This window comes from Umezawaea endophytica, from assembly GCF_025061645.1.
GTDB lineage: Bacteria > Actinomycetota > Actinomycetes > Mycobacteriales > Pseudonocardiaceae > Umezawaea > Umezawaea endophytica.
Window position 1 is genome coordinate 1 of the sequence record NZ_JANYMP010000013.1, and the last position, 56678, is coordinate 56678.

At 70.5% G+C, this 56678-nt stretch carries 53 protein-coding genes (1 of these 53 running past the window's edge); 21 read left to right on the forward strand and 32 right to left on the reverse strand.

Annotation, left to right across the window (positions count from 1 at the left end; genetic code table 11):
* Positions 1-53 precede the first annotated feature (53 nt).
* Positions 54-635, reverse strand: a complete 582-nt coding sequence (locus tag NZH93_RS25570) for a TetR/AcrR family transcriptional regulator (protein WP_259625737.1) — start codon at positions 633-635, stop codon at positions 54-56.
* An 83-nt stretch (positions 636-718) separates the two neighbouring features.
* Between NZH93_RS25570 and NZH93_RS25575 the strand changes: the two genes are divergently transcribed.
* Positions 719-1036 (forward strand): antibiotic biosynthesis monooxygenase family protein, encoded by a 318-nt coding sequence (locus NZH93_RS25575; protein ID WP_259625738.1) that lies wholly within the window; start codon positions 719-721, stop codon positions 1034-1036.
* Here NZH93_RS25575 and NZH93_RS25580 read toward each other — a convergent pair.
* Complete coding sequence (locus NZH93_RS25580; RefSeq protein ID WP_259625739.1) at positions 1033-1662, reverse strand: DUF305 domain-containing protein; 630 nt, start codon at positions 1660-1662, stop codon at positions 1033-1035. The genes NZH93_RS25575 and NZH93_RS25580 overlap by 4 nt on opposite strands.
* A gap of 140 nt (positions 1663-1802) precedes the next feature.
* Between NZH93_RS25580 and NZH93_RS25585 the strand changes: the two genes are divergently transcribed.
* On the forward strand, positions 1803-3293 hold the full coding sequence (locus NZH93_RS25585; protein ID WP_372506804.1) for an LVIVD repeat-containing protein: 1491 nt from the start codon (positions 1803-1805) through the stop codon (positions 3291-3293).
* A 68-nt stretch (positions 3294-3361) separates the two neighbouring features.
* Here the strand turns inward: NZH93_RS25585 and NZH93_RS25590 are convergent, their stop codons facing one another.
* The 5 genes from NZH93_RS25590 to NZH93_RS25610 all read right to left on the reverse strand — a co-directional run bounded on the left by NZH93_RS25590 (position 3362) and on the right by NZH93_RS25610 (position 8564).
* Positions 3362-4513, reverse strand: a complete 1152-nt coding sequence (locus NZH93_RS25590; protein ID WP_259625740.1) for a low temperature requirement protein A — start codon at positions 4511-4513, stop codon at positions 3362-3364.
* 163 nt (positions 4514-4676) lie between these two features.
* Complete coding sequence (locus NZH93_RS25595; RefSeq protein ID WP_259625741.1) at positions 4677-5732, reverse strand: ABC transporter ATP-binding protein; 1056 nt, start codon at positions 5730-5732, stop codon at positions 4677-4679.
* Positions 5733-5748: 16 nt separating this feature from the next.
* Complete coding sequence (locus tag NZH93_RS25600) at positions 5749-6549, reverse strand: ABC transporter permease (protein ID WP_259625742.1); 801 nt, start codon at positions 6547-6549, stop codon at positions 5749-5751.
* Positions 6540-7457, reverse strand: a complete 918-nt coding sequence (locus NZH93_RS25605) for an ABC transporter permease (protein ID WP_259625743.1) — start codon at positions 7455-7457, stop codon at positions 6540-6542. Before NZH93_RS25605 ends, NZH93_RS25600 begins: the two co-directional genes overlap by 10 nt.
* 3 nt (positions 7458-7460) lie before the next feature.
* A complete protein-coding gene (locus NZH93_RS25610; RefSeq protein WP_259625744.1) occupies positions 7461-8564 on the reverse strand; it encodes an ABC transporter substrate-binding protein in 1104 nt (367 codons plus the stop codon).
* Between the two features lie 597 nt (positions 8565-9161).
* On the opposite strand from NZH93_RS25610, the gene NZH93_RS25615 reads away from it, so the two are divergent.
* The 6 genes from NZH93_RS25615 to NZH93_RS25635 all read left to right on the forward strand — a co-directional run bounded on the left by NZH93_RS25615 (position 9162) and on the right by NZH93_RS25635 (position 14819).
* Positions 9162-9800 (forward strand): hypothetical protein, encoded by a 639-nt coding sequence (locus tag NZH93_RS25615; RefSeq protein WP_259625745.1) that lies wholly within the window; start codon positions 9162-9164, stop codon positions 9798-9800.
* 16 nt (positions 9801-9816) lie between these two features.
* On the forward strand, positions 9817-10761 hold the full coding sequence (locus tag NZH93_RS25620; RefSeq protein ID WP_259625746.1) for an acyl-ACP desaturase: 945 nt from the start codon (positions 9817-9819) through the stop codon (positions 10759-10761).
* Between the two features lie 132 nt (positions 10762-10893).
* Complete coding sequence (locus NZH93_RS25625; RefSeq protein WP_259625747.1) at positions 10894-11250, forward strand: ArsR/SmtB family transcription factor; 357 nt, start codon at positions 10894-10896, stop codon at positions 11248-11250.
* 198 nt (positions 11251-11448) lie between these two features.
* Positions 11449-12081, forward strand: coding sequence for an ATP-binding protein (locus NZH93_RS51285; RefSeq protein ID WP_372506843.1), 633 nt, complete (start codon positions 11449-11451; stop codon positions 12079-12081).
* Positions 12082-13459: 1378 nt separating this feature from the next.
* Positions 13460-13900: a MarR family winged helix-turn-helix transcriptional regulator gene (locus tag NZH93_RS25630; RefSeq protein WP_259625748.1), complete on the forward strand. Its 441-nt coding sequence runs from the start codon at positions 13460-13462 to the stop codon at positions 13898-13900.
* A gap of 79 nt (positions 13901-13979) precedes the next feature.
* Entirely contained in the window at positions 13980-14819 is an 840-nt protein-coding gene (locus NZH93_RS25635) for a PaaX family transcriptional regulator (protein WP_276024141.1), read from the forward strand.
* Here NZH93_RS25635 and NZH93_RS25640 read toward each other — a convergent pair.
* Together NZH93_RS25640 and NZH93_RS25645 are read right to left on the reverse strand one after the other, a co-directional pair.
* Complete coding sequence (locus NZH93_RS25640) at positions 14816-15367, reverse strand: HD domain-containing protein (protein WP_259625749.1); 552 nt, start codon at positions 15365-15367, stop codon at positions 14816-14818. The genes NZH93_RS25635 and NZH93_RS25640 overlap by 4 nt on opposite strands.
* 219 nt (positions 15368-15586) lie before the next feature.
* Entirely contained in the window at positions 15587-15976 is a 390-nt protein-coding gene (locus NZH93_RS25645; protein WP_259625750.1) for a hypothetical protein, read from the reverse strand.
* On the opposite strand from NZH93_RS25645, the gene NZH93_RS25650 reads away from it, so the two are divergent.
* Both NZH93_RS25650 and argS read left to right on the forward strand, forming a co-directional pair.
* Entirely contained in the window at positions 15969-16964 is a 996-nt protein-coding gene (locus NZH93_RS25650; RefSeq protein ID WP_259625751.1) for a C40 family peptidase, read from the forward strand. The two genes, NZH93_RS25645 and NZH93_RS25650, sit on opposite strands and share 8 nt — an antisense overlap.
* Positions 16965-17027: 63 nt before the next feature.
* On the forward strand, positions 17028-18770 hold the full coding sequence (gene argS / locus NZH93_RS25655) for an arginine--tRNA ligase (RefSeq protein ID WP_259625752.1): 1743 nt from the start codon (positions 17028-17030) through the stop codon (positions 18768-18770).
* Here argS and NZH93_RS25660 read toward each other — a convergent pair.
* The 5 genes from NZH93_RS25660 to NZH93_RS25680 are packed head-to-tail and all read right to left on the reverse strand — an operon-like array spanning position 18711 to position 23735.
* Positions 18711-19754: a GNAT family N-acetyltransferase gene (locus NZH93_RS25660; RefSeq protein ID WP_259625753.1), complete on the reverse strand. Its 1044-nt coding sequence runs from the start codon at positions 19752-19754 to the stop codon at positions 18711-18713. The genes argS and NZH93_RS25660 overlap by 60 nt on opposite strands.
* A gap of 43 nt (positions 19755-19797) precedes the next feature.
* The gene (locus NZH93_RS25665; protein WP_259625754.1) at positions 19798-21024 is read right to left on the reverse strand and encodes an ABC transporter permease; all 1227 of its coding nucleotides are present in this window, start codon (positions 21022-21024) and stop codon (positions 19798-19800) included.
* Positions 21021-21695, reverse strand: a complete 675-nt coding sequence (locus tag NZH93_RS25670; protein ID WP_259625755.1) for an ABC transporter ATP-binding protein — start codon at positions 21693-21695, stop codon at positions 21021-21023. The genes NZH93_RS25665 and NZH93_RS25670 overlap by 4 nt, the downstream gene beginning before the upstream one ends.
* Complete coding sequence (locus NZH93_RS25675) at positions 21692-22825, reverse strand: peptidoglycan-binding domain-containing protein (RefSeq protein ID WP_259625756.1); 1134 nt, start codon at positions 22823-22825, stop codon at positions 21692-21694. Before NZH93_RS25675 ends, NZH93_RS25670 begins: the two co-directional genes overlap by 4 nt.
* A 1-nt stretch (position 22826) precedes the next feature.
* Entirely contained in the window at positions 22827-23735 is a 909-nt protein-coding gene (locus NZH93_RS25680; protein ID WP_259625757.1) for a hypothetical protein, read from the reverse strand.
* A gap of 132 nt (positions 23736-23867) precedes the next feature.
* On the opposite strand from NZH93_RS25680, the gene NZH93_RS25685 reads away from it, so the two are divergent.
* Positions 23868-24377 carry a SigE family RNA polymerase sigma factor gene (locus NZH93_RS25685; protein WP_259625758.1) on the forward strand — a complete coding sequence of 170 codons (510 nt, stop codon included), beginning with the start codon at positions 23868-23870 and terminating at the stop codon, positions 24375-24377.
* Positions 24374-25129: a hypothetical protein gene (locus NZH93_RS25690; RefSeq protein WP_259625759.1), complete on the forward strand. Its 756-nt coding sequence runs from the start codon at positions 24374-24376 to the stop codon at positions 25127-25129. The genes NZH93_RS25685 and NZH93_RS25690 overlap by 4 nt, the downstream gene beginning before the upstream one ends.
* A gap of 4 nt (positions 25130-25133) precedes the next feature.
* Here NZH93_RS25690 and NZH93_RS25695 read toward each other — a convergent pair whose 3' ends face one another.
* The 8 genes from NZH93_RS25695 to NZH93_RS25730 all read right to left on the reverse strand — a co-directional run bounded on the left by NZH93_RS25695 (position 25134) and on the right by NZH93_RS25730 (position 34663).
* Positions 25134-25613 (reverse strand): TspO/MBR family protein, encoded by a 480-nt coding sequence (locus NZH93_RS25695; protein WP_259625760.1) that lies wholly within the window; start codon positions 25611-25613, stop codon positions 25134-25136.
* 42 nt (positions 25614-25655) lie between these two features.
* Positions 25656-26894: a multiple monosaccharide ABC transporter permease gene (gene mmsB, locus NZH93_RS25700; protein WP_259625761.1), complete on the reverse strand. Its 1239-nt coding sequence runs from the start codon at positions 26892-26894 to the stop codon at positions 25656-25658.
* Positions 26895-26898: 4 nt separating this feature from the next.
* On the reverse strand, positions 26899-28428 hold the full coding sequence (gene mmsA, locus NZH93_RS25705) for a multiple monosaccharide ABC transporter ATP-binding protein (protein WP_259625762.1): 1530 nt from the start codon (positions 28426-28428) through the stop codon (positions 26899-26901).
* Between the two features lie 55 nt (positions 28429-28483).
* Positions 28484-29611 (reverse strand): multiple monosaccharide ABC transporter substrate-binding protein, encoded by a 1128-nt coding sequence (gene chvE / locus NZH93_RS25710; RefSeq protein WP_259625763.1) that lies wholly within the window; start codon positions 29609-29611, stop codon positions 28484-28486.
* Between the two features lie 30 nt (positions 29612-29641).
* The gene (gene araA / locus NZH93_RS25715; protein ID WP_259625764.1) at positions 29642-31150 is read right to left on the reverse strand and encodes an L-arabinose isomerase; all 1509 of its coding nucleotides are present in this window, start codon (positions 31148-31150) and stop codon (positions 29642-29644) included.
* 28 nt (positions 31151-31178) lie between these two features.
* Positions 31179-31847 carry an L-ribulose-5-phosphate 4-epimerase gene (locus NZH93_RS25720; protein WP_259625765.1) on the reverse strand — a complete coding sequence of 223 codons (669 nt, stop codon included), beginning with the start codon at positions 31845-31847 and terminating at the stop codon, positions 31179-31181.
* On the reverse strand, positions 31847-33523 hold the full coding sequence (araB, locus tag NZH93_RS25725; protein ID WP_259625766.1) for a ribulokinase: 1677 nt from the start codon (positions 33521-33523) through the stop codon (positions 31847-31849). The genes NZH93_RS25720 and araB overlap by 1 nt, the downstream gene beginning before the upstream one ends.
* A gap of 150 nt (positions 33524-33673) precedes the next feature.
* Entirely contained in the window at positions 33674-34663 is a 990-nt protein-coding gene (locus NZH93_RS25730) for a LacI family DNA-binding transcriptional regulator (protein ID WP_259625959.1), read from the reverse strand.
* Between the two features lie 181 nt (positions 34664-34844).
* On the opposite strand from NZH93_RS25730, the gene NZH93_RS25735 reads away from it, so the two are divergent.
* The gene (locus NZH93_RS25735; RefSeq protein WP_259625767.1) at positions 34845-36362 is read left to right on the forward strand and encodes an MDR family MFS transporter; all 1518 of its coding nucleotides are present in this window, start codon (positions 34845-34847) and stop codon (positions 36360-36362) included.
* An 80-nt stretch (positions 36363-36442) separates the two neighbouring features.
* On the opposite strand, the gene NZH93_RS25740 is transcribed toward NZH93_RS25735, so the two are convergent.
* Positions 36443-37189, reverse strand: coding sequence for an MHYT domain-containing protein (locus NZH93_RS25740; RefSeq protein WP_259625768.1), 747 nt, complete (start codon positions 37187-37189; stop codon positions 36443-36445).
* 774 nt (positions 37190-37963) lie between these two features.
* Here NZH93_RS25740 and NZH93_RS25745 point away from each other — a divergent pair.
* On the forward strand, positions 37964-38944 hold the full coding sequence (locus NZH93_RS25745) for a TerC family protein (RefSeq protein ID WP_259625769.1): 981 nt from the start codon (positions 37964-37966) through the stop codon (positions 38942-38944).
* Positions 38945-39048: 104 nt separating this feature from the next.
* Here the strand turns inward: NZH93_RS25745 and NZH93_RS25750 are convergent, their stop codons facing one another.
* A complete protein-coding gene (locus NZH93_RS25750) occupies positions 39049-39999 on the reverse strand; it encodes a DUF6923 family protein (protein WP_259625770.1) in 951 nt (316 codons plus the stop codon).
* A gap of 178 nt (positions 40000-40177) precedes the next feature.
* On the opposite strand from NZH93_RS25750, the gene NZH93_RS25755 reads away from it, so the two are divergent.
* Complete coding sequence (locus NZH93_RS25755; protein WP_259625771.1) at positions 40178-41038, forward strand: helix-turn-helix transcriptional regulator; 861 nt, start codon at positions 40178-40180, stop codon at positions 41036-41038.
* Here NZH93_RS25755 and NZH93_RS25760 read toward each other — a convergent pair whose 3' ends face one another.
* Together NZH93_RS25760 and NZH93_RS25765 are read right to left on the reverse strand one after the other, a co-directional pair.
* On the reverse strand, positions 41039-42514 hold the full coding sequence (locus NZH93_RS25760; RefSeq protein ID WP_259625772.1) for a carboxylesterase/lipase family protein: 1476 nt from the start codon (positions 42512-42514) through the stop codon (positions 41039-41041).
* The gene (locus NZH93_RS25765) at positions 42511-43884 is read right to left on the reverse strand and encodes an FAD-binding oxidoreductase (protein ID WP_259625773.1); all 1374 of its coding nucleotides are present in this window, start codon (positions 43882-43884) and stop codon (positions 42511-42513) included. The genes NZH93_RS25760 and NZH93_RS25765 overlap by 4 nt, the downstream gene beginning before the upstream one ends.
* Positions 43885-44009: 125 nt before the next feature.
* Between NZH93_RS25765 and NZH93_RS25770 the strand changes: the two genes are divergently transcribed.
* Entirely contained in the window at positions 44010-45755 is a 1746-nt protein-coding gene (locus NZH93_RS25770) for a helix-turn-helix domain-containing protein (RefSeq protein WP_259625774.1), read from the forward strand.
* A gap of 1 nt (position 45756) precedes the next feature.
* On the opposite strand, the gene NZH93_RS25775 is transcribed toward NZH93_RS25770, so the two are convergent.
* From NZH93_RS25775 to NZH93_RS25785, 3 genes are read right to left on the reverse strand one after another with little or no spacing between them, the layout of a single operon-like run.
* Positions 45757-46503: a DUF427 domain-containing protein gene (locus tag NZH93_RS25775; protein WP_259625775.1), complete on the reverse strand. Its 747-nt coding sequence runs from the start codon at positions 46501-46503 to the stop codon at positions 45757-45759.
* A gap of 13 nt (positions 46504-46516) precedes the next feature.
* The gene (locus NZH93_RS25780) at positions 46517-47440 is read right to left on the reverse strand and encodes a GlxA family transcriptional regulator (protein WP_259625776.1); all 924 of its coding nucleotides are present in this window, start codon (positions 47438-47440) and stop codon (positions 46517-46519) included.
* Between the two features lie 57 nt (positions 47441-47497).
* Positions 47498-50011, reverse strand: coding sequence for an ABC transporter substrate-binding protein (locus NZH93_RS25785; protein WP_259625777.1), 2514 nt, complete (start codon positions 50009-50011; stop codon positions 47498-47500).
* Between the two features lie 178 nt (positions 50012-50189).
* Here NZH93_RS25785 and NZH93_RS25790 point away from each other — a divergent pair, with 178 nt between their 5' ends.
* Entirely contained in the window at positions 50190-50837 is a 648-nt protein-coding gene (locus NZH93_RS25790; protein WP_259625778.1) for an HAD-IA family hydrolase, read from the forward strand.
* 179 nt (positions 50838-51016) lie between these two features.
* Here NZH93_RS25790 and NZH93_RS50000 read toward each other — a convergent pair whose 3' ends face one another.
* The gene (locus NZH93_RS50000) at positions 51017-51343 is read right to left on the reverse strand and encodes a ClpX C4-type zinc finger protein (protein WP_276024144.1); all 327 of its coding nucleotides are present in this window, start codon (positions 51341-51343) and stop codon (positions 51017-51019) included.
* 86 nt (positions 51344-51429) lie between these two features.
* Here NZH93_RS50000 and NZH93_RS25800 point away from each other — a divergent pair, with 86 nt between their 5' ends.
* The 3 genes from NZH93_RS25800 to NZH93_RS25810 all read left to right on the forward strand — a co-directional run bounded on the left by NZH93_RS25800 (position 51430) and on the right by NZH93_RS25810 (position 54274).
* Entirely contained in the window at positions 51430-52305 is an 876-nt protein-coding gene (locus tag NZH93_RS25800; protein ID WP_259625779.1) for an RNA polymerase sigma-70 factor, read from the forward strand.
* Between the two features lie 69 nt (positions 52306-52374).
* Positions 52375-53124: an SDR family oxidoreductase gene (locus NZH93_RS25805; protein WP_259625780.1), complete on the forward strand. Its 750-nt coding sequence runs from the start codon at positions 52375-52377 to the stop codon at positions 53122-53124.
* Between the two features lie 115 nt (positions 53125-53239).
* A complete protein-coding gene (locus NZH93_RS25810) occupies positions 53240-54274 on the forward strand; it encodes an LLM class flavin-dependent oxidoreductase (protein WP_259625781.1) in 1035 nt (344 codons plus the stop codon).
* Here NZH93_RS25810 and NZH93_RS25815 read toward each other — a convergent pair.
* Positions 54271-54891: a TetR/AcrR family transcriptional regulator gene (locus tag NZH93_RS25815; RefSeq protein ID WP_259625782.1), complete on the reverse strand. Its 621-nt coding sequence runs from the start codon at positions 54889-54891 to the stop codon at positions 54271-54273. The two genes, NZH93_RS25810 and NZH93_RS25815, sit on opposite strands and share 4 nt — an antisense overlap.
* A gap of 61 nt (positions 54892-54952) precedes the next feature.
* On the opposite strand from NZH93_RS25815, the gene NZH93_RS25820 reads away from it, so the two are divergent.
* Complete coding sequence (locus NZH93_RS25820) at positions 54953-56446, forward strand: FAD-dependent monooxygenase (RefSeq protein ID WP_259625783.1); 1494 nt, start codon at positions 54953-54955, stop codon at positions 56444-56446.
* On the opposite strand, the gene NZH93_RS25825 is transcribed toward NZH93_RS25820, so the two are convergent.
* Positions 56443-56678 carry the 3' end of a TetR/AcrR family transcriptional regulator gene (locus NZH93_RS25825; protein WP_259625784.1) on the reverse strand. The gene runs 319 nt beyond the window's last position, so 236 of the gene's 555 nt are visible here — the last part of the coding sequence; the start codon falls outside the window, past its right edge — the gene reads right to left on this strand; its stop codon occupies positions 56443-56445. The two genes, NZH93_RS25820 and NZH93_RS25825, sit on opposite strands and share 4 nt — an antisense overlap.

Genomic DNA, 56678 nt, shown 5'->3' on the forward strand with positions numbered 1-56678 from the left:
GGCCACGGTTGCGTAGGCGGCGTTGCGTTGGGTGGGTGGTTGGCTGCTGGCTGTTATTGGAGTACGCCGTGTAGTACCTGGTCCACCAGTGTTTTGATGACGCGTTCGTTGTGTTCTGTGTTGCCTGGTGAGACTGTGCGGGAGGCTGCTTCCACCATTCCGTGTACCAGCATGGCGCGTAGTTCTGGTTGGGGTACGTTCGCCTCGCGCAGTACGCCTGCCAGGGGGGCTAGTAGGCGTTCGTGTTCGTTGCGGATTTGGGTGCGACTGCTTTCCGGCAGGGCGTGTGCGGAGAGGGCTACTACTGCGCTGTGGCTGCCGTCGGTGATGATTTCCAGTTCGGCACGGAGGTAGGCCTCGATTTGTGCTGGTGTGCCGTTGGCTGTTGCCACGGCTTTTTCCAGGTGTTTTGCCCATTCTGGTAGTTCGTCCGTGACGATCGCGGCTACCAGTTCTTCTCGTGAGCGGAAGTACTCGTAGAGGCTGGGGCGGGAGAGGCCTACTCGTCTGGCCAGCGCTGCCAGTGTCAGTGCGTCCGGGCCGCCTTCCGCCACCAGGTCGCGGCCTGCGTCCAGCAGGGCGCGCAAGCGGTTGGCTCGGTGTTCCGCGACGGTGTCCGCACTGATCCGTGGCACTGGGCAATGGTAGACCCCTCTTGTGTTCCCTACGCCCTGTTGGGATAGTTGCCTACGTTGCGTCGGGAACTTGGAGGTGCGGGATGTTCATCGCCACCAACCGCTTGTTCGTGCCCGCTGAGCGGGCCGCGGAGTTCGAGGAGAAGTTCCGGGCGAACATGCGGGCGTACCTGCCTGGGGTGCCGGGGTTGCGGCGGAGCACGTTGTTGCGGCCGACGTCGCCTGAGCAGCCGTACGTGTCGCTCAACGAGTTCGACACCGAGGCTGATTTTCGGGCCTGGGTGGCGTCGGACTCGTTCCGTGAGGCTCACGCGCGCAACAAGGGCATCGCTCGGCACGTGACGGGCAACGCGGTGGAGACGTTCGAGCACTCGGAAGACCTGGTGCTGGAGGCCTCCTAGGGGAGGACCAGGTCCTGCATCCGCTTGATCTCGTCCGTCTGCGTGGCGATGACGTCGGAGGCCATCTCCTCGACCCGGACGTCCACGCCGTCCGACAGCACTTCCTCGGCCATCTTCAGCGCGCCCTTGTGGTGGGTGATCATCAGGCGCACGAACAGCTTGTCGAACTCGCCGCCGGTCGCGGCCGTCAGCGCGGCCATGTCGGCGGTGCTCGCCATGCCGGGCATCGTGGCGTGGTCCACGTGGGGCAGTGCCGTGGAGTGGCCGTGCTGTTCGGCGTCCACGGCGAACTGCTTCTGCCACTGCTCCATGGCGCCGATCTCGGGGCCTTGGGTGTCGTGGATGCGGGACGCGAGGCCGCGGACGGTCTCGTTCGACGCCCGGTCCGGGGCCAGCGCGGTCATCTCCAGGGCCTGGCGGTGGTGGCCGATCATGCCGACGACGTAGGTCAGGTCGCGCTCGTTCGGAGCCGTGAAGCGGTCGGTGCCGATGTCGTCCGGGGAGATCGTCTTCGCCTGCTCACCCGGCGCACCAGGCACGATGATGGGCGCGGTGTCCTCGGAGGGCGTGGACGTGCAGCCCGCGAGCACCAGTGCGACCGCCACCAGACCGACCCTGAAACGCATCCGCTCCCCCTCGTCCGAGACCCACCGTACCGACCATCCCAGCCAGCGGAAACTTGGCATACCCGCCGATCGGACGTGGTCTTTAGCGGTGCAAAACGGTGATACTGACTCTCCTGCATCAGGTTAAGAAGGGGAGACCTGTGTTCACAGCATCCGTATTGGCCCGACGGCGCCGGGCGCCGCTCGCGGCTCTGGGGGCGTTCGCGCTGGCGGTGTCCGCCCTCGCGTTCAGTCCGCAGGCGTTGGCCCAGCCGGACCAGGACAGCGTTGACGGCCTGTCCGAGACGCAGCTCTCGGCTCCCGCGAACCCGACCGCGGGCATTCCCGCCGTCGACGAGATCGCGCGCAGCCGCAACGTCAAGCACGTGGCGAACCTGCCCAAGGGCACGCCGTTCGCGGCTTCGACGTACTCGGACCTCGCGTTCGAGGGGAACCACGCGTTCGTCGGCAACTACGACGGCTTCACGATCTACGACATCCGCAACCCGCAGAAGCCGAAGGTCGTCAGCGAGGTCGTCTGCCCCGGCGCGCAGAACGACATCTCGGTCCAGGGCGACCTGCTGTTCCTGTCGACGGACTCGTCCCGTTCGGACAACTCGTGCAGCAGCGTCTCCCAGCCCGCCACGAACAAGGACTCGTGGGAGGGCATCAAGATCTTCGACATCAGCGACAAGCGCAACCCGAAGTACGTCGCCGCCGTCGAGACCGCGTGCGGTTCGCACACCCACACGCTGGTGCCGGACAAGAAGGGCCGCAACGCCTACCTGTACGTCTCCTCGTACTCCCCGAGCGCGACGTTCCCGGACTGCCAGCCCCCTCACGACAAGATCTCCATCGTGAAGGTGCCGCTGAAGGACCCGGCGAAGGCCTCCCTGCTGTCCGCCCCGGTGGTGTTCCCGGACGGTGGCAACCAGGGCCGCTCCGGCACCGTCGCGGACGGCTACGTGACGGCCACCAGCGGCTGCCACGACATCACGGTCTACCCGTCGAAGGACCTCGCCGCGGGCGCCTGCATGGGTGACGGCGTGCTCTTCGACATCTCCGACCGCGAGAAGCCGCGCGTGATCACCACGGTCCAGGACAACGTGAACTTCGCGTTCTGGCACTCGGCGACGTTCAACAACGAGGGCACCAAGGTCATCTTCACCGACGAACTCGGTGGCGGCGGCGCGGCGACCTGCAACGAGACCATCGGCAAGAACCGCGGCGCGGACGGCATCTACGACATCAAGGGTCGTGGCGACAACCGCAGGCTCGAGTTCAAGAGCTACTACAAGATCCCGCGCGTGCAGGCCGACACCGAGAACTGCGTGGCCCACAACGGCTCGCTGATCCCGGTGCAGGGTCGCGACATCATGGTGCAGTCCTGGTACCAGGGCGGCATCTCGATCTGGGACTTCACCGACTCCTCGAAGCCGAAGGAGATCGGCTTCTTCGAGCGCGGCCCGCTGCCGAACGGCGGGGGCGGCGGTAGCTGGTCGGCGTACTACTACAACGGGTTCATCTACTCGTCGGACATGGCGAAGGGCCTCGACGTCCTGGACATCCGGGACCCGCGCACCTTCTCCGCGAAGTTCGTCCGGGTGAACCAGCTCAACGTGCAGACCCAGGGTTCCTACCGCGAGTGGTGACCTGACAGCACGCTGATCCGCAACGCCATCGGGGCCCGTGTCCACTTCGGACACGGGCCCCGAGTCGTTCACGCACCGGCGCGAGTCCCCCGTTCACTCGTCACCACGACGGCCACCAGCGCTGCCACGAGCACCGCGGTGACGTGGATCGGGGCGGGGCCGAACGAGGCGGCGAGCACGAGCGCGGCGCCGATCGGGAAGGCCCACTTCGCGGTGCCGCGCGAGGTCTCGAAGACCTGGAGGAACCACACGACGAGCAGGTACACGGCGACCGGCACGGTCGTCGTCATGGCCGCCGCGAGCGACGGCAGGTGCGTCACGTGGGTGTCGTAGTCGACCGACACCTCCAGGCCCGCGCCGACGGCCGCCGCGGAGGCGAACACGAGGTAGTGGCCGTAGCCCCAGGTCAGGGACTTGCGCAGCGAGGTCAGCAGTTCCTCGGCCGGGTGGTCGAAGTACAGCCACCACAGGCCGAACACGATCACCAGGCCCGCGAACGCCAGTGACACGAGCGCGGGGACGTCCGTGCCGGCGTCCAGGCCCGCGCGGATCGCGTTGCTGGCGGCCAGGATCGACTCGCCGAGCACGATGAGGGTGAACAGGCCGTAGCGCTCGACCACGTGACCGACGTGGAAGGTGGTGCCCGCCGCCCGTTCGGCGAAGGCGGGCACCAGCATCTCGCAGACGGCGAGCACGAGGAACGCGGCCAGCAGCAGGCCCTCGGGCAGGAACAGCCGTCCGACCCAGCCGACCTGGACGACCGTGATGCCGATCGCGTACCGGGTCGCGGTCGCGCGCCGTTCAGGATCACCGTGCCGGGCCCGCAGCCACTGGCTCACCATCGCCAGGCGCATGACCAGGTACCCGATCGTGACGACCGTGAAGTCGCCGTCCTCGAACGCCCTCGGCACACCCGCGGCCAGCACGAGGACACCGGTGATCTGCACGAGCGTCGTCACCCGGTAGATGACGTCGTCCGTGTCGTAGGACGACGCGAACCAGGTGAAGTTCAGCCACGCCCACCAGATCGCGAAGAACACCGTCAGGTAGCCGACGAGGCCGTGACCGATGTGGTTCTCGGTCAGCGAGTGGTGCAGCATGGCCGCCGCCGACGCCACGGCGACCACGAAGCTGAGGTCGAAGAGCAGTTCGAGCGGGGTCGACGCGCGGTGCGTCTCGTCGGGTCGACGGGCCGCCATCGGCCGGTAGGGCACGGTCATGGGCTGGATGATGCATGACGGGTGCCGGGACCACCACGCGAGGCCGCGCCGGGTCACCATTTTTTCGAGGTGGGGCCGAAGTCTCTGCCCCACCTCGAAAAAATCGGGGCACGAACTGCCGACTAGAGGCGGTCGGGCCGCCGTCCGAGGAGCGGCGGCTCGGTCAAGCCTTCACGACCATGAACCGCGACGCGGTGAAGTCCAGTGCCACGGCGGTACCGGGTGGGTAGGCCGCGGCGATGTTGGACGGTTGGTCGACGCGGATGGTCTGCTCGTCGCCGTCGAGGCGGATCACCAGGCGGGTGACCGGGCCGAGGAAGCTCTGGGTGAGCACGCTGCCCAGCAGGGCGCCGTTGGGCTCGCCCTCGTGTTCGACGATCCCGATGTCCTCGGGGCGGACGATGACCTTGACGTCGCTGCCGTCGGACAGGTCGGCCGCGGCGTCGGTCGCGAGTTTGAACGTACCCAGCCGAACGGCGCCGGACTCCGACCGGCCCAGGACCGTGTTCGTCACGCCGACGAACTGCGCGACGAACGCGGACGCGGGCTCCCGGTAGACCACCGCAGGGGTGTCGAGCTGTTCCAGCCTGCCCTGCGACATCACGCCGACCCGGTCGGAGACGGCGAGCGCTTCCTCCTGGTCGTGCGTGACGAACAGGGTCGTCATGCCCAGCTCGGTCTGGATGCGGCGGATCTCGTCGCGGAGCTGGACGCGCACCTTCGCGTCCAACGCGGACAGCGGCTCGTCCAGCAGCAGCACGCGCGGCTGGATCGCCAGCGCCCGCGCCAGTGCCACGCGCTGCTGCTGGCCACCGGACATCTGGTGCGGGAACCGACCGCCGAACTTGCCGAGGCCGACCAGTTCCAGCAGTTCCGCGACGCGCTTGGAGCGCTCGCCCGACCCGGCCTTGCGGAGCCGGAGGCCGAACTCGATGTTCTGCGCCGCCGTCATGTTCGGGAACAGGCTGTACGCCTGGAACACCATGCCCATGTCCCGGCGGTTCGCCGGAACGGACGTGATGTCCTTGCCCGCCACCACGACGTGCCCCGTGTCGGCCGTCTCGAACCCGGCCACGATGCGCAGCGCGGTCGTCTTGCCGCAGCCGCTGGGGCCGAGCAGGCTGACCAGTTCGCCCTCGGACAGGTCGAGGTCGAGCCCGTCGAGCGCGGGCAGGCCCCCGAAGGACTTCCGGAGGCCCTTGAGCTCTAGGTAACCCATGAAACCCGGTCTTTCTCTAGTCCTCGACGACGGTGGCCCGACGCCGTTGACCGACGTAGGAGAGCAGGAACAGCAGCACGAACGCGAACACCAGGCAGGCGAGGGACACCGCGATCGACAGGCCCGCGTTGCGCTTGCCGATCAGGTTGACCTGGACCTGGAGGGTCTCGAAGTTCAGCAGCGAGGCGATGGTGAACTCGCCGAGCACCAGCGCCACGGACAGCAGCGAGGCGCCGATCAGCGCGGTGCGGATGTTCGGCACCACGATCCGCCACAGCACCGTGCCCCAGGACGCGCCGAGGCTGCGAGCGGCCTCCGCGAGCGTCTTGAGGTCGATCGACGCGAGACCCGCGTCGATCGCCCGGTAGGCGAACGGCAGCACGAGCACCGCGTACACGAAGGTGAGCGTCAACGGCGAGTCGCCGAGGAAGTAGTTCACCCACGCGTAGAGCGGCGCCATGCCGACGACCAGCACGATCGCCGGGATCGTCAGCGGCAGCAGGCACAGGAACTCGACCACGCGGCGCAGCTTCGGCAGCCGCAGCCGGATCCACGCCATCGTCGGGACGAGCAGGACGAGCATCAGCACGGAGCTGAGCACGGCGAGTTCGACCGACGTCAGGATGGAGTCGACCAGGTCGGGGTCCTCGAAGATGCCGGTCCACGAGTCCAGGCTGCGGGTGTTGTTGATCCCCCGCGTGGAGAACTCCCCCATCGCCACCAGCGGCAGGATGAAGTAGAACCCGAGCACCAGGAGCACCACGACCCGCAGGACGGTGCCCGCGATCTTCCTCGGGGGTTTCGCGGTCACTGCCATTTGGACACCCTCCGCTGGATCAGGGCGTAGAGGCCCATCGCGACGCCCACCACGATGACCATGCCGAGCCCGAGCGCCTTGCCGAGGTTCTCCTGGCCCAGCAGCACCTCGCCGGTCAGGAAGCCGCGGATCTGCAAGGGCACGATGGGACTGCCCTGCGACACCAGGGCTGCGGCCGTGGCGTACGCGGAGAACGCGTTCGCGAACAGCAGCAGCAGGGCGCCGAGGAACGGGGAGAACAGGATCGGGCCGCCGACGTGGCGCCAGTAGGTCCACGTGGTGCCGCCGAGGCTCTCCGACGCCTCCCGCCACTGCGGGCGGAGGCCGTCCAGCGCGGGCAGGAACACGATGACCATCAGCGGGATCTGGAAGAACGTGTACACGAGCGTCAGGCCGGGCAGTTCGAAGATCCAGGCGCTGCCGGAGAACAGGTTGACGCCGAAGGTGTCCTGCAGGAACTTCGTGACGAAGCCCTGGAAGCCGACGGTCGCGAGGAACGCGAACGCCAGCGGCACGCCGCCGAACTGGGCGAGCACGCCCGCCGCGGCCACGACGACCCGCCGCAGCAGGCCGTCGGCCTTGCCGCTCGCGACGGCCCACGACAGCAGCGCGCCGAAGACCGCGCCCAGGAGGGCGGTGATCGCCGACAGCTCGATGCTGCGCCAGAACGCCTGGAGGTAGACGCCCTTCATCAGGTCGGTCAGGTTGGACAGGGTGAAGGCGCCGTTCGAGTCCTGGAACGCCCCGGCCAGCACGAGGACGGTCGGGTACACCAGGAACACGCCGACGTACGCCAGGAACGGCACGACGACGAGCCACGCCAGGACGTTGCCCCTGGTAGGCCCTCGGCCGGGGGACGCGGCTTTCGCCGTGCCTCCCCCGGCCGAGGTGGTGACGGGTGCGACCAAGGGTCAGCCCACCGCCTGCGCCCACGTGGCGGTCAGGACCTGCTTGGCCTTGTCGGCCTGCTCCTGGGTCTGGAACACCTGCTTGCCGTCGGTCTTGGGCAGCTTGGCGGCCGCGGCGGAGTCGGCCTTGCCCGACTTCGTCATGGCCTCCAGCCGGACCGGGCGCGACAGGCCCTGGAGGTAGATGTTCTGGCCTTCGTCGGAGTACAGGAACTCCTGCCACAGCCGCGCGGCGGCCGGGTGCGGGGCGTCGACGTTGATCGCCTGGTTGTAGTAGGCGCCGATCTGCGCGCCGGTCGGGACGACGGTCTTCCAGTCGACCTTGCCCGCGAGCTTCGCGGTCTGCGCGGCGTTCGTGTAGTCCCAGTCGATGACGACGGGCGTCTGGCCGGACTCGATCGTCGCGGGCGACGGGTCGACCGGCAGGAAGTTGCCCGCGGCCTTGAGCTTCTTGAAGAACTCCACGCCGGGCGCGATGTCGTCGGCGGAGCCGCCGCTGCCCAGTGCGGCCATCACGACGCCGGAGTAGGCGGCGCCCGCCTGCGTCGGGTCGCCGTTGAGCGCGACCTTGCCCGCGTACTCGGGCTTGAGCAGGTCTTCGACCTTGGCCGGGGCGGGCACCTTGCCCGCGTCGTACCCGATCGACATGAAGCCGCCGTAGTCGCCGTAGTACAGGCCCTCGCCGTCCTTCAGCTCGGCCGGGATCTCCTCCCACGTGGCGACCTTGTACGGCGCGAACATGGTCTTGTTCGCCACGGCCACGTTCAGGCCGAGGTCGAACACGTCCGGCGCCCGGTCACCGCCCTTGAGCTGCTGGGCGGCCTTGATCTCGTCGGCGCTGGAGCCGTCCGGCTGGGCCGAGTCGATCTTGATGCCGTACTTCTCCTCGAACGTCTTCAGCATCACGCCGTAGTTCGCCCAGTCCGGGGGCAGCGCGATGACGTTCAGCGTGCCCTCCTTCTTGGCCGCCTCCACGAGCTTGTCCAGACCGCCGAAGTCGGCGGCGGACTTGGCCGTCGCCGCGGCGGTGCCGCTCGACGAGCTTTCCTTGGCGGGCGGTGCCCCGCAGGCGGCGAGCGCGATGGCCAGCGCACCGACACCGAGCAAGCGCAGAACTGGGGTGGGAGTCAACGAATCGAACCTTCCTCGTCGGGAGTGCCCGCGTGCGGTGCTCGCCCGCGAGTCCGATACCCCGAAACGTGTCAGTTGGCGCGAGGATTGGTCACATTGAGCGGCCTTGTCAAGCGCGCCGCGCGTACTGATACCAATTCGAATGACAAGGCGAATTCTTCGTGGTGGCCACATGTACCAAGGGTTAACCCGACGACGTTATGGCGGACGTCGAACTTCGCGCCGGAACCACCCCTGCGCAGGCCCGTTGTCAAGAGTCGGCACCCGAAGGCGCCCTTTAGCACCATGATCCACCGCGCGTTCGGGAGACCGCGCGGAGCCCGGCCGGCGGACTCCGAGCGCGACCAGAACGACCCAATGCCGCACCGGCGTGTCCAATTTCGCTCACCCCTCTGGCCCAGGCCGGAATTCGATGACCATTTACCGGCGATTCCTGGACCGTTTCAGGCCCGTACGCGAAACGCGGCACCGGAAACCGCGCCCACGGCGAGGGGTGCCGCGGAGGCATAGGTAGCCGTACTATGTGTCGCACGTCTACCTATGGGGGTCCTCGTGGCACAGCGGAAGCTGCTCGTGTGGCTGCACGTCGTCAGCTCGGTCGGATGGATGAGCCAGGCGCTCGCCCTGTTCGCCCTGACGACCTACGCGCTCGGGTCGAACGGGACATCCAGGACGGGCGCGTTCGAAATGGCGAAGGTGATCGACGCCGACGTGCTCCGGTTCATGGCCACGACATCCGCGTTCACCGGATTCATGCTCTCGGCGCTCACCTCGTGGGGCTATTTCCGACACTGGTGGGTTCTGGTGAAATTCGCGATCACCCTGGCCCAGCTCTACGCGGGCATCTTCGTCCTGAGCCCCAACCTCGACCTCGGCGAGAACGGGAACCCGACGATGACGCGAGCCGGATCACTGCTGATGGCGAGCGCACTGGCGGTGCAGGCGTGGCTGTCCGTCGCCAAGCCCGGCAAGCGCACCCCGTGGACCCCACCAGGCAGGTTCCCGACCGCGCCCGGATGGGTGACGGGCATCTGCGTGGTTATTCCACTGATCGACTACCTCCTCTTCCACGGCATCCCGGCACTGTCACTCCTGGTCGCCATCGCTTACCCCATGTGGCGCCGATGGAAAGTCACACCTCGGCAATCGGCGACCACCACTAGGCCACGTAGGCTCAGAGAGGAAAACGACTTGACCCACCACCAGAACTGAGAACGAGGTGATCGGTGTGACGGTTGGCGATAGCCACCGCCGCGATACGGATCTGCTGCGCGAGCTGGAACCGATCGTGGAGGTCAACCTCGACCGCCACTTGTCGATCGCCAAGGAGTGGATGCCGCACGACTACGTCCCGTGGAGCGAGGGCCGCGACTTCGCGTTCCTCGGGGGCGAGGACTGGCACCCGGAAGACTCCCGGCTCGACCCCACCGCCAAGACGGCGATGATCATCAACCTCCTCACCGAGGACAACCTCCCCTCCTACCACCGCGTCATCTCGTCGTCGTTCGGCAAGGACGGCGCCTGGGCGACCTGGATGCACCGCTGGACCGCCGAGGAGGCCCGCCACGGCATCGCGCTGCGCGACTACCTCGTCGTCACCCGCGGTGTCGACCCCGTCGACCTCGAACGCCAGCGCATGGAACACATGTCGGTCGGCTTCGAAGGCCAGACCGAGTCCGCGATCCGCAACATCGTGTACGTGTCGTTCCAGGAACTCGCGACGCGCATCTCCCACCGCAACACGGGCCGCGCGACCAACTGCCCGCTGGCCGACCAGCTCCTCGCCCGCATCGCCACGGACGAGAACCTGCACATGGTCTTCTACCGCAACCTGGTCACCGCCGCGTTCGAGGTCCAGCCGGACCACACGATGCAGGCGGTCCGCGACGAGGTGCTCAACTTCCAGATGCCCGGCGCGGGCATCAAGGACTTCCTCCGCAGCTCCGCGACCATCGCCAACGCGGGCATCTACGACCTCCGCCTGCACCACGACGAGGTCATCATGCCGATCCTCCGATTCTGGAAGGTCTTCGAACGCACCAACCTCGGCGGCGAGGGCGAAAAGGCCCGCGACGAGCTGGCCGAGTTCATGACCGTGCTCAACGGCAAGGCGAACAAGTTCGTGGAAATGCGCGAACGCCGCCGAGCCCGCGCCGCGAAGGCTGCCGAGTAGCTGCTTGTCGGACAATTCCCCGTCGGGCTGTCGTTCGGCGGAATGTCCGTTCGATGAGTGGCCCTGGCCGTGGGTACGCACGGCCAGGAATCGGCATTGACTTATATAAGTAGGGAATGGGACAGTCGCCCCGTGCACGCGTTCGACGTCCTGGGCGACCCCGTTCGCCGCCGCATCCTGGAACTGCTCGCCACCGGCGAGCAGACCTCCGGCGCCGTCGTCGCCGTGATCCAGGAGGAGTTCGGCATCTCCCAGCCTGCTGTTTCCCAGCACTTGAGGGTGTTGCGGGAGAGCGGGTTCGCCACCGTTCGGGCTGTTGGTACGCGGCGGCTGTACACGGTGGATGCTGGGCCGTTGCGGGAGGTTGATGATTGGTTGGATCGGTTTCGGGGGTTTTGGGGGCAGCGGTTGGATGCCCTTGGGACGGAGTTGGCTCGGGGGAAGAGGGAGCGGCGGCTTCGGGATGAGGCTGAGGGATCTGGGTCGTAGGGCTTGGTCGTGGGGCTGGGGGTCGTGGGGGCGCGGGTCGTGGGGGTCTTGAGCTTGAGATCGTGGGCTGGGGTCGTGGAACTGGGTTGGGCTGGGTTCGTTTTGAAGGCTTGATGGGGCAGGAACGCGTCGGGGCTCGTAGGTCGGGTGGGTGGGCTGAGGTGTCGGGGCGAGTGGGATGAAGTCGGCCACATCGTGATGGGGTTGCGGTGGTGGTTTGGTTGGGTGGATTGCTGGTCAGGGTGGGTGGCCGGGTTTGGTTGGTGGCCTGGGTGGTGGGGCGGGGCGCGGTTGCTCGTGGGGTGTGGCGAGTGGGTCGTGTGGGGGCGTCCCTGTGGGGGTACTCCTGCTGGTGCGTGGCTCGCCCGGAGCGGTGGTGGGCCTTGGACCGTTGGTGGGAGGCTCGTGAAACCGGTTCTGAAGTTGCCTGCGGCGCTTGATCTCAGCCGGTTCCCGCATCCACCGTTGTCGAATGTGCGGATTTGGGTGACCGAGGTGTTGGTGGGGACGTCGGAAGAGTGTGTGGATGACGCCGTCCTGTTGGTCAATGAGCTTGTTTCTAATGTTTATGACCATGCGACTCCGCCGTGTCGGGTGAGGGTTTCTGAGTTGCCTGAGCAGTTCGGTGTGCGGGTTGAGGTTGATGATGGTGAGGCTGATCTGCTGCCTGTGATGGGGACTTCTCGGTTGGGGAAGTATCGGGGGCGGGGGTTGGTTTTGGTGGAGCGGGTGGCTGAGCGGTGGGGGATATCGCGGCGGACCTGGGGGAAGACGGTTTGGGCGGAGTTGGCGTATCGGGGGCGGGGCGCTGGGCCGTTGCGGGTTGTGTGATGTGGCGGGTGGGTTAGTGGGATTGCGGTGGGCTGGGTTGATGGGTGAAGGTTTTGGCGGTGGGGTTTTGGGGTGGCGGTTTGGGGTGAGTGGGTTTCGGGCGTCTGGGGCGTGAGTGTTGGCCGTATGGGCCGCCGTCGGGTGCTTGTTGTGGGGTTTGCGCAGGTCTTGGGGTTGGCGGTTGGTGACTGCGGCTTCCAGCGTGGTGTGGCCGACTTGACTTGGGGCCCCTAGATTTGCCCCTTCGTCGGGCAAGAAAGGGCGGAGGGTGAAGCTGCCGCCCGACGCAAGTTTAAGGGGCAAATCCCCCAAGTAAAATCGGCCACGGTTTTAGGGCCCTGTCTTACTGTTCGCAGTGGGCCACCAAGGCTGGCGCCGGTTTCGTGGTGGGTGCTGGAAGGCTGATTGGCGGTCGACTAGCGTCAGTCGTCGGTTGGGAGTCGGCTTGTTTGTGCGTAGGCGAGTCGGTTAGCGCTGAAGCGGATTATGTATTTACGTGGACAGGGTTAGGCGACAGGTGCGGTCAGGCCGTGCTGTGGGGCGAGGCTTGGAGCAGGACCAGGTGGACGAGAGTGACTTGGCCAGGTGGAGAAGAAGGCTTAAGCAATCGAGATTGGGGCCTAGAGCTAATTCGGCCTGCGGTCACTAGCCACGAGCCCCACCACAGCGGCTACCGCAATCGGGATTGAGACTGGAACTGGAACGAGTCCGGGGCCGGGATCATGGCCTGGAACCAGGGGCTGAGAACTGAAGGCCGGGACTGGGGACTGGTACTAGGACTGGGGCCGGAGACTGAGGGCTGGGGACCGGGTCGGGAGGACAGGACCTAGGACCGACACCTGGGACGGGGGTGGAGCCTCGGCCTGGGCCGGGACGACGGCGGCCACAGGCCACAGGCCACAGGCCACAGGCCACAGGCCACAGGCCACAGGCCACAGGCCACAGGCCACAGGCCACAGGCCACAGGCCACAGGCCACAGGCCACAGGCGAGTTCAGTTCGTCTGGGGGTGGGTGTCAAGGCTGTGGTGGGGTGGGTGATAGGGCGTTTGCTACGGCTGGGCTGCGGATGGTTACTACGTCGAACAAGCCGACTGCGTCCAAGGCCGGCCTGAGGGCGCGTAGTTGGGTGGCTGCCGCCCTGTGTTCTGGGGTGCCTTCTGGGGTTGAGGCCAGGAGTTTGGCGTTCACGATGAAAGCGGCGATGGTGCCCTTGCGGACGTACTGGCCTGCGAAGTGGGTGCCCTCTTCGCCGTCGGGGAGTACGTCTTGCGGGGTGGTGGCCATGGGGGTCCTCCAGAGGGGGCGTGAGGTGCGTGCCGGTTGCACGCAAATGGAACCCTACCCGACATGCGTGCCGCTTGCACGTACACTGATCGGGTGCATTCCGCCGCCGCTCGTGTCGAGGCCGCTCTCGGCCTGCTGCTCCGCCGCAGTACCAGGGCGCACCTGTACGACGACCTGGTGTCCGACCTGGCCGGGGTCGATGAGACGACCTACCCGGTGTTGAGCGGGATCGCTCGGTTGGAGCCGGTGAGTTCCACGCGGCTCGCCGATGAGATCGGGATCGATCGGACGGCGACCACGCGGTACGCGGCGCGGTTGGAGAAGGTCGGGTTGGTGGTGCGGGAGCCTGACGCGGGGGACGCGCGGTCCACCTTGTTGTTGTTGACCGCCGAGGGGCGGGCCGCGATCGATTCCGCGCGGCGGCGGTTGGTGGATCGGTTGGACGAGATCGTGGCGGAGTGGACGCCGGTGGAGGCCGAGCTGTTCGCGACGGTGTTGGAGCACCTCGTCAGCAAGCTGCGGCCGGAGTCCTGAGTGGACGTTCCACGAGATCCTTGTGCGCGTGCTCGGTGGGGTATCAGAATGGGCTCCCTCAGCGAGGCTGGTGAAGAAGATGGCGGACGTCGCACACCCGAGCGTGTCCAGGCGGCGCGAGGTCAGCCACGCCAGTGCGCGGTCGGTGTTGATGACGGTGCTGGGCGAGTACGTGCTGCCGCGCGAGGCCCCGGTCTGGACGTCGGCGTTGGTGGACGTGCTGGCGCTGTTCGGCGTCGAGGAGAAGTCGGCGCGCCAGGCGTTGTCGCGGACGGCGGCCGAGGGGTGGCTGCGGTCGGAGCGGGTGGGGCGGCGGGTGCGGTGGTGCCTGACCTCGCCGGGGCACCGGTTGCTGTCCGAGGGGGCGCACCGGATCTACGAGTTCGGTCGTGAGCGGGGTGACTGGGACGGGCGCTGGTTGATGCTGCTCATGTCGGTGCCCGAGGCGAAGCGCGAGCTGCGGCACCGGGTGCGGACGCGGCTGACGTGGGTGGGGTTCGGGTCGCCGCAGCCGGGGGTCTGGGTCAGTCCGGACACGCGCAGGCAGGCCGAGGCGGTGAAGATCGTCGCCGAGCTGGGGGTGGAGTCGCCGGTGATGTCGTTCGTCGCGGAGTTCGCGTCGATCGGCGAGGTGGGCGACCTGGTGGCGCGGGCGTGGGACCTGAGCGACCTCGACCAGCGGTACGAGGACTTCGTCGACGAGTTCAGCGCGATCACGCCCGCGACCGGGCAGAACGCGCTGCACGCGCAGACGCTGCTGGTGCACGAGTGGCGCCGGTTCCCCTTCCTCGACCCGCGGCTGCCCGCCGAGCTGCTGCCCGTGAACTGGAGCGGCGCGAAGGCGGCGGACCTGTTCCACCGCAAGCACGAGGAGTGGCGGGCGGCCTCCCAGCGGCGCTGGGAGGAGTTCACGGCCTAGAAGTCGTCCGGCTCGATCGTCGTCCTGGTCAGGTACCCCGGCCACGACGACTTGGGCGCCTTGGCCGGGTTGCGCCGCGCCTGCGCGACGACCAGCCGCTTCAGCTCCACCTCGATGCCCAGCCTCGGGTAGACCTCCTCGAACGCGGTGCTGCCCTCGTCGAAGTCGGCGAGCACGCCGAGGCGGGTCAGCATCGTGATCGGGCCCCGGCGTTCGGCGATCTGCCCGGACGTGTGCAGCGCGATGGCCTCCCACACCTGGTCGACGGCCCGCGCGGGCACGCCCTCCGCGGTCAGGAACGCGGCGGCGGCGTCCGCGCCCTCCACCTCGAACCGCACGGGCCCGTCGAACGCGTCGGCGGTGCCGATGTCGTGCAGCACGCACGCCTGGAACAGGGTCTGGTCGTCGTGTTCGACGCCGTCGCGCTCGGCGATGGCGGTGGCGTGCAGGTAGGTCCGCACGCTGTGGTTCAGCACCGGTGGGGCCTCGTGCAGGCGGGCGAAGTCCAGCACGCGCAGGGACAGCACGTCGTTCGGCAGGAAGATCATGCGCTTGAACCTAGCGCCGCCACGGGCACGGCGACGGGGGCGCCGGGAACACCCCGTCGGAGCTGCTGACCTGCTCGGGAGTGGCAGTGGTACTAGGTGTCCGCCGCCACCCCCGAAAGGATGGTCCTGTCGCTTCCCGTAACGCGGATCGGTCGGTTCATCGCCCGTTTTCGCACTTCACTGAGAATTTTCTCCTCCGCCTTACACTGACCTGACCACTCACCGTGACATGGTGGACTCGTTCGCGGTGTGCCTATGAGGGGTGGCGTGCATGCGTGGTCTTGTGGTGGTGCTCGTGGTCGCGGTGGTGCTCGCCAGTGGGGCTCCCGCTTCCGTGGCCCAACCGGACCCGTCCTCGTCCTCCCCGTCCAGCACGACGACACCGCCGCCGGAGACGACCACTCCTCCCCCGAGCCCGACCACCACCCCCACCACGACGACGCTCACGCCGACCACGACGGTCCCCCCGACGACGACCACCGCGCCGCCGTCCACGGGTGTCCCGACCACCGTTCCGCCGTCCTCGTCGTCGAGCGCGCCGACCACCACCACGCCGACTCCGACGCTGCCCAACTCGCCCGCCGTGCCGAACTCGGCGGAGATGACCAAGTACCTGGAGCTGAGCCAGGCCGCCGCGACGGCCAACCAGGACGTGCTGGCCGCGCAGCAGAACCTCGTCGACAAGCGCGCCGCCGCCGAGAAGGCCACCACGGACGCGGCGGCGTCGAAGAGGGCCGCCGACGACGCCGTGGTCGCGGAGGGCAGGGCGAAGACGCTCCAGCAGGAGTCCAAGGCGCTCGCCACGACCCTCCAGGACGAGGTCGACCACCTGGTGGAGATCTCGTTCAAGGGCCTGCGCCTCAACGGGCTGGCTGCGGTGTTCAGCAGCGAGTCGCCCGAGGAGTACCTGGACGCGGCGATGATCATGGACGTCTACGCCGAGCGGCACGGCGCCATGGTCGCGACCGCGCAGCGGGCGGCCGACGACGCGAGCGCCGCGCAGAAGAAGGCCGAGGAGGCCCGCACGCAGGTCGAGGCCACCAGCAAGAAGGCCGAGGAGGACCGGGTCAACGCGCAGAAGCTGGCCGACGAGGCCACCGCGGCCGTGGTGCTGGCCGACGAGCGCAGGGTCGGCTTGGACGGCAAGGTCAACGAGGTGCGGCAGGCGTTGGGCGCGCTCGCCCCGGCCGACCTGGCCCGGCTGTCCGGGACCGGGCCCTCGGTCAACCCGAACATCCCCGCGGGTGCCGCCGGTGACGCGCTGCGGTTCGCGCTCGGCGAACTGGGCAAGCCGTACGTGTGGGGTGCCGTCGGCCCGGACACCTACGACTGCTCCGGCCTCATGCAGACCGCGTACCGCAAGGCGGGCGTGACCATCCCGCGCGTCACGTACACGCAGGCCCTGATCGGCACCGCCGTGCCGCGCGACCAGGTCAGGGCCGGTGACCTCATCCTGTACCGCGCCGACCTCGGGCACGTGGCCATGGCGATCGACGGCACCTACGCGGTGCACGCGCCGACGTCGGGCGAGACCGTCAAGGTGTCGCCGATCGACGCCATCGGCCCAGTCGCGACCATCCGTCGCGTGGCGGGCTGACGAACCGGTTTCCCACGGGCTGGATACTGGGCTCGGAGAAGTACCGAGCCTGGAGGTCTAGCGGTGTTGCAGGGTGACGTCGGAGTGGAACTGGGTCGTCGGGTGGCGGTAGCGCTGCGCACGGCCCTGGGTGTGGAGATCACCCCGGCCGAGGCGCTCGTGCGACCCTCCACCCGCGAGGGTGTGGACTACCAGTGCAACGTGGCCATGAGCCTGGCCAAGAAGCTCAAGAAGGCGCCGCGCGACGTGGCGCAGGCCGTGGTCGAGCACCTGGACTCGGCGGACATGGTCGAGGCGCCCGAGATCGCCGGGCCGGGGTTCGTGAACCTGGTGCTGCGCACGGAGTGGTTGCAGGAGCAGGCCGCCGGGCTGCTCGGCGACGACCGGATGGGCGCCTCGGCGACCGAGGTCCCCCGTCGGGTCGCGATCGACCTGTCGAGCCCGAACGTGGCCAAGGAGATGCACGTCGGCCACCTGCGGTCGTCGATCATCGGTGACGCGATCATGCGGCTGCTGCGCTTCGCGGGCCACGAGGTGATCCCGCACAACCACCTTGGTGACTGGGGCACGCCGTTTGGGATGCTCATCGAGCACCTGGTCGACGAGGGGTGGAAGGCCGGTTCGGACTCGCACTCCATCAGCGACCTCAACGGGTTCTACGTGGCGGCGCGCAAGAAGTTCGACGCCGACCCGGACTTCGTCGAGCGGGCCCGGCTGCGGGTCGTGGCGCTCCAGGGCGGCGACGAGGAGACCCTGGCGCTGTGGCGCGGGCTCGTCGAGGAGTCCACCCGGCACTTCGAGAAGGTGTACGAGCTGCTGGGCATCGGGCTCACCCCCGAGGACATCTACGGCGAGAGCTTCTACAACCCCTATCTCGCCGACACCGTCGCCGAGCTGGAGGCCGAGGGGCTGACCGAGGTCAGCGACGGCGCGCTCTGCGTGTTCCCGCCCGGCTTCAGCAACCGCGAGGGCGACCGGCTGCCGCTGATCATCCGCAAGAGCGACGGCGGCTACAACTACGCCAGCACCGACCTCGCGACGATCCGGTACTGGGTCCGCGAACGCGAGGTGACCGACCTGCTCTACGTCGTCGGAACCCCGCAGGCGCAGCACTTCACGATGGTGTTCGCCGCCGCGCGGCAGGCGGGCTACCTCACCGACCAGCACGCCGAGCACGTCGGGTTCGGCTCGATCCTCGGTGAGGACGGCAAGACCATCCGGTCGCGCGCGGGCGGCACGCTCAAGCTCGTCGACCTGCTGACCGAGGCCGTCGACCACGCCGCCGCCGTGATCGCCGAACGCACGGCGTTCGACGCGGACGAGCAGGCGCGGCTGGCGAAGGTCGTGGGCATCGGCGCGGTGAAGTACGCGGACCTGTCGAACGACCGCGAGCGCGACTACGTGTTCACCTGGGAGAAGATGCTGGCCAAAGAGGGCAACACCTCGGTGTACCTCCAGTACGCCAACGCCCGCATCCGCTCGATCCTCGCGAAGGCGGGCTCGGTGCCCGGCGTCGGGACGCCCGTCGTGCTGACCGAACCGGCCGAACGCGCGCTCGTGGTGAAGCTGCTCGGGTTCCCGGCGGCGGTGGACGCGGCGATCGAGGCGTACGCGCCGCACAAGCTGACCACGTACCTGTACGAGACGGCCAGCACGTTCACCACGTTCTACGACGCCTGCCCGATCCTGAAGGACGGCACCAGCCCGGAAGCCCGCGAGTCCAGGCTGGTGCTCGCCCAACTCACGTCACGGGTGCTCGTGCTCGGCCTGTCGCTGCTCGGCATCGACGCCCCCGAGCGCCTCTAGGAGTCCCGCCACGGTCCCGTTCACCTCGACCATGGACCGGACCGTGGCGAACCCCAGCGCGTGGTTCACCGCGGCCATGTGGACGTTGTCGGCGTTGGTGCCGGTGACCGACAGGACGAGGTCGGGCCGGTCTCCGGCCAGCCCGCGCAGCATGTGCGCCTTGACCACCCGGCCTAGCCCGTGACCGCGGTGGGCCGCGATGACGGTGGTCTCGCGTTGGTAGGCCCACGGCTTGCGCAGCGGTTGCAGCCACACCTCGGTCATCCCGACGACCTCGTCGGTCGCCTCGTGCACGGCCACCACGACCCGTTGTTCGATGCCCCTCGCCGCGACCACCGCCTCGTCCTCGCGCACCAGGTCGACGGTCCACCTGCGCTCCTTGAGCTCGGCCTCGCCCCTCGGGCTGTCGGCGATCGCGTTCTTCGCCTCGGCGTAGGACGCGACGATGGCGTTCGGCGCGGCGCCGATCCACCGCTCGACCCTGTACCCCTCGGGCACGGGCACGTCCCACAACGACCGGTCCGCGTCCGCGAACCTCAGGTGCTGGAGGATCGTCGTGTTCACGGTCCGGAACCCCAGCGCGTTCGCCCACGTCTCGCCGACGCGGCCGACCTGGATCCCCTCCACGACGGTCCGGCCGCGGGCCGTCAACTCCGGTACCAGCGCGCGCAGCACGGTCGTGCCGATCCCCTGCCCTCGCACCTTCGGGTGCACGGTGAGCAGGACGATCGCCACGTGCTCGTTGTCGTGCTCCGGGAAGAGCGCCGTCGCCACCGCCACGACCTCACCGCCGCGACGCCCCAGCCAGTGGTGCGCTGCCCCCAGACCGGGGAAGGGGTTGCGGAACTGGTTGACCACGTCCTCGTACCCCACCGGCTCCTCGTCCGGCAGGTCCACCTCCTGAGAGGTCGAAAGCACCTCGTGAATCCCCCGGAACACGGCTTCACCCGCCCGGTTCGGGTCCACGACCTCGACGTCCACCACAGCGGCCCCCCCTCTGTCGGCGAGGCCATTGCAGCAGAAACCGTCAGGTACCCGAGCGCAAAGCGTCAACCGGCTGCATCCTCGCCGCCCGCAGCGCCGGGTACAGACCGGCGAGCAGGCCGACCAGGGCACCGGCGACCGGGGCGCCCGCGACGATCGGCAGGTCGAGCACGGGTGTCCACTCGCGACTGATCGAGATCGCCACGACGGACACCACGCCGGTGCTCGCGCCCAGCACCCCGCCGATCAGCCCGACGACGACGGACTCCGCCAGGAACTGGTACGCCACGTGCCTCCTGGCGGCGCCCAGCGCTCGGCGCAGGCCGATCTCGCCGGTGCGTTCGACGACGGTCACGAGGGTGACGTTCGCGATGCCGATCGCGCCCACCACGAGGGAGACCAGGCCCAGCACCACGAACAGGCCGTTGACGTCGTGCTGGACACCGCCGCGCAGCGTCGCCGGGTCCGGTGGGGCGAGGACCCGGAGCGCGGCGTGACCGTTGGGGCTCAACGCGATCGGCGCCTGCTCCGCGATGAGCGGGGCCGCGCCGAGGTCGGTGCGGATCAGCACGGTCGTCGGCGGGCCGAGGCGCAGGCGGTCGTCGCCGGTGGTGTGCGGCAGCAGGACCGAGCTGCTCAAGCCCTTGTCCAGACCGCCGGTGACCGGGCCGAGCACACCGATGACGGTGAACGCCTGGCCGTCGACGAAGACCGCCGGGCCGTCGTCCACGGTGACGACGCCGAGCAGCTTCGCCGCGCCGCCGCCGAGCACGGCCACGCGGTCGTGCCGGGCGACGTGGCCGTCGTCGAAGTAGCGGCCCGTGGCCATCGAGGCGCCCAGCACGTCGGGCAGGCCGGTGGTCGTGCCGACGACGGGCAGGATCCGGTCGGTGACGGACGTGGGGTCGTGCAGGTCGTTGGTGCGCACCCGCGCGTTGGCCGAGCTGTCCGGGCGGGCGACGGCCGCGGCGGCGCGGACCCCGTTGAGCCGCACCAGGTCCGGCAGCGCGGTCCAGGCGACCGGGCCGGGCAGCGCCGGGTCGGGGAGGGTGGGGATGACGACCGTGACCTCGGTGGCGGTGACCGCGTCGAAGCGGCCCGCGATCTGGTCGGCCGCGGTCGCCGCGACGCCGAGGGTGATCACCAGGGTGGTGATGCCGATGACCGTGCCCAGCATGGTCAGCCCGGTGCGGACGGGCCGGGCGGTGATGCCCGCGACCGCCTCGTCCAGCAGGTCCCGCACCCCCATCGAAGGGCGTCCGACGGTCATCGCAGCTCCTCCGAGAGCCTGCCGTCGTCGATCCGCACCCGGCGGGCGGCACGGGCGCTGACCTCCTCGTCGTGGGTGATCACGACCAGCGTCACGCCCTGCTCCCCCAGCTCGTCGAACAGGTCGAGCACGGCTCCGGTGTTCGCCCGGTCCAGGTTGCCGGTGGGCTCGTCGCACAGCAGCAGCGCGGGTTCGCCCACCAGCGCGCGGGCGATGGCGACGCGCTGGCGTTCGCCGCCGGACAGCTTTCCGGGGTCGAACGCGGCCCGGTGCGCCAACCCGACGCGGGCCAGCGCCGCCTCCGCACGCTGAGCGCGGTGCGCGCGGTCGGTCTTGCGGTACACCTCGGCCAGCGCGACGTTGTCGACGGTGCTGCGGTGCGGCAGCAGGTGGAACGCCTGGAAGACGAACCCGATCCGGCTGCCGCGCAACGACGTGCGGCCGCGGTCGTCCAGCGTCGTGGTCTCGACGCCGTCGAGCAGGTAGCTGCCCGAGTCCGGCCGGTCGAGCAGGCCCAGCGTGTTGAGCAGCGTCGACTTGCCCGATCCGGACGCGCCCACGACCGACAGGTAGTCACCCGGCTCGACCCGCAGGTCCACGTCGCGCAGCGCGTGCACGGGCGGGTCGGCGGGGAACGTCCGGCCGACGCCGGTGAGGTGGATGACGGTCACGAGGCGCCCACCACGACCCGGTCCCCCGCCACCAGGACACCACCGTCGGCGGGGTCGACCTTGACGAGGCCGAGCGCGGTCAGCCCGAGCACCACGGGCACGTCGCGCACGGACCCGTCGGCGGCCTGCACCCGGACGCGGGCCTTGCCGTCGGCCTTGGTCGTGACGGCCGCGACGGGCACCACCAGCACCTCGCCGCCGCTGCTGCCCACCTCGACCTCGATCTTGACGGACTGCCCGGCGTACGCGGCGAGCGCGGCCGGGTCCTGCGCCACGAGCCGGAGCCGCGTCGTGTTGGACGTGTCCGGCGGGGCGCCGGACGGGGGCGGTTCCACCACGGGCGGCGCGGCGTCCTTGCCGGCGGCCTCCACGGTCGCGGGCAGCGCGGCACCGTCCGCCATCCGCAGCACCGCGGCCAGTCCGGGGTGGACCAGCCCGGCGTCGGCGGACGGCAGGGTCGCCCGGACGACCACGGTCGGGTCGGTGGTGGTGCCGACCTGGCCGGTCGCCTGCGCTCCGGCCTTCACCGCGACCGAGTCGAGCCGCACCGGCAGCGTCGGCAGGAAGACGACCTCTCCCGACGGGATGGTGACCTCCTCCCCCGGCTGCACCGGGTAGCCCGCCCGCTCGTACCAGGTCTTCACGGCGGTGCCCGTCGGCGCGTCGAAGATCCCGCCGCGCAGCCTGCCGAACCCGAGGTCGGACAGCGCGGCCTGGAGCTGCTTCACGTCATCGCCCTTCGCGGCCGTGCCCAGGGTCCGGTACATCGGCACCGGGCCGGGCAGCACGAACACCGGACGGCCGCTGACCTCCATCAGCACGTCGCCGGACTTCAGCGTCGTGCCCGCGACGGGCGCCTTGGTGACGAGCTGCGTCGGACCGGCCGACCCGACCACACCGGTCAGGGTGATCGACGCCTCGCCCGTGTACACCACACTGCCCTGAGCGACGGACGTGCTGGTCAGAGCACGTTTCTCCACCGGGACGGTGATCAGGGACGGTGGTGGCGGCCGGTGTTCGGCCGCCGCGTCGGCGGGCGACTTCACCGTCGTGCCGACCCACCAGCCGACCAGCCCCGCCGCCACCGCGACACCCACCACGAGCGCGAGCACCCGTCGGGGACCAGCCACGTCAGCCGACCCCGCCCTCGGCCAGCACCTTCTCGACCTTGGGCTTGGCGACGACCTCGTAGGCCCTGCCGCACTCCAGGTCCTCCAGGGCCATCTCGATCTCGCGGTCGAGCCCCTGCTGGAGGTTCGCGCCCCGCGCCTCGTCGTGCAGCTTGGTCGCGATCTGCTCGACCGTGCGCTCGATCGCGCCCGGCTTGACGGCCGTCACCTCGTAGCCCTGGCCGCGCAGGCAGGTCGCGTAGCCCTGCGCCGCCTCCAGCAACTGGGGGTCGGTCTGGAACTCCTGCTGGGCCTGCGCGGCGGCGGCCTCCTTGGCCGGGTCGGCGGGCGGCGCCTCGCCGTAGACCCGCGCGGACGCCTTGCCCGAGCAGCTCGCCGCGGACTTCGCCGGGTCGAACGAGCCGTCGTCCTTCGCCCCGCGCGCCCCGCCGTCGAGCGCCTCGTCGTAGGCCTTCTTGCCTGCTTCGTCGAGGGCGTCGCGGATGGCGGTGTTGGGGTTCGGCGTCGGCGGGGGCAGCGACACGTTCAGGTCGTCCGGGTACACGTCGCGGGCGAAGTGCCCGAACCCGTACTTCGCGCGGTACTTCCTCAGGTCCTCGTACGGCACGAGCGCGGGGTCCATCCCGGCCAGGTTGCCCGCGGCCCTGCCGAACTTCAGCGGCCTCGGCACGTAGGTGAACCCCAGCGCCTTCATGCAGTCCGCGACCATGTTCTCGGTGGTCACCGAGTCGGCCTCGGCCTTGCTCTCCGGGCTCCCCTCGGGAGGTGGCTGCACGACAGCGGCCGTGGTCCCGCTGTCGACGGTCGTCGGCGGTGGCGGGCTCGACGCGGGCCGCGGTGCCGTGCCGCACGCGGCGACCAGGGTCAGCGCTCCGAGGGCCAGCGCGGGCAGTGCCTTCCGGTCCAGCACGGTGCCTCCTTCGTGTTCGGGGCTTGCACCGGAACAGGACGAGGCAGACCGTGGGGAAGTTGAGAGCGGGACCCTTCAACCTTTCGGCGGTGCCGCTCGTCGGTATCGGCAGGGAGTCGGTGGAGGAGGCGTGTGAGCAGGGGTGACCGGCAGTTCGTGGAGTTCGTCGAGGCGAACTCGGCCAGGCTGATGCGCGCCGCGCACCTGCTGATCGGCGATCGCCACCAGGCGGAGGACGCCGTGCAGTCGGCGCTCGCCAGGACGTACGCGTCCTGGTCGCGGGTGCGCAACCAGGACGCGTACGCCTACGCCCGGCGCGTGCTGACGAACCTGACCATCGACCGGTGGCGGCGGCCCATCAAGGAGCAGGTGCGGGACTCGTTCCCGGACCGGCCGGGGCCGCGCGACTTCACCCAGGACCACGCCCAGCAGGAGTGGCTGATGCGGGTGCTGGGGCAGTTGACGCCGAGGGAACGCGCGATCGTCGTGCTGCGGCACTACCTCGACCTGTCGGAGGCCGAGGTCGCCGCCGAGCTGAAGGTGTCGCTGGGGACCGTGAAGAGCACGAACTCGCGGGCACTGGCCAAGCTGAGGATCACCCTGTCGCCCGCGGGCGCCACCTCCGGGGAGGAGACCCGATGACGGACCTCGACGCGCTGCGCTCGGCGCTGCACGGGTCTCCCGCCGAGTCGGGCACGGTCGACGTCGCGGCGGTCATGAGGTCCGGGCGGCGGATCCGGACCAGGCGCAGGCTCGTGCGCGGCGGCGGGGTCGTCAGCGGCACGGCGGCGCTGCTGGTCGCGATCTTCGTGATCGGGCAGCCGGGAACGGGCACCGCCCCGGAGCAGCAGCCCCTGATCGAGATCACCGCGGCCAAGCCCGCCGACCCGAACTCGATCCCCGTCGGCAACGTCGTGATGACCGGCTTCGACAACGAGGTCCTGTACTTCGTCGCCGGCTACCGCGAGCCCTACGAGAACAAGCGGAGTCCCACGGTCGCCACCGACCCCGACAGGCCCGCCCTCCCCACCGGCACCGGGTACGGGCTGACCCTCGGCAACAACGGCGTCGGCCGGATCATCCCGTTGCAGACCACGGGCGCGGCGGGCCGCTGGACCGGGTTCCACTCGATCACCACCCGCGGCCTGGACGGCACCCTCGACGCGGGGAACGTCGGCGGGACCCGGTTGTACGGGTACTACGAGGGCGACGTGCGGCGGATCGTGCTGGAACTGGACGACGAGGTCGTCGCCACCGCGCGTACGGCCAAGTGGAGCGCGGACGGCACCATTACCATCTTCTGGTTCGCCCCGGAGGACATCCCGTCCGACGAGGCGCTGCACGCGTTCCGGCTGCTGGCCTACGACCAGAACGGGCAGCTCATGCCGTACTGACGGGTCAGGTGTTCGCGGCCCAGATGCTCGCGTTGAGCGCGGTCGCGAACCCCACCCACAGCAGGTACGGCACCAGCAGGCCCGCGGCGAGCCTGCTGCGGCGGGCGAACACGGCGATCAGCGCGACGATGCTCGCCAGCAGCAGCACGATGTCCACCAGCGCCAACCCGAACTGCCCCGCGGCGAAGAACAGCGGCGTCCACAGGGCGTTCAGCACGAGCTGCGCGCCGAACAGCACCAGTTCACGCCGCGCACCGGCCCGCCAGGCGAGCCAGCCGGAGAAGGCGATCATCACGTACAGCGCCGTCCACACCGGACCGAACAGCCAGGACGGCGGTGCCCACGATGGCTGCTGGAGCGCCGCGTAGTCCGAGGCCGCCGAGACCGCGGACAGCGAGCCGATCACCGCGACCGCGGCCACGGCCACCGCGAAGGCGGCCAGACCGGCGATCGGGTGCGCGCGTCGTGCGGAGAGGTCGGTCATCCCTCGACGGTAAGCGCGACCGACCCGTCCCGCACGACAGCGCTAGCGGGTGCCCGCCCGCCTCTTCGTCCAGACGTCGTAGGCGACGGCGGCGAGCAGCACGAGTCCCTTCACCAGCATCACCCGTTCGCTGGGCGCGCCGATCAGGGACATGCCGTTGTTGATGACCGCCATGATCAGACCGCCGGTGATGGCCCCGACGACCTTGCCGACCCCGCCCTGCACGGCCGCGCCGCCGATGAACGCCGCCGCGATGGCGTCCAGCTCGAACGCGTTGCCCGCGGTGGGCCCGGCCTGGTTGAGCCTGCCCGCGAAGATCACGCCCGCGAGCGCCGCGAGCACACCCATGTTGACGAAGAGCCAGAACGTGACGGACTTGACCTTCACGCCGGACAGCGTGGCCGCCTGGAGGTTGCCGCCGACGGCGTAGATGCGGCGGCCGAACACGGCGCGGTTGGTGAGCAGCGAGTAGCCCAGCACCAGCACCGCCAGCAGCACGAGCACCCACGGCAGGTTCTTGAAGCGGGCCAACTGCACGATCACCGCGAGCACGACCAGCGCCGCGGCGGCGATCTTCAGCACGAACACCGGGAACGGGTCGACCACCTGGCCGTAGCCGATGCGGCCCTGGCGCGAACGCCACTGCGTGAGCGCGATGCCCGCGACCACCGCGATCCCGACGAGGAGCGTGAACAGGTCGGCGCCGCCGAGCGGGCCGAGGCCGATGTTGCCGAGGAAGCCCTCGATGAAGCCGTTGGACAGCGTCCGGATCTGGTCCGGGAACGGCCCGATGCCCTGGTTGCCCAGCACGGTCAGGGTGAGCGCGCGGAACACGAGCATGCCCGCCAGGGTGACGATGAACGCCGGGATGCCGAAGTAGGCGACCCAGTACCCCTGCCACGCGCCGATCACGGCGCCCGCGACGAGCGTGACCAGGACGGCGAGCGGCCACGGGAGGCCCATGTTCACCGTGAGCACCGCGCAGATCGCGCCCGTCAGCGCCACCACCGAGCCCGCGGACAGGTCGATGTGCCCGGCGATGATGATGAGGATCATGCCGATCGCCAGGATCAGCACGTAGGAGTTCTGCACGATGATGTTGGAGATGTTCTGCGGCTGGAGCAGCGCACCGTCGGTGAGGAAGGTGAACAGCACGACGATCAGCCCGAACGCGACGTAGATGCCGCTCTGCCGCAGGTTGATCGAGAAGCGGCGCGGCGCCGCCGGTCCCTCGCGGACCTCGACGGGGACGTCGGCGTCCGTGGGCGCGGTGCTGGTCATGGCGCTACTCCTGTCCCTTGGTCATGAAGTGCATGAGGCGTTCCTGGGTCGCGTCGGCGCGGTCGACCTCACCGGTGATCCGCCCGGCCGACAGGGCGTAGACGCGGTCGCACAGGCCCAGCAGCTCGGGCAGCTCCGAGGAGATCACCAGCACCGCCTTGCCCTCGTCCGCGAGCTTGTTGATGATCGTGTAGATCTCGTACTTGGCACCGACGTCGATGCCGCGGGTCGGCTCGTCGAGGATCAGCACGTCCGGATCGGTGAAGATCCACTTGGACAGCACGACCTTCTGCTGGTTGCCGCCGCTGAGCGTCCCCGTCGTCGTGGCCACGCCGGGGGCCTTGATGTTCATGCTCCGCCGGAACTCCTCGGCGACGCGGTGCTCCTCGTTCTCGTGCACCCAGCCGCGCTTGGCGAGCTTCGACAGGCCGACGGCGGAGATGTTGCGCTTGATGTCCTCGATGAGGTTGAGGCCGTAGCGCTTGCGGTCCTCGGTGACGTAGGCGATGCCGTTGCGGATCGCGTCGCGCACCGTGCGGACGTTGATCTCCCGGCCGTTCTTGAGCACCCGCCCGGAGATGTCCGTGCCGTAGGAGCGGCCGAACACGCTCATGGCCAGCTCGGTGCGGCCCGCGCCCATGAGTCCGGCCAGCCCGACGATCTCACCGCGCCGCAGCACCAGGTTCGCGCCGGACACCACGACCCGGCCGCGCTGGGTGGGGCTGTGCACGGTCCAGTCCTCGATCCGCAGCACCTCCTCGCCGATGTTCGACTCGTGCGGCGGGAAGCGGTCCGACAGGTCCCGGCCGACCATGCCCGAGATGATCCGCGCCTCGGTCACGTCGTCGGTGGCCATGTCCAGCGTCTCGATCGTCCTGCCGTCGCGCAGGATCGTGATCGAGTCGGCGATGGCCGCGATCTCGTTGAGCTTGTGCGAGATGATCACGCAGGTGATGCCCTGGTCGCGCAGGCCGCGCAGCAGGTCGAGCAGGTGCGCGGAGTCCTCGTCGTTCAAGGCCGCGGTCGGCTCGTCCAGGATGAGCAGCCGCACCTCCTTGGACAGCGCTTTCGCGATCTCCACGAGCTGCTGTTTGCCCACGCCGATGTCGAGCACCGGCGTGGTCGGGTTCTCCCGCAGGCCGACGCGCTCCAGCAGTTCCGCGGCGGCGTGGTTGGTGCGGTTCCAGTCGATCAGCCCGCGGTGGGCGATCTCGTTGCCCAGGAACAGGTTCTCCGCGATCGAGAGCTGGGCGCACAGCGCCAGCTCCTGGTGGATGATCACGATCCCGCGCCGCTCGCTGTCGTTGATCCCGGAGAACTCGCACGGCTCGCCGTCGAAGGTGATCTCGCCGTCGTAGGAGCCGTGCGGGTACACCCCGGACAGCACCTTCATCAGCGTCGACTTGCCCGCGCCGTTCTCGCCGCAGATCGCGTGGATCTCGCCGCGGCGCACGGACAGCGCCACGTCCTGGAGCGCCTTGACGCCGGGAAAGGTCTTGGTGATCCCCCGCATGCGCAGGATGTCGTCTGCCATCGCTGGTCGGTCCCTTCACGGGCCGGGCTCCCCGCGCGGGGAGCCCGGCCGGCGACTACTTGATCTGGTCTGCGGTGTAGTAGCCGGAGTCGATCAGGACCTTCTGGTAGTTGGCCTTGTCGACGGTGACCACGGGGAGCGTGAACGTGGGGACGACCTTCTTGCCGTTGTTGTAGTCGGTCGTGTTGTTGGTCTCGGGCTTGTTGCCCTTGAGCACGGCGTCGGCCATCTTCACGGCGACGTCCGCGAGCTGGCGCGTGTCCTTGTAGATGGTCGAGTACTGCTCACTGGCGACGATCGACTTCACCGAGGCGACCTCGGCGTCCTGACCGGTCACGATCGGGTAGGGCTGGGTCCCGGTGCCGTAGCCGTTGCTCTTCAACGCCGAGAGGATGCCGATGGAGAGGCCGTCGTAGGGCGACAGGACGCCCTGCACCAGCGCGCCGCCGCCGTAGCTGGAGGTAAGGACGTCCTCCATGCGCCGCTGCGCCGTGGCCGGGTCCCACCGCAGGATCGCGACGGTGGCGAAGTCCTTCTGACCGCTCTTGACGACCAGCGTCCCCTTGTCGAGGTACGGCTGGAGGATCGACATGGCGCCGTTGAAGAAGAACGTGGCGTTGTTGTCGTCCGGCGAGCCCGCGAACAGCTCGATGTTGAACGGCCCCTTGGCGTCGCCATCGGAACCGTCCGCCTTCTTCAGGCCCAGGCCGGTCAGCAGGGAGGTCGCCTGCTCGACGCCGACCTTGAAGTTGTCGAAGGTGGCGTAGTAGTCGACGCTCGGGCTGTTCAGGATCAGCCGGTCGTAGGAGATCACCGGGATCTTCTTGTCCGCGGCCTGCTGGATCTGCGTGGTGAGCGCCTTGCCGTCGATGGACGCGACGATGAGCACCTTGGCGTTCTTGGTGATCTGGTTCTCGATCTGGTTGGCCTGCGTCGGGATGTCGTTCTCCGCGTACTGGAGATCGACCTGGTAGCCCTGCTTCTCCAGCGCGGCCTTGATGTTGTCGCCGTCGTGGATCCACCGCTCGGACGCCTTGGTCGGCATGGTCACGCCCACGAGCGCGCCCGCACCGGAACCGGCTTCCGCCTGCTGGTCCACCGTCTTGGTCGACGAGCCGCAGGCGCTCAGTGCCGCGGTGAGCGCCAGAGCGCCACCCATCGCGGCGAAACGGGTGAACTTCATCGTTCTGTCTCCTGTCGGGTTCGGTACGTGCTATCGCCAGCCGGGCAAACCCTGGGCGAGTCGGTAGTAGGCCTGGTTCCAGCGGAGGCGGTCCCCGAAGTCCGCCGTCGTGGTCGCCCCGTCGATCACCACCAGCTCGGTGTGCGCCATGTGCGCGAAGTCCCTCAACGTCTCCGCGCCGACGGCCTGCGTCAGCACGGTGTGGTGCGGGCCGCCCGCCGTGAGCCACGACTCGGCCGAAGTGGACAGTGCGGGCGCGGGCTTCCACACCGCGCGCGCCACGGGCAGGTTCGGCAGCGGCTCGTCCGGCGGCACGACGTCGATCTCGTTGGCCACCAGGCGGAAGCGGTCGCCGAGGTCGGACAGGCCGATCACCACGCCCGCGCCCGCGGTGGCGTCGAACACCAGCCTGACCGGGTCCTCGCGACCGCCGATGCCCAGCGGGTGGACCTCGCACGACGGGCGGTCGGCGGCGATGCTCGGGCAGACCTCCAGCATGTGCGCGCCGAGGATCTTCGGCTCGCCCGGCCCGAAGTGGTAGGTGTAGTCCTCCATGAACGACGTGCCGCGCCCGGTGCCCACGCCCATCGCCTTCACGGCGGCCAGCAGCGCGGACGTCTTCCAGTCGCCCTCGCCGCCGAAGCCGTAGCCGTCGGCCATCAGCCGCTGCACGGCCAGTCCCGGCAACTGCCGGAGACCGCCGAGGTCCTCGAAGTTCGTGGTGAACGCGCCGAACCCGCCGTCGGTGAGGAACTGCCGCATCCCCAGCTCGATGCGGGCCGCGTAGCGCAGCGACTCGTGCCGCTCGGCTCCCCTGGCCAGTTCCGGCGCGAGGTCGTAGGCGTCGGCGTACTCGGCCACCAGCACGGAGATCGCGTCGTCCGCGACGGCGTCGACCACGGCCACCAGGTCGTTGACGCCGTAGGTGTTCACCGAGACGCCGAACCTCAGCTCGGCCTCGACCTTGTCGCCCTCGGTCACGGCGACGTCCCGCATGTTGTCGCCGAACCGGGCCAGCTTGAGGTTCCGCAGGTGGTTGTGGCCGGTCGCGGCCCGCGCCCAGCCGTCGATCCTGGCCGCCAGCTCGGGGTCGGACGCGTGCCCGGCGACCGTCTTGCGCGCCACCCCGAGGCGGGTCTGGATGAACCCGAACTCGCGGTCGCCGTGCGCGGCCTGGTTGAGGTTCATGAAGTCCATGTCGATGGACTGCCACGGCAGCGCCGAGTTGAGCTGGGTGTGCAGGTGCAGCAGGGGCTTGCGCAGCACGTCCAGCCCGGTGATCCACATCTTGGCGGGCGAGAACGTGTGCATCCAGGCCACCACGCCGACGCAGGACGGGTCGGCGTTGGCGGCGAGCATGACGCCGCGGATGGCGGTGGAGTCGGTCAGCACCGGCTTCCACACGATCTCCGCGGAGATCCGGCCGGACGCGGTCAGCGTGCGCTGGATCTGCTGCGACTGGCTCGCCACCTGGTCGAGCGTCTCCGGCCCGTACAGGTGCTGGCTGCCGGTGAGGAACCACAACTGGGGTTTCGACATGGCGGGCTCTCCTCGTGGTTCCACGGACTCAGGCCTGCCCGTAGACGTTCTGGTAGCGGGCGTGCAGGCGGTCGACGTCGTCCTGGTCGATGTCGCCCGGCTTCCCGAGCTGGTGTGCGATGTGGACGGTGCGGGCGACGTCCTCCAGCATCACGGCGGCCTTCACCGCGGAGCGGGCGTCCGGCCCGACCGTGAACGGGCCGTGGTTGCGCATCAGCACGGCCGGGGACCTGCTGTCCCGCAACGTCTCCACGATGCCGCGCCCGATGGAGTCGTCGCCGATCATGGCGAACGGGCCGACCGGGATCCCGCCGCCGAACTCGTCGGCCATCATGGTCAGCACGCACGGGATCGGCTCGCCGCGCGCGGCCCACGCCGTGGCGTACGGCGAGTGCGTGTGCACCACGCCGCCGACCTCGGGCATGTGCCGGTACACGTACCCGTGCGCCGCGGTGTCCGAGGAGGGCGACATGTCGCCCTCGACCAGTTCGCCGTGCAGGTCCGTGACGACGATCGTGGCGGCGGTCAGCTCGTCGTAGGACACCCCCGACGGCTTGATCACCATCAGGTCCTCCCCCGGCACCCGCGCCGACACGTTGCCCGCGGTCCACATCACCAGGCCGTACCTGGTCAGCTCCCCGTGCAGTTCGGCGACGGTCCGCCGCAGGTCCGCGATCGTCTGCCCCACCGACGACATCAGCTCTTCCCCTCGGTCGCGGCGCGCTTGCGCGCCTTCAGCCGGTGCATCACGTCGTCGCCGCCGCGACCGAAGTGGTCGTGCAGCTCGACGTAGTCGGCGTAGAGCGCCTGGTAGGCCTCGACGTTCGCCGGGATCGGCTGGTAGACCCCCCGGCGGACGGAGCCCATGGCGGCGGCGGCCGCGCGGATGTCGGTGTACGCGCCCGCGGCCACGGCGGCGTGGATGGCCGACCCCAGCGCGGGCCCCTGCTCGGAGCCGATGACCGACAGCGGCAGGCCGGTCACGTCGGCGTAGATCCGCATCAGGAGTTCGTTGCGCAGCAACCCACCGGCGACAATCAGCTCGGTGACCGGGACGCCGGACGCGACGAACGCGTCGACGATGGTCTTGGTGCCGAAGGCGGTCGCCTCGAACAGCGCGCGGTAGGTGTCCTCGGCGCGGGTGGCGAGGGTCTGGCCGACGACCAGCCCGCTCAGCTCGTGGTCGACCAGCACCGACCTGTTGCCGCTGTGCCAGTCCAGCGCGACCAGCCCGTGCTCGCCGATCTCCTGCTGCGCGGCCAGTTCCGTGAGCAGGTCGTGCACCGAGATGCCGCGCTCGGCCGCGCGCCGCTGGTAGTCGGCGGGCACGTTGTGCTCGACGAACCAGCCGAAGATGTCGCCGACGCCGGACTGGCCCGCCTCGTAACCCCAGAGGCCGGGGATGATCCCGCCGTCCACCACGCCGCACATCCCCGGCACCTCGCGGAGGTCCGCGCCGGACAGGACGTGGCAGGTGGAGGTGCCCATGATCGCGACCATCTGGCCGGGCTCCACGGCGTTCGCGGCGGGCGCGGTGACGTGCGCGTCGACGTTGCCGACCGCGACGGCGATCCCCTCCGGCAGGCCGGTCCACGCGGCGGCCTCGGCGGACAGGCCGCCCGCTCGGTCGCCGAGCGCGCCGATCTCGTGGTCCAGCTTGTCGGTGACGAACCGCTCGAAGCCGGGGTGCAGCTCGCGCAGGAACTCGGGCGTCGGGTAGGCGCCGTCCTGGCGGATGCCCTTGTAGCCCGCGGTGCACGCGTTGCGCACGTAGGTGCCGGTGAGCCGCCAGATGATCCAGTCGGCGGCCTCGACCCAGTGCTCCATCGCGGTGTAGACCTCGGGCGCCTCCTCCAGGAGTTGCAGGCCCTTGGCGAACTCCCACTCGGAGGAGATCAGGCCGCCGTAGCGCGGCAGCCACGGCTCCTTCCGGTTCCGCGCCAGCTCGTTGATCCGGTCCGCCTGGCCCTGCGCGGCGTGGTGGCGCCACAGCTTCACGTAGGCGTGGGGCTCCCGGACGAACTCCGGCAGCTCGCACAGCGGCGTGCCGTCCGCCGTGGTCGGCACCATCGTGCACGCGGTGAAGTCCGTGCCGACGCCGATCACGTGGCTCGGGTCGACGCCCGCAGCGGCGATGGCGGCCGGGATCGCCGCCCGCAGCACGTCGATGTAGTCGGAGGGCACCTGGAGCGCCCACTCGGGGGGCAGCGCCCTGCCGGTGGCCGGGAGCACCCGGTCGACGACGCCGTGCCGGTAGTCGTGCACCGCGCTGCCGAGTTCGGCGCCGTCGCGGACCCGCACCACGACGGCGCGGCCGGACAGCGTGCCGAAGTCGACTCCGACCGCGAGTGCGTCCTGGGGATCGATCGCCATGGTGAGACACCTTCGTCCGACAGCCCTGTCCGACGCAGTGTTATCGCTAACATTCCGGCCGTCAACAGCACGGCGCAACGTTTCGGTAACTCGACGGACACCTTGCCCGAGAAGGGGTTCCGTCTTAGATGGATGGCGGGATGAGCGTTCTCAACGTTGTCCAGGACTCGCGACGCTGTCGCGCACCACCAGCTCCGGCGCGATCGTGTGCCGCGTGGACGTCGACGAGCCGGACTCGATCTGCCCGAGCAGCATCCCCAGCGTCGTCCTGGCCACGGCCTCGAAGTCCGGCCGGATCGTGGTCAGCGGCGGGATGAAGTACGCCGCCTCGGGCACGTCGTCGAACCCGACGACGCTCACGTCCTCCGGCACCCGCCTGCCGCGCTCGCTCATCGCGCGCAGGATGCCCAGCGCCAGGTGGTCGTTCGCCGCGAACACGGCCGTCACGTCGGGCATCCGCGCGAGCATCTGCCCGGCCCGGTACCCCGACGCCGCCGTCCAGTCGGCCGCCATGACCGGGGGGATCTCCGCGCCCGCCTCGGTCAGCGCGGCCCGCCACCCCTCGATGCGGCCGATCGCGTCGAACCAGTCCGACGGCCCCGACACGTGCCACACCGTCGAGTGCCCGGCGTCCAGCAGGAACTTCGTCGCGTCACGGGCGCCCGCCGCCTGGTCCACCGTGACCAGCGCGGCGGGTCGCGCGGGATCGCCGTCGATCGTGACCAGCGGCACGTCGGCGGGCAGGTGGTCGAGGGCCTCGTTCGCCGACGCCACCGGCGCTATGACCACGATCCCGGCCACCCGCTGGTCCAGGTGCTGCTCCACCGCGCGGCCGATCGAGTGCCGGTCCAGCACGCTGACGTTGCCCACGCTCACGGTGAACCCGGCCTCGGCGGCGGCGTTCTCGAACGCGACCAGCAGGGACGCGGGACCGTAGAGCGTCGAGTTCTGCGCCACCACGCCCAACACCTGCGACCGGCCCGTGACCAGGGCTTTCGCCGCCCGGTTAGGCCGGTAGCCCAGCTCGGAGATCGCCGCCCGCACCCGGTTGCGCGTCTGCTCGCGCACGTTCGGATGCCCGTTGAGCACCCGCGACACGGTCTGGTGCGACACGCCCGCCAGGCGTGCCACGTCCGTCATCGCAGGCTCCCGCGTCACCTTGTCCACCGGCACATGTTATCGATCACATCGCCGAACTGCGGTAATGACGTCCGTTCGGCGGGATCCGGAGTCGTTCCGCCGGACGCGGAATGGCACGAGGCGGGGCCGGTGTTGGTCTTGGAGGGGACCTCCGGCCCGCTGACGTTGGGAGCACACTCGCATGACGGCACCGCTCACCAGGAAGCAACTGGGGCTCCGGTCGGATCGAGGTCCCGTCCTGCTGGCGGTGATGCTGACCACCGGGCTGGTCGCGCTGGACACCACGATCATCGCGACCGCCGTGCCGTCCATCGTGGAGGACGTCGGCGGGTTCTCGCAGTTCCCGTGGCTGTTCTCGATCTACCTGCTCACCCAGGCCGTGACGGTGCCGCTGTACGGCAAGTTCGCCGACATCCTGGGCCGCAAGCCGGTGATGTTCTTCGGCATCGGCGTGTTCCTGCTCGGCTCGGTGCTGTCCGGCGCGGCGTGGAGCATGCCGGTGCTGATCGCGGCGCGCGCCATCCAGGGCATCGGCGCGGGCGCCGTGCAGCCGATGAGCATCACGATGCTCGGCGACCTCTACAGCGTGGAGGAGCGGGCGAAGGTCCAGGGCTACGTGACCAGCGTGTGGGCCGTGGCGTCGCTGATCGGGCCCGCGCTGGGCGGCGTGTTCTCCGACTACCTGTCGTGGCGGTGGATCTTCTTCGTCAACGTGCCGCTCGGCGCGGTCGCCGTGGTCTTCCTCGCCCTCCGGTTCAAGGAGGAGGTGGTCAAGAAGGAGCACAAGGTCGACTACCTCGGCGCGACGCTGCTCACGATCGGGCTGCCGCTGGTGCTGCTCGGGCTGCTCGAAGGCGGCGTGGCCTGGGCGTGGGCGTCGTGGCAGAGCCTGCTGGTGTTCGGCGCGGGCGGCGCGGTGCTGGTGGTGTTCGTGCTGGTGGAACGCCGGGTCGCCGAACCGGTGCTGCCGCTGTGGGTGTTCGGCCACCGCACGCTGAACGGCGGCAACCTGACGGCGCTGATCGTGGGCGCGCTGCTCATGGGGCTCACTTCGTACCTGCCCACGTTCGTCGAGGGCGTGCTCGGCACGGGCGCGCTGGTCGCGGGCTTCGCGCTGGCAGCGCTGACGTTCGGCTGGCCCATCTCGGCGGCGATGGCCGGGCGGGTCTACCTGCGGATCGGGTTCCGCGACACGTCGCTGATCGGCAGCGCCTTCGTGATCGCGGGAGCGGTGATGATCACGTTCCTGTCCGAGGGGTCGGCCGTGTGGGAGGCCGCGGCGGGGTCGTTCGTGATGGGCGTCGGGCTCGGGCTGGTCTCCAGCCCCACGGTGATCGCCGTCCAGTCGACCGTGGGCTGGGACCGCCGGGGCGTGGTCACCGCGACGCACATCTTCAGCCGCTCCGTGGGCAGCGCCGTGGGGGTCGCCGTGTTCGGCGCCATCGCCAACTCGACCCTGGCCAACCGGTTCGCCCAGCCGCCCGCCGACATCGCGGACGAACTGCCGCCGAGCGTGGACGCCACGACCATCGTGCTGGGCGGCCACGCCGACCCGACGTCACCCGTCGTGACGTTCGTGCGGAGTGCTTTGGCCGACGCCACGCACAACGTGTTCCTGGCACTCCTGGTGATCGCCGCGTGCAGCGCGCTGACCGTTCTGCTCATGCCGCGCCGGACCGAGGAAATCACCTTCGTCTGACATTCTTTCCCGCGCCGCCCGAATGCGCCATCAACAAGTCCTATGGCAATTCGGAAACGGCGTGGGGGAACAACCGGAATTCAGCGGAGGCCGTCCGCGGGCTCACCGAGCGGGTCGTTCTCGGAAGTGAACAACGTCCACAGCAGCACTGCGACGACAAGACCGCCGAGGAGGAAGACCGGGAACACGAGGTCGAACACGTCGGTGCCGACCGGCGTGGGGATCGTCATGTCGGGCTCCACGTTCACGGCGGCCATGCCGGTGAAGTGCATGCCGGTCACGGCGACACCCATGACGAGCCCCGCGGCGACGCGGGCGAGGGTCGTCTTGACGACCAGGGTGAACCAGAAAGCGGCGGTCGCGGCGGCGACCGCGATGACGCACGACAGCACCACCAGTCCCGTGTCGTAGGACAGCTCGCCCTGGAACCGGATCGCCGACATGCCCATGTAGTGCATGCCCGCGACGCCGAGACCCGCCAGCACCCCGGCGCCCACGAGGCGGACCGGGGTGACCCGCAGGAGGGTCACGATGGACAGGCCAACGCCGACGACACCCACCGCGATCAGCGCGGACAGGGCCGTGAGCGGCGCGGAGTACTTGACGGTGCCGCTGGTGACCTCGAAGCCGAGCATGGCGATGAAGTGCATCAGCCAGATGGCCACGCCGCCGATGGCGAACGCGCCGAAGATCGTCCAGAGCACCTTGGACCTGCGCCCGTCCTCGTTCCTGGCCCTCGACATGCACGACAGGCCGATCAACGACCCGATCACCGAGATGGCGTACGCCAGCAGCGGGGTCCAGAGACCCGACGAGAAATGCTGCATCGAATCGTGGTTCACAAGCACACCGGTCCTTGGTTGGGATGCGGACTGCCGCCACCGTCTGCGCGCGAGGCACGGGAGGCACACGTCCGGTGATATCGGCAGCAGGCCCCAATTCGTAACCCGATATCCGACGATCCACCAGCGCCGCTGAGGCGCCGTAATCCATTCGAGATAATGGGCCAAATTTCGGCTACATACGGTAGCCACGGAGGCACCTAGCGACGATTGCCGACGTCGGAACCGATCCACCTAACACCCCCTAGAACCACTCTGAGTAGTCGTGGTCGAACCTCCAATTCGTGACGCTGTTTCCGACGCATACTCATCTTTTACCCGATGTCGACAAGCCGGAGAGTGTTCGACCGATCACCTTGCGCGAATGGGTGACAATCGAATCCGGTTGAATTCCGATTTGCATTCACCTTTTCCGCGACCCCTCACCCCGGTGGCGGAAACCCCAAGTCAGAGCCCGGTTGACGTGAACACCCGGTCTCGGAAAACCGAGCGGTCCACCCCGGAGCGATTTCACCGGGCGGAGTCGGGCGAGTTCTGCCAGGGTCGGTGGACGATCAGAGTGACACCGCCCGCCCCGTGTAGCGCTCAGGACAGGACATAAGGGACACTGTCCCAGTTCGCGGAGGGGAGTACTCCCAGCGCGGCGGTGCCGTCAGCACGGAGTTGCCCTTGGCTCCCGGTTCCGCCGGTCGGCGTCAGCCGGCGGAGGAGACCTCCGGTCACAGGCGCGCACGCCGAGAGCCGGAGGGTTAATTCCCCATGTCTGTACCACTGTGGTTGTGGCTCGCGACGGTCTTCGGCCTGTTGGGCCTGCTCGTCGTGGACCTCGTGCTCGTGGCGCGCAGGCCGCACGAGGTGTCGTTCGGCGAAGCCGGGCGCTGGGTCACGTTCTACGTCAGCCTCGCGGTCCTGTTCGGCCTGGGCATCTGGTACTTCTCGGGCGGTGTCTACGCCGGTGAGTTCTTCGCCGGGTACATCACCGAGTACTCGCTCAGCATCGACAACCTGTTCATCTTCCTGATCATCATGAACACCTTCAAGGTGCCCAAGGTGCACCAGGGCAAGGTGCTGCTCGTCGGCATCCTGATCGCGCTGGTGATGCGCGGCATCTTCATCGCGGTCGGCGCGGCGGTCATCGCGCAGTTCAGTTGGGTCTTCTACCTCTTCGGCGCGTTCCTGATCTACACCGGCTACAAGCTGGCCAGGACGAAGCACGACGAGGAGGAGGAGTACAAGGAGAACGCGCTGCTGAGGTTCGTCCGCAGGGTGTACCCGGTGGCGGACCGCTACCACGACGCCAGGTCGTTCATCAAGATCGACGGCAAGCGCTTCGTGACCCCGATGTTCATCGTCATGCTCGCGATCGGCACGACCGACCTGCTGTTCGCGCTCGACTCGATCCCGGCAATCTTCGGCCTCACCAAGGAGCCGTTCCTGGTGTTCACGGCCAACGCGTTCGCCCTGATGGGCCTGCGGCAGCTCTACTTCCTGCTCGGCGGCCTGCTGAACAAGCTGGTGTACCTGTCGATCGGCCTCTCGCTGATCCTCGCGTTCATCGGCGTGAAACTGGTCCTGGAAGCGCTGCACACCAACTCGCTGCCGTTCCTCAACGGCGGTGAGCCCCTCGATGTGCCGACGATCGGCATCGAGGTGTCGCTCCCGGTGATCATCGGCGTCCTGGTGATCACCACGGTCGCCAGCCTGATGAAGTCCAAGCGCGACGAGGCCGCGGCCAAGTAGCCCCGTTCCACGACGTCGGGTCGGCGCTCACGAGCTGACCACCCGCGACGCGGAACGCCTGCTGGGGTGGGACACCGCCTGACGACGGTGTCCCACCCCGCACCTCAGCAGCTCAGGCGCGCGACGAGCAGGTTGGGGTCGACGCCGGTGAAGTAGGCCGCGTTGGCGACGTACACGGTGTTGCCCCGCCGGGCCAGCGACGTCGGGTTCTGGAGGCCGTCCGCGCCGGTCAGGACCACCGTGTGCGAGCCGTCCGGCCGGACCAGGAGCACCTCGTTCGCCGCGATCCCCGCGACCAGCAGGGTGTCGTCCCGGCCGGTGAACTCGATGTCGTCGATCAACCCGAGACCGGTGGCGACGACGCGCGCCGGTCCGGCCGACCCGTCCCGCCGGATCGGGAGGCGGACGACGGACCCGGTGTCGGTGTTCGTCGTCCACACAGCGCCGTTGTGCACGGCGAGGCCGTTGGCGCCCGCCAGGGAGCTCTGCGCCAGTTCCGGCGCGGTGCTCCACGCCACCGCGGGGCCGCCGCGCACCGACGCCCGCCAGATCGTGCCCAGCACCGAGTCGGCGGCGTAGAGGAAGCCGCCGTGCAGGTGCAGGCCGTTGGCGACACCGGTGGGCGGCAGCGCGACGACGCGCTGCGGGGTCCCACCGGGCCGGAGCCGCCAGAGGCCGGTCAGCTCGGCGGTCCCGGTGGAGTAGGCGAAGTACAGCGTGCCGTCGTGGTCGCGCTCGATCCCGCCGACGATCGGTTCGCCGCCGAACGCCGGGGTCTTCGACCCCGGTGGCGGTGCCGGGACGGTGGCCAGGACTCGGACGTCACCGCGCGGCGAGATCCGGGCGATCTGGCGGCTGTAGGCGAAGGTGACGTCCGCGGAGCCGTCCGGCTCCAGGGTGAGGTTCTCCACCTGCTGGCGGGCGGCCAGGTCAAGGTGCGCCACGACGCGCGGCGCGGACAGCGTGGCACCGGTGGCCGACGCCTGGAGGGGTGCCACGAGTACCGCCGACAGGGCCAGCACCGTGGCGAGTGCTGTTGAGCCGGTCTTGGACATGGTTCTCCACCTTCTGCTTCCGGGGAATCGCGGCGAAGTCGTCGCCGCCGCACCGAAAACTAAGCGGATCGCCCAGGCGCCAGAAGGGTGCGGCGCACCCAGGCTGAGCGGGAATAGCACCCTGACGGGGTGTGGCTCACCCGGGACAACCCGTGCGCGGCGGGGTTATGTTCGCCTGGTGAGAGCGAACAACCACCTCGGCGAGTTCCTGCGGGCCAGGCGGACGCAACTGACGCCGCGGTCCGTCGGGTTGCCCGTCGACGGCAGGCGGCGCGTTCCGGGGCTGCGGCGCGAGGAGGTCGCCGACCTCGCGGGCCTGAGCACCGACTACTACACGCGGCTGGAGCAGGGCCGGGAGCGCCACCCGTCGCGCTCGGTGCTCGACGCGCTGGCCAGGGCGCTGCTGTTCGACGAGGAGGCGCTGCGCTACCTCCGCTCCGTGGCCGACCACTCGCCCCGGAGGCGGCGGAAGCACGCCGAGCGCCCGCGGGTCGACCCGGAACTGCTGGCGCTGCTGGAACTCTGGACCTCGACGCCCGCGATCGTGCTGGACAGCTTGACGAACGTGGTCGGCGCGAACCAGTTGGGGCGCGCCGTGTACGAGGGCCACGAGCACGGCGATTGCCTGGCGCGCATGGTGTTCCTCGACGAGGACGCCAGGAGCTTCTACGGCGACTGGACTTCCGTGGCGCACGCGACCGTCGCCTCGCTGCGGGCGGCGGGCGGCGCCGACCCGGACGACCCCGGCCTGATCGCCCTGGTCGGCGAGCTCTCGCTGCGCAGCGACGAGTTCCGCACGATGTGGGGCCAGGCGCGGGTGCACGTCAAGACCCGCGGCTCCACGCTCCTGCGCCACCCGCTGGTGGGTGACCTGCACCTGAACTACGAGTCCCTGACCGTCAACGCCGCGCCGGGCCTGACGATCAAGGTCTTCCACCCGGTGCCGGACACCCGGACCGCCGACGCGCTGGCCCTGCTTGGCAGCCTCACCGCGGGCAGGTCGACCGCGCACGCACCGGAGCGCGCGCCGGTCGAGTAGTCAGCGCACGCCGTTCCAGACCGCGCGCTCCTTGCCGTCGGCCTCCTCGGTGGTCGTCCACTCCGGACCGATCCGGCGGACGGCGGGGCGCTCGGGCGTGTAGCGGGGCCAGCCGGGGTCGCCGTCGCGGGCGAAGCCCACCCACGCGGCGTGGACGCTCGTGGCCAGCGCGGTGGTCTCGGCGTTCGGGGTGACGCCGAGCAGGCCGAAGTCGACCCGGTCCAGCACGTCGAACACGAACGGCAGCTCGATCCCGTGGCACGCCCCGAGCAGGCCGCCGAACGCGGGTGAGCGCCAGGTGAACTCGTACCGCCACGTCCCGGCGGCGTGCGGCGCGTGCGCGTCGGCCACGCGGGCTGTGGGAACGGCGAACATGAAGTCGGTGCCGATCGCGGCCAGCAGCTCACCGGGGGTGTCGCCGCGGCCCGCGCCCCGGTAGGCGTCGACGACCCGCGCCGGCTCCGGGTGCAGGCGGGCGACGGAGAACGCCAGCACCTCGGGCGTGACCTCGGGCAGCGCCGCCCCGAGCCCCACGAGGTAGAGGTTCATCTCGTCGGAGTTGTGGCCCACCAGCACGTCCACGCCCGAGGCGGCCCCCGCCGCGACCGCGTCCACGGGCTGGCCGTGGAACAGGTCGCCGTCCAGCACCGGGCCGATCGGCGACAGCCCCATCAACGGGTCGCGCACCCCGTCCACGGTCAGGTCGGGACGGCCCAGCGCCACGCGGGTGAGCGCGTCGACCAGCGCGGCGTCGTCGGCCTCGGTGACCGGGCCGCCGAGGACCTCCTCGACCGCGCGGGTGGTCACGGCGGCCTGCGCGGGCGTGAGCAGGTGCGATCCGCCACCGCTCTGGCTGATCGCCCGGCGCACCAGCCCCGGCGGTAGGACGGCCAGCAGGTCGCACACGCTGAGCGCCCCGGCCGACTCGCCGAACACCGTCACGGTCGCCGGGTCCCCGCCGAACGCGGAGACGTTGTCCCGCACCCACTCCAGGGCCGCGATCTGGTCGCGCAGGCCGCGGTTCTCCGGGAACCCCGGCACGGAGCCGAACCCGAGCACGCCGAGCCGGTAGTTCACCGTCACCAGCACCACGCCGTCCCGCGCGAACGACGACCCGTCGTACCCGGCCGTGCTCGCCGACCCGCCGGTGAACGAGCCGCCGTGCACGAACACCATCACCGGCAGCCCGGTGGCGGTCGGGTCCGGCGTCCACACGTTCGACGTCAGGTAGTCGTCGCCAGGGATCCAGCCCGGTCCGACGATGCCCTCCAGGTCGACGCCGGGGATCCGGGTGCTGCCCTGCGGAGCCGTCGGACCGAACGTCCGCGCGTCGCGTTCTCCCGACAGGACAACGGGTTCCGGCAGGCCGAACCGCTCGGCGCGCGCGTACGGGATGTCCTTGAACGAGAACACGCCGTCGGCGTGCGTCCCGCGCAGGGTGGCGTCGCCGAGGCGCACCAGTGGTTCCGTGGTCATTCGTTCTCCTGTCCGAACACCTTGCCGGGGTTGAGGACGTGGTGCGGGTCGAGCGCGTCGCGCACGGCGCGGTGCAGCGCGAGCACGGCGGGGTCGAGTTCCCGGCGCAGCCCGTCGCGCTTGAGCAGGCCGACGCCGTGCTCACCGGTGACCGTGCCGCCGAGTTCGAGCGCCTCGGCGATGATGTCGGCGAACGCCGCCTGCGCGCGGGCCCGTCCGTCCTCGTCACCGGGCCTGGTCAGCAGCAACGGGTGCAGGTTGCCGTCGCCCGCGTGGGCGATGTTGGCGATCGTCGTGTCGTGCCGCTCGCCGATGGCCTGGACGCGGCCCAGCATCTCGGCGACCCGGCCGACGGGGACGCAGATGTCCTCGGTCAGCACCGGCCCGAGCCGTTCCAGCGCCGGGTAGGCGAGGCGGCGGGCGTCGAACAGCGCGTCGGCCTCCGCCTGGTTGGTGGACCGGGCGCTCCAGGTCGCGCCCGCCGCCTCGAAGCACGCCACCATCGCGTCCGCCTCGGCGTCCCCGGCCGCGCCGGGCGCGTCGGTGCGGCCCAACAGCACCGTGTCCGCGTCGGCGGACAGGCCCATGTTCTTCCACTCGTCCACGGCGGCGAGGCACTGCCGGTCGACCAGTTCCAGCGCGGACGGCGTGAGCCCGGCGGCGGCGATCCGCTCCACGGCGAGACCGGCGGCCACGACGGACGAGAAGTACCCCGCGACGGTGTGCTCGGGTTCCCGGCGCGGTCGCAGCCGCACGGTGACCTCGGTGATGACGCCGAGCGTGCCCTCCGAGCCGACCAGCAGCGACGTGAGGTCGTAGCCCGCGACGCCCTTTGCCGTGCGGCGGCCGAGCCGGACCAGCTCCCCGGTGCCCGTCACGACCTGGAGCCCCAGCACGTAGTCGCCGGTCACGCCGTACTTCACGCAGCACACGCCGCCCGCGTTGGTGGCGACGTTGCCGCCGATGGTCGACCACGGCGAGCTGGCCGGGTCCGGCGGGTACCAGAGGCCCTGCTCGGCGCAGGCCGCGCGCAGGTCGTCGTTGACCACACCGGGTTCGACGACGGCGAGCTTCTCCAGCGGGTCGATCTCCCTGATGGCCCTCATCCCGTCCAGTGCGATGACCGCGCACCCGGCGGTCGCGTTGGCTCCGCCGGACAGCCCGGTGCCCGCGCCGCGCGTGACGACCGGGATCCCGCGCTCGACGCAGTACCGCACGACGACCTGGACCTCTTCGGCCGTGCGGGGCCTGACCACCACGGCGGGCAGCTCCCACGGCGCCCACTCGGCCTCGTCGTGGCTGTAGGACCGCAGCACGTCCGGATCGCTCAGCACCCGACCGGGCGGGAGCAGTGCGCTCAACCCGTCCATCCCGCCCACCTCCGTTGGTGTCCTCTTCCCGACGCTAATCGCGGAACCGATCACCGGCAATGTGCGGACTCTCCACCAGGCACCCGATACAGTGGAGCTTCCCTCCATCCGGTGAAGGAGTCGCGGTGACCTCGTGGCTGGACCTGCTCCTCGACGACGCGTCGCCCGACGCGCTGGCCCGGCACCACGACGAGCTGCGCGCGGCCGGTGGTGGCACGGCCGTCGACCGCGACGCCCACTCCGCGCTGCGGCTGCGCTCCCTGCTGGAGCAGCGGCGGCAGCGCGCGACCGAGCTGTCCGCGCTCAACGACATCGCCCGCCGCCTGTCGACGCTGCACGACCCGGACGACCTGGTCCGGGAGGTCGTCGGCCAGGCGCGGCGGCTGCTCGGCGTCGACCTGACCTACCTCGCGCTGGTCGAGGGCGACCACCTGCGCATCGACGTCGCCGACGGCGCGCTCACCCCGCAGCTCCTCGGCCTGCGCATCCCGTTCGACACCGGCATCGCCGCAGTCGTGGTGGCGCGCGGCGAGCCGGTGTGGACGCCCGACTACCGCACGGACCCGGACATCAGCCACGACGCCGACGCGGACCGGGCGGCGACCGCGGAGAACATGCGCGGCCTGCTCGGCGTGCCGCTCGGCCTGCACGGCCGGGTGCTGGGCGCGCTGCTGGCGTGCAAGCGGCAGGAGCGCAGCTTCAGCGAGGAGGAGATCGCCCTGCTGTCGGCCCTGGCGGCGCACGCGGCCGTGGCGATCGACAACGCCCGGTCGGCGCAGGCGTCGCGGGCGACCGTGGACCGGCTCGAGCGGACCCTGCACTGGGACCGCAGGCTTACCCGCGTCGTGCTGGACGGCGGTGGCGTGGACGACCTGCTCGGCGAGGTCACGGCGTCGTCGAGCGGCGAGGTCGTGTTCGCCTACGCGGGCGAACGGCCCCCGGCGCACGCCGACGTGCTCGGCCCGGTGCTGGCCGCCCTGGACGGTGGGAGCACGGCCACCGTCGTCGACGACCTGCTGGTGCAGCCGGTGATCGCGGGCCGCCGCGTGCTCGGCGCGCTGGTGCTGGCCGGGGCGAGCGCGGACGACCGGCTGCTGCTGGAACGGGCCGCTCCCCCGCTCGCGCTGGTCCTCGTGGGGCAGGAGGCCGTCGAACGAGCCGCCCGGCTGACCCGTGACGCCCACCTGCTGGACCTGCTGTCCCGGCCCGTCGTCGACGCCGCGCGGCAGCTCAGGGGCGCCGGGCTCGACCCGGCGCGGACGTACAGCGTGCTCGTGGCCCGCCCGAGCACCCCCGCCGCCCGGTCCCGCCTCGTCGCGGCGCTGCCGGAGGGGTCGACCGTGGCCACGGAGGGCGGGCGGCTGCTCGCGGCCGTGCCCGTCGCCGACCCCGAGGCGCTGATCGGGGGCTGGGACGACTCGGCCGGGATCACCGCGGGGATCGCGGGCCCCGCCGCCGGGGCGGGCGACCTGGCCCGCTGCCGCCTCCGCGCCGAGCAGGCACTGGAAACGCTGGTGGCGCTCGACCGCACCGGGCAGCTCACCTCGGCCGAAGGCCTCGGCGTCTACCAGGTCCTGCTCAGCGAGCAGGGGCGGCAGAACGTGCGGAGCATGGTCGAGCGCGAACTCGGAGCCGTGCTCGCGGAGGAACGGCACCGCTCGGTACCGCTGGCGCGCACGCTGCACGCGTTCCTGGACCACGGCAGGCGGCCCGCGGCGGCCGCGACCGAACTGGGCGTGCACGTGAACACGCTCTACCAGCGGCTCGCGGTGCTGGACCGGCTGCTCGGCGAGAACTGGCGGGAACCGGACCGGGCGCTGGACCTGCACCTGCTGCTGCGCCTGCACCGGGCGCTGCCGCGCCTCACGTGAGTCAGAAGTGCGTCACCGGGCGGTCCTGCCGCACGCCGTCCAGGACGACGTCGACCTTCTCGTCGTAGAACGCGACCAGTCCCGCGATGGGCAGCACGTCCTTGGCGGGGAACGAGTAGCTCCACGCCAGGTCCGGGTGCACGCCCCTCGGGGTGGTGATCGACCAGTAGTCGGTGGTCGTCCCCTTGTACGGGCACGAGGTCACGGTGTCCGTGCGGGTCAGCACGGAGAAGTCGACGTCGGTCCGGCTCAGGTAGTACCGGGTCGGCAGCCCGGTCTCGAACACCAGCACCGGCGACGACGACTCGGCGACCACCACACCGTCCAGCTCGACCCGCACCGACCGCGACGAGCGCAGCGCGTCCACCCGCGTGTACGGGCTGCGCGGGTGCACGAAGACCTGCTCGTCCTCCTCGAACCACAGGTCCAGCGCGGCCCACTCGAACCGCACCGAGTCGTGGAAGTCCGCGTAGCGCAGGGCGCTCGACGGCCGGTGCATCCCGCCGACCCGCACGCCGTGGACGTGCGCGGCGCCCCGGCTCGTGTCGCGGGCGGCGTGCTCGTCGACCAGGAGGTCAGCCCGGACGTCGGCGCGGGGGAAGTAGAACTGCGGGTAGTACGGGTGCTCCCAGACGTAGAGGGCTCGGGTCGAGTCCACCACGACCTCGTTCGCCAACACCCCCCGAACGCGGCACGGCACGGGCTGGACGTGGTCGACCGGGACGATCGACGCGGGGAAGTGGGGCACGGGCGGGCCTCCGTCAGTTCCGGTGCTGCTCCCGGTACGCGGTCGGGGAGAACCCCAGTCTGCCCGTGAACACCCGGTTCAACGCCTCCTCCCCGCCGAAGCCGCTGCGCACCGCAGCCACGGCCGGGCTGTGACCGGTCCGCAGCAGCTCCTGGGCGCGGTCGAGCCGCACCAGTTCGACGTACCGCGCCGGGGTCGTGCCGATCTCGTCGTGGAACAGCCGCGCGAGCTGACGGGAGCTGACGGCCGCCGTGGCCGCCATCCCGGACACGGTGTGCAGCGCCGCGGGATCGGCCGCGACCGAGTCGAGCACCGCGCGCAGCGGGCTCCCCAGCGGCACGTGGTCCAGCGACTGCACGGAGAACGGGACCCGCGCGCCGGGCCGTTGCAGGAACACGACCATCGCCCGCGCGACCTCGACGGCGAACTCCGAGCCGTGGTCGTCCTCCACCATCGCGAGCGCCAGGTCGATGCCCGAGCTGACGCCCGCCACCGTCACGAAGTCCCCGTCCCGCACGAAGAACTCGTCCGGCCGCACCGACACCCTCGGGTAGCGCTCGGCGAACAGCGCGGCCCGCCGCCAGTGCGTGGTGGCCGCGCGGCCGTCCAGCAGACCGAGTTCGGCGAGCAGGAACGAGCCCGTGCACACCGACGTGACGCGGTCCGCCGCCACGGCCAGCAGGCCCGCGGCGTCCAGGAGCACGGGGTCCAGGCGCACGTCGTGCGCACCGGGGACGAGCACCGTGCCGCCCGGTTCGGCGTCGCGCGCGGCGGAGTCGACGGGCACCGCGAAGCCGTTGGCCGTGCGCACGTCCGCGCCGTCGGCCGACACCACCTGGAGCACGTAGTCCGCGCCGAAGTGGTTGGCGTGGCCGAAGACGTCCTCCGGTGCCGTGACGTCGATCGTCGTCACGCCCTCGAACGCCAGTATCGTCACCAGCACTCCCCCATCGTGGCAGGACTTCCACCGCTGGTGTGGACCATTTCCGCGCGTTCAGCCGAACACGGTTACGTACGTGAGCACCACCCCGAGCAGGTAGAGCGGGTAGCCGACGCGCGCCGCCGTGGTCAGCCTCCGCTCGGCCGCCGCGCGCCGGGTCGACACCAGCCGCTTGCGCAGCATCGCGATCAGCACGCAGGTCGCGGCCAGTAGGATGAACGCGTAGTACCCCCATTCGAGCGCGACTGTGTAGCTGACCGACGGGAGCTGCGAGGTGACGTTGTTGAGCAGCACCGCTGTGCTCAGGATGGCCGTGACGCCCATCGACACCGGGGCGCCGCCGTCGGAGGCGGAGAAGAACAGCGACAGGTACGTCACGCAGATCAGCAGCACCAGCGGCAGCAGGTTCTTGACCAGGAACGGCACCGTGTCGCGCACGATCTCGACCTCCCCCGCGTACTGGCTGTAGTAGATCCCGGCCCCGGCGCCCGCGCTGTCGCCGAGCGCGTCGCTGCTGCCGACCGTGCGCTGGAAGAACCGCACCGAGTCCGCCACCCAGTTGGGGATCTCGTTGATGTCGGCGTTCGCGTCGGCGCCGCTGCGCAGGTAGGCGCTCGGCGGCTGGTCCAGGATCTCCTTGTCCGTCACGTAGACGACCTGGTCGGCGGTGCGGCCCCGGTTCTGCAGCAGCACGACGAGCCGCTGGTGGTCGAACGGGAACCCGCGGAACTCGAACCCGCTCTTGAAGCGCTCCCCCACCCGGTAGAGCCGGTAGGTGGCCCCGTCCTCGGTCACGTCGCGCAGCGGCTGCCCGAGCTTGAGGTCGGGCTTGACGGCGTTGACGAACTGCACGTCCGACGCCACGTGGTCGCCGGTGTACTTGAGCCACAGGAAGAAGTCGACGAAGTACGTGCCGTCCCTGGTGTCCAGGTCGCGCACCTCGTTGAGGTTGATGCCCGTCGCGACGACCTGGCGGCGGACCAGGTACCGGTCGCCGATCGCGATGACGGTCCCGGCGGCCAGGCCTTCGCGCAGCGCCTCGTCCGACGGCGGCTCGTAGATGGTCAACTGGACCGGCGCGGACACGAACCGGGACCCGTCGCTGGTCACCACGGACACCGACATCCGCGCCGATCCCGTCGGCGAGAAGTACAGCGGGCCGAGCAGCGCCGGGAACGAGTTCTTCCGGTCCTTCAACGCGGCCCACCCGTCGCGCACCCGCAGCCGGTCCGCGGCCCGCTGGTCCGGCGCGAAGCTCAGCCCCCGGCCGGTCATGACGTGCAGGCCGACGTTGAGCGCCTGCCGCGCCGTCGCCGCCTGCCACAGCGGCTTCTCCCCGTACCGCAGCTCGTAGTCCTCGGCCCACGTCAGCGCGGGCCCGGACAGCGCGTCGTTCGCCAGCGGCGTGCTGACGTACAGGTCCGAGGTCAGCAGCCCCGGACGGTCCAGCTCGCGCTCGGCCGCGGCCAACGCGTCGTGGAACGCCTGCGTGCCAAGGGAAGCGACGCCCAGCACCGGTGCCGTGATCCCGGCGGTCCGCAGCCGCCGGAGCACGGCGACAGCGCGGTCGACGTCCGTCGCCAGCACGATCGGCGCCACCGGGTCGATCCTCCCGAGGTCCACCGTGGAGCGGTCGATCGGCGTCTCCGCCACGACGTCCCCGAACTGCCGGAAGGACTCGGCGAACGACTCCCGCACGGACCGCCCCGACTCGTCCTCGTCGTAGACCACCTGCGCCTTCGCGGACTTGAGCACGTCGGCGGCGTAGGCGGCCAGGAAGTCCGACTGCGTGCGGTTGCCGAACATGCTGCGGAAGTACCAGTCGCTCCCGTCGGTGACGCGCGACGACCCGGCGGACGGCGTGATCGCCGGGATGCGCGCCCGCAGGTAGATCGGCGCCGCCGCCAGTGCCGTGTCGCTGCTCCCGTGGCCCACCACGTACATCACCCGGTCCTCGCGGACGATCCGCTCGGCGATCTCCTCCGCCTTCGCCACCTCGTCCTCGTCGTCGTAGACGAGCAGCTCCACCGGGTGCCCGTCGACACCGCCCGCCGCGTTCACCACGTCCAGGTGCATCCGCAGCCCGCGCTCCATCGCGACCGAGCCCGGCTTCGCCATCCCCGCCACCAGCGCGACGAACACCGGCTCCCCGCCCTGCCCACCCGACGCCGAGTACGCGCCGACCACCGTCAGCAGCACGGCCACCGCCGCCACCAACGCGGCCCACGCCCCGCGCCGCCGCGGCTTGCCGACGACCTCCGGCCGCGGCGGCTCCACCAGGTCCTCGACCTCGCGCGGCGGCGTGGGCTCGACACCCCCCAACACCTTCCGAGCCCTGCCGGTCGCCGGGTCGGCTTCGATCGCGAACGCCCGGTCCAGGCAGAACACCCGCTCCGCGGGCTCCTCGACCAACTCGGCCAACCACCGCCACGCGGGCTCGTAGCCCACGTCCTTCGCCAACGCCCGCCCCAGCAGCTCACGCGCGCCCGCCGGATCCGTCGCGCGGGCCGCGAGCGCCCGGTGGGTGAGCGCTGCCGGTGTGTCGGGTGTGTCGGGTGTGTCGGGCACGGGTGGGGACCTCCGAAGGTGATCACTGAACGTGACGAAGGCTAGGCAGTCCCCCCGCGCCACGATCGAGGATCCTTCGACCGGGTCACGGCGCACGGTCGAGGCGTTGGACACTCCCGCAGGTCACCGGCGCTGTCCCGTGTTCGACTGGGCTTCCGCTACCCCGAGGAGGTCCTCCGTGCTGGTCGTCGAGTGCGACGCCGTGCTGTTCGACAACGACGGCGTGCTGGTGGACTCCGACGCGGGGGTGTACGCGGCGTGGAGCCGGTGGGCTCGGTCGTTCGGGTTGCCGGTGGACGAGGTGACCGAGGCGGTGCACGGGCGGCGGGCCGTGGACACCGTCGCGCTGCTGGTGCCCGAGGGCGGGCGGGCCGGGGCGTTGGCGGACATCACCCGGTGGGAGGTCGAGGAGGCGGCGGGGACGACGGCGGTGCCGGGGGCGGTGGCGCTGGTGAGGTCGTTGCCGCGCGGGGTCTGGGCGGTGGTGACGTCCGGGGTCACGGCGCTGGCGCGTGCGCGGTTGGAGGCGGCCGGGTTCCCCGAGCCGTCGGTGATGGTGGCGGCGGACGACGTGGTGCACGGCAAGCCCGCGCCGGACGGGTACCTGGCCGCGGCGAAGGCTTTGGGCGTCCGGCCTGACCGCGCGGTCGTGGTGGAGGACAGCGCGGCGGGGATCGCGGCCGGCCGGGCCGCCGGGGTGGCGAAGGTCGTCGGCGTCGGCGAGCGGGCGGTGCGGGCGGGAGCGGACCTGGTGGTGCGAGACCTCACCGGGCTCCGCTGGGCCGCGGGCGAACTGCACGTGGACCGGGCGACCCTGCTCGGCTGACCAGCGCGAGCACGACGACAGCCGCGAGCGCCGCAGGCGTGAGCACCAGGTACGGCACCCCGGCACCCTCGCCGAGCCCGTCAACCCGAGCGCTCGCAAGAGGTGCGCCGGCAAGGAGTGCGGACAGGCGCCGTCACCAAAGGCCGGCAGCGCCTGTCCGCACCGGCCCGGCCGTGCGTTCAGCCGCGGAATCGCTCCCACGCCGACTGCCGGGTCATGCCGAGCGCGTCACCGATCCGCACCCACGTGATCCCGCGCTCCCTCAGCCCCAGCACGCGTTCCCGCAGTCCCGCCTCGACCTGTTCCGACGTGGCCGCGATCCGCGGCAGCCCGGCCAGCAGTTCCTCGTCCCCCATGTCGGCCCACTCCGGCACCCGAGTCTCCGACGGGCCGTCCGAATCCAGGATTGCCACGCACAGGGTCACGCACTCGTCGCAGATGTAGACGCCGGAACCGGAGATCAGCTTCCGCACGTCGTCGGCCGCCTTGTGGCAGAAAGAGCACATCCGAACCTCCCCTGTCAGGTAATGGCTGACACCCTACCCCGTCCGTCAGGTGACGCCTGACAATTGGTCACGATAGCGTTGCCGCCGTGTCCGTCAACCCCCTCGACCTGGCAGCGGCGGAGTTCGACGACCAGCGCTCCCGCCTGTTCGGCATCGCGTACCGGATGCTCGGCAGCGCCGCGGAGGCCGAGGACATCGTCCAGGAGGCCTGGCTGCGCTGGCAGACCGCTGATCGCGGAGCGGTGCGGAGTGTCCCGGCGTTCCTCACCACGATCACGACCCGGCTCGCCATCAACTCCGCCCAGTCCGCCCGCTCGCGGCACGAGACCTACGTCGGCCCGTGGCTGCCCGAACCGGTCGACACCAGCGCCGATCCCGCGCTGGGGGCCGAACGCGGCGAGGCGCTGGAGATGGCGATCCTGCTGCTGCTGGAGAAGCTGACGCCGACCGAGCGGGCGGCGTACGTCCTGCGGGAGGCGTTCGACTACCCGTACGCGCAGATCTCGGACATCACCGGCACGTCCGAGGCGAACGTCCGGCAGCTCGTCAGCCGCGCGCGCAAGCACGTCGCGGACGGGCGGCGCGCGCCGGTCGACCTGTCCGAGCAGCGGCGGCTGCTCGACGCCTTCCTGGTGGCCGCCCGAACGGGTGATCTCGTCGCGCTGGAGGACCTGCTCGCCGCCGACGTCGTCAGCTACTCCGACGGCGGCGGGGCCGTGCGCGCCTCGAAGATCCCGGTGTTCGGCCGCACGCACGTGTCGCGGTTCGTCGCCGCGTTCGCCGAGAAGTTCTGGGCGGACACCGAGATCACCTGGGTAGAGGCCAACGGTCAACCGTCCGTCGTGGTCGCCCGCGACGGCGTCGCGTTCGCCGTCGTCACGGTCACCGCGTCGGCGGAGGGCATCGACCAGGTGCTGTGGGCGATGAACCCGGCGAAGATCGCCGGAATCTCCTCGACCTGACCTGTCACACGGGCGCGGGCCGTCCGGTCATGACTGGTGACCGGACAGCGGCGAACGGAAGAGGTCCTCATGAAGATCGTGGTCATCGGCGGCAGCGGGCTCATCGGCTCGAAGCTCGTGGCGAAGCTCGGCGAGCACGGCCACGAGGCGGTGCCCGCGTCACCCGCCTCGGGCGTCAACACCATCACCGGGGAGGGCGTGGCCGAGGTGCTGGCGGGCGCCGACGTGGTCGTGGACGTGTCGAACTCGCCGTCGTTCGCGGACGCGGACGTGCTGGCGTTCTTCGAGACGGCGACCACCACCCTGCTGACCGCGGCGGCGGACGCGGGGGTCGGCCACTACGTGGCGCTCTCGGTGGTCGGCGCCGACAGCCTGCCGGACAGCGGTTACCTGCGGGCGAAGGTCGCGCAGGAGCAGCTCATCACCAAGTCGGGCCTCCCGTACTCCATCGTGCGGGCGACCCAGTTCTACGAGTTCGCCAAGTCGATCAGCGAAGCGGCCACCGTGGACGGCGTGGTCCACGCGCCGCCCGCGCTGATGCAGCCCATCGCGGCCGAAGACGTGGCCTCGACCGTCGGCCGCGTCGCGGTGGGCGTGCCCGTCAACGGCGTCGTCGAGGTCGGCGGCCCCGAGCTGATCGGCATGGACGACCTCATCCGCGCGAGCCTGACCGCGCGCGGCGACTCGCGCGAGGTCGTCACCGACCCGCACGCCCGCTACTTCGGCACCGAACTGGGCGAGCGCAGCCTGGTCACGGGTGAGGGCGGGCTCAAGGCCGGGACGACCTTCGCCGACTGGCTGGCGGCGCAGGCGGAGTAGGCGTCACGGCGGCGGCCCCGAGCCGGGGCCGCCGCGACGCTCACCACAGTCACGTTGATGCTTCAACCTTCGAGGCGTAGGTTCGTGGTGGACGACCACGAGCGGCGGAGGAAGCATGGAAATCGGGATCTACAGCTTCGCGGATCGGCACCCCGACCCGTTGACCGGCGACCAGGTCTCGGTGTCCCAGGCGTTGAAGAACACCGTCGAGCGGATCAGGCTGGCCGACGAGCTGGGCCTCGGCTTCTACGGGCTCGGCGAGCACCACCTGGACAACTACGCGATCTCCAACCCCGGCACGGTGCTCGCCGCCGCCGCGAGCGTGACCGAGCGGATCACGTTGAGCAGCGCGGTGACCGTGCTGAGCACCGAGGACCCGGTCCGGGTCTACCAGCAGTTCACGACGCTCGACCAGCTCAGCGGCGGGCGCGCGGAACTGCTGGCCGGGCGGGGGTCGTTCACCGAGTCGTTCCCGCTGTTCGGCGCGGACCTCGGCGACTACGACGAGCTGTACGAGGAGAAGCTGGCGCTGCTGCTGCGGATCGACCGCGAGGACCCGATCACGTGGTCCGGCCGGTTCCGCGCGCCGCTGGAGAAGGCGCACATCCTCCCCCGGCCGTACGGCGAGCGGTTGCGCATCTCCGTCGGCACGGGCGGCAACCCGGAGTCCTCGGCCCGCGCGGGCGTGCTCGGGCTGCCGATCGTGTACGCGATCATCGGCGGCGAGCCGGAGCGCTTCGCGCCGCTGGTGGACCTCTACCGCCGGGCGGGCGAAGCGGGTGAGCACGCGCCGGAGGACATGCACGTCACGATGAGCGCCATCGGCCTCGTGGCGAAGAACTCCCAGGACGCGAAGGAGTCGTTCTACCCGTACTGGCTGGAGACGATGAAGTACGGCGCCAAGGCCCGCGGCTGGGCGGTGCCGACGCGCGGCGAGTACGACGAGTACACCCGCGGCGCCCGTGCGCTCTTCGCGGGCAGCCCGGAGGAGGTCGCCGAGCGGATGATCTCCGTCGGACGGCTCGTCGGGGCCGACCGGTACGCGATGCAGATGGACTGGGCGGGCGTGCCGCACGCGACCGTGATGACCGCGATCGAACTGCTCGGCACCGAGGTGCTCCCCCTGGTGCGCGAGGAGCTCGGGAGCTAGCCCCCGAAGCCGCGCACCCCGTTCTCCACCAGGTCGAACGCGCGGTCGATCACGCCGGCCTGGTCCGCGGCGACGGCGGCGGGGTCGTCGCCGTCGATCAACCGCGCGGCCGCCGTGACCACCGCCGTGCGCACGGCGGCCAGCAGGAGCCCGCTCACCAGCGCCGCCCCGACCGGGTCACCGGTCTGCTCGGCGAGCACGGCGGCCACTGCCGACTCCATCTCCTCCACCTGTTCCCGCACGCGGGAGCACAGCGCGGGGCTGCCCACGACCACCCGGCCGAACTCCGCCATCCCCGCCTGCGCGCCGGACAGCGGGTGGCCCTCCGCGAGCAGCCGGTGCGCCAGCGCCCGCACCGCGTCGACCGCGGGCCGCCCCGGAGCGCGGTCGCGGACGGCCGTGACGAGCAGGTCCACCGCCTCGGCGTGGCGGTCGAGGAACATGTCCTCCTTGCGCGGGAAGTAGTTGAAGACGGTCATCTTGGAGAAGCCCGCGGCCTCCGCGATCTCCGCCACCGTGACGCCGTCGAAGCCGTGCTCCAGGAACAGGCCGGTGGCGACGGAGGAGATGCGCTGCCGGGCCTCCTGCTTCTTGCGCTCGCGTAGTCCTGCCTGCATGGCAAAACTGTACCAGCCATAATAGTTGACCGGACATAAACTTTGGTGCAGTCTAGTTCTCATGGACAACAGGGACTACGACGTGCTGGTGGCGGGTGGCGGACCGGTCGGACTGGCGCTCGCCGCGGAACTGCGCCTGGCCGGGGTGTCGGTGGCGGTGCTGGAACGGCTGACCGAACCGAGCGGGCTGATGAAGGCGGGCGGGATCCAGGGCCGCGCCACCCAGATGCTGGCCCGGCGCGGGCTGCGCGCCCGGCTCGACGCGGAGGCGGAGCAGGCAGGGTTCGCCGCGTTCCTCCGGGACCGCGCGGACGGCCGTCCGCCGGAGCAGTTCGCCGGGCACTTCGCCGGGCTGCTCCTGCGCCTCGACCCGGACTTCGACCTGCCGCGGGGCACGCTCGTCAAGCAGCCCGCGCTGGAGCGCCTGCTCGGCGAGTGGGTGCGGGAGCTGGACGTGCCCGTCGCGCGCGGTCACGAGATCACCGGCTTCACCCAGGACGAGGACGGGGTCACCGTGCGCGCCACGACCGCCGACGGCGAGGTGACCCTGCGCGGCGGTTACCTGGTCGGCTGCGACGGCGGCCGGAGCACGGTCCGCAAGCTGGCCGGGTTCGACTTCCCCGGCACCGAACCGGTGGTCGCGGGCTGCCAGGCGGTCGTCACGATGGACCACCCGGAGCGCCTCCCCCTCGGCTGGAACTTCACCGACACCGGCGTGTACGTGCACGGCCCGACACCCGGCCGCGTCGTCACGATGACGTTCGACGGGCCCCCCGCCGACCGGGGCGCCGACCTCACCGCCGCCGAGGTCCAGGAGAGCCTGCGCCACGTCAGCGGCGTGGACGTGACCGTCACCGCCGTGGAGGCGACGAGCCGGTTCACCGACAACAACCGCCAGGCGACCACCTACCGCGCGGGTCGGGTGCTGCTGGCGGGCGACGCCGCGCACGTGCACCCGGCGTTCGGCGGCCAGGGCCTGAACCTCGGCCTGTCGGACGCGGCGAACCTGGGCTGGAAGCTGGCCGCGACCGTGCGGGGGTGGGCGCCAGACGGGCTGCTGGACACCTACACCGCCGAGCGGCACCCGGTGGCCGCGCGGGCGCTGGCGAACACCCGCGCCCAGGTCGCGATCATGCGGCCCGACGCGCAGAGCCGGGCGATGCGAGAGCTGTTCGCCGACCTGCTCCAGGCCCCCGGAGCGACCGAGCGGCTGGTGAACTCCATGCACGGCTTGGACATCCGCTACGGGGCGGACCCGGACGCGCACCCGTTGACCGGTCGCCACGTGCCCGACCTGCCCGGTGTCGAGGACGCCATGCGGCTCCCCCGGCCGGTGCTGTTCGACCTCCGCGACTCGGCCGGGCTGCGCGCCGCCGCGGACGGGTGGACCGACCGGGTCGACGTGCGCGTGCTGACGGGCGCGACCGGACCGGCCGCGCTGCTGGTGCGCCCGGACGGCCACGTCGCCTGGGCAGCCGACGGCGAGGTGGGCGCGGACGACCTGGACGCGCTGCGCCACGCCCTGTCCACGTGGTTCGGCAAGCCCTGGTCCTAGCGGCCGATCAGCGCCGCCGCGGCGGCACGGGCGTGGTCGGCGAGACCGGGGTCGCCGAGGATGCCCGCGCTGACCATCGCCCCCTCGGCGAGCAGGAACAGTTGGGGCGCAAGCGCTTCCGGGAGGTCGGCGGCGGCGACCAGACCCTTCAGGTAGGCCGCGAACGCCTTCTTGTGGTCCTGGGCGGCCCGCGCCACGACCTCGGACGCGGCCCCCAGCTCGCCGTGGCCGT

What these genes read in the sequence shown, in the direction of transcription:
- NZH93_RS25575 (WP_259625738.1), top strand. Translation starts at nt 719, where the DNA reads ATGTTCATCGCCACCAACCGCTTGTTCGTGCCCGCTGAGCGGGCCGCG.
- NZH93_RS25580 (WP_259625739.1), bottom strand. Translation starts at nt 1,662, where the DNA reads ATGCGTTTCAGGGTCGGTCTGGTGGCGGTCGCACTGGTGCTCGCGGGC.
- NZH93_RS25590 (WP_259625740.1), bottom strand. Translation starts at nt 4,513, where the DNA reads ATGACCGTGCCCTACCGGCCGATGGCGGCCCGTCGACCCGACGAGACG.
- NZH93_RS25595 (WP_259625741.1), bottom strand. Translation starts at nt 5,732, where the DNA reads ATGGGTTACCTAGAGCTCAAGGGCCTCCGGAAGTCCTTCGGGGGCCTG.
- NZH93_RS25600 (WP_259625742.1), bottom strand. Translation starts at nt 6,549, where the DNA reads ATGGCAGTGACCGCGAAACCCCCGAGGAAGATCGCGGGCACCGTCCTG.
- NZH93_RS51285 (WP_372506843.1), top strand. Translation starts at nt 11,449, where the DNA reads ATGGGGTTGCGGTGGTGGTTTGGTTGGGTGGATTGCTGGTCAGGGTGG.
- NZH93_RS25635 (WP_276024141.1), top strand. Translation starts at nt 13,980, where the DNA reads ATGGCGGACGTCGCACACCCGAGCGTGTCCAGGCGGCGCGAGGTCAGC.
- NZH93_RS25640 (WP_259625749.1), bottom strand. Translation starts at nt 15,367, where the DNA reads ATGATCTTCCTGCCGAACGACGTGCTGTCCCTGCGCGTGCTGGACTTC.
- NZH93_RS25650 (WP_259625751.1), top strand. Translation starts at nt 15,969, where the DNA reads ATGACCAAGTACCTGGAGCTGAGCCAGGCCGCCGCGACGGCCAACCAG.
- NZH93_RS25665 (WP_259625754.1), bottom strand. Translation starts at nt 21,024, where the DNA reads ATGACCGTCGGACGCCCTTCGATGGGGGTGCGGGACCTGCTGGACGAG.
- NZH93_RS25690 (WP_259625759.1), top strand. Translation starts at nt 24,374, where the DNA reads ATGACGGACCTCGACGCGCTGCGCTCGGCGCTGCACGGGTCTCCCGCC.
- NZH93_RS25695 (WP_259625760.1), bottom strand. Translation starts at nt 25,613, where the DNA reads ATGACCGACCTCTCCGCACGACGCGCGCACCCGATCGCCGGTCTGGCC.
- mmsB (WP_259625761.1), bottom strand. Translation starts at nt 26,894, where the DNA reads ATGACCAGCACCGCGCCCACGGACGCCGACGTCCCCGTCGAGGTCCGC.
- mmsA (WP_259625762.1), bottom strand. Translation starts at nt 28,428, where the DNA reads ATGGCAGACGACATCCTGCGCATGCGGGGGATCACCAAGACCTTTCCC.
- chvE (WP_259625763.1), bottom strand. Translation starts at nt 29,611, where the DNA reads ATGAAGTTCACCCGTTTCGCCGCGATGGGTGGCGCTCTGGCGCTCACC.
- araA (WP_259625764.1), bottom strand. Translation starts at nt 31,150, where the DNA reads ATGTCGAAACCCCAGTTGTGGTTCCTCACCGGCAGCCAGCACCTGTAC.
- NZH93_RS25720 (WP_259625765.1), bottom strand. Translation starts at nt 31,847, where the DNA reads ATGTCGTCGGTGGGGCAGACGATCGCGGACCTGCGGCGGACCGTCGCC.
- araB (WP_259625766.1), bottom strand. Translation starts at nt 33,523, where the DNA reads ATGGCGATCGATCCCCAGGACGCACTCGCGGTCGGAGTCGACTTCGGC.
- NZH93_RS25730 (WP_259625959.1), bottom strand. Translation starts at nt 34,663, where the DNA reads ATGACGGACGTGGCACGCCTGGCGGGCGTGTCGCACCAGACCGTGTCG.
- NZH93_RS25735 (WP_259625767.1), top strand. Translation starts at nt 34,845, where the DNA reads ATGACGGCACCGCTCACCAGGAAGCAACTGGGGCTCCGGTCGGATCGA.
- NZH93_RS25740 (WP_259625768.1), bottom strand. Translation starts at nt 37,189, where the DNA reads ATGCAGCATTTCTCGTCGGGTCTCTGGACCCCGCTGCTGGCGTACGCC.
- NZH93_RS25745 (WP_259625769.1), top strand. Translation starts at nt 37,964, where the DNA reads ATGTCTGTACCACTGTGGTTGTGGCTCGCGACGGTCTTCGGCCTGTTG.
- NZH93_RS25750 (WP_259625770.1), bottom strand. Translation starts at nt 39,999, where the DNA reads ATGTCCAAGACCGGCTCAACAGCACTCGCCACGGTGCTGGCCCTGTCG.
- NZH93_RS25760 (WP_259625772.1), bottom strand. Translation starts at nt 42,514, where the DNA reads ATGACCACGGAACCACTGGTGCGCCTCGGCGACGCCACCCTGCGCGGG.
- NZH93_RS25765 (WP_259625773.1), bottom strand. Translation starts at nt 43,884, where the DNA reads ATGGACGGGTTGAGCGCACTGCTCCCGCCCGGTCGGGTGCTGAGCGAT.
- NZH93_RS50000 (WP_276024144.1), bottom strand. Translation starts at nt 51,343, where the DNA reads ATGTGCTCTTTCTGCCACAAGGCGGCCGACGACGTGCGGAAGCTGATC.
- NZH93_RS25805 (WP_259625780.1), top strand. Translation starts at nt 52,375, where the DNA reads ATGAAGATCGTGGTCATCGGCGGCAGCGGGCTCATCGGCTCGAAGCTC.
- NZH93_RS25810 (WP_259625781.1), top strand. Translation starts at nt 53,240, where the DNA reads ATGGAAATCGGGATCTACAGCTTCGCGGATCGGCACCCCGACCCGTTG.
- NZH93_RS25815 (WP_259625782.1), bottom strand. Translation starts at nt 54,891, where the DNA reads ATGCAGGCAGGACTACGCGAGCGCAAGAAGCAGGAGGCCCGGCAGCGC.
- NZH93_RS25820 (WP_259625783.1), top strand. Translation starts at nt 54,953, where the DNA reads ATGGACAACAGGGACTACGACGTGCTGGTGGCGGGTGGCGGACCGGTC.